The sequence below is a fragment of the Lachnoanaerobaculum sp. genome, assembly GCF_057250505.1.
In genome coordinates this window covers 1-57,671 of sequence record NZ_DBHIEQ010000006.1, presented here as the reverse complement: position 1 = coordinate 57,671, position 57,671 = coordinate 1, and the positions used below count along the sequence as shown (strand labels likewise).

The window sequence follows — 57,671 nt, the reverse complement described above, 5'->3', positions numbered from 1 at the left end:
GGATATATGAGGTATCGGTAGGTATATTTGAGACTCACGTAGGCTATGTAAACAGAGGATTTTTGTTCGGACCGTATCTGCCGATATACGGCTTTGGAGGGCTGATACTTATCATACTTCTTAAAAGAGTGAGAGATAAAGGTATATATATAGGCGGGGTCAATGTTTCATTTATCTTGGTCTTTTTGATTACAATGTTTATCACTACAGTACTTGAACTTTTGGGAAGTTATTTTATGGAATTTTTAATGGGCGATTGGCTTTGGGACTACAGCAATTATTTTTGTAATTTTGAAGGAAGGATTGCACTTTGGAGCAGTGTTAAGTTCGGTATAGGAGGTTTGATAATAATATATTTTATTGAACCTCTGATAAATATTTGTATCAAAAAGGCGAATAAAAGAGCGATAAATGTATTTTCTTTAATACTTGCCCTGATTTTTTTGATAGATTTAAGTTTTAGACCATTTTTAGGAAGCAATTTTCTCGGAAAGTGATATAATATAAAATCGGGTTGAGTATATTTCGATTCAAAACTAATTTTATTTTAAGTAAAGGAGTAAGTATGTCTAAAGGTATCGGATTTATTGGTGGCGGAAATATGGCCGCAGGAATAATTGGGGGACTTATAAAGAGAAGAGTTTTCTTGCCGGAAAATATATATGTAAAAGAGGCTGTAACAAAGAGAGAGTATGAGCTTAAAAGAGAATTTGGAATCTCTATAGTTGAGAGTGCGGAGGACTTGGCTTCAAGGGCAAACCTGATTGTATTTGCGGTAAGGCCTCAAGACGGTGAATCTGCTGCAAAGGAGATTTTGCCATACCTTGACGAGAAGAAGATTATAGTATCTTTGCTCGCAGGAATATCAATAGACAAATTACATAAATGGTTCGGAGAAAAGACGCATATTGCCAGAGTGATGCCGAATACAATGATAGAGTCTCAAAGAGGATACAGTGCTCTTGTATTTGACAAAGAATTTCCGAATGAGAAAAAAGAGAAGGTGACAGCTATTGTAGATGCTATAGGAAAGACTATGGAAATGCAGGAAAATCAGCTTGATGCTTTCACCGCTATAGGCTGTGCAGGTCCTGAGTGGCTGACACTTATTACCGCTTCTTTGGTAGATGCAGGTGTAAAGATCGGGCTTTCAAGAAGCGATTCAAAGCAGATTGTAATAGAGAATTTGATAGCTACAGGAATGGTTTTGGAGAAAACAAACAAGCATTTCTATCAGATTATTGACGAGATAAATGCACCGGGCGGAATAAGTATAGAGGGCTTGCATGTACTTGAAAAAGCCGGAGTACAGGGCAGCATAATGGAAGCTGTAGAGGCTGCATACAAGAAGACAACGGAAATCGGAAAGTAATATGAGTAAAGTACCTTCCTTAAGTATATTTTTTATGGGAGCGGCCGCTTTTGCAGGATTTTTGATACCGATTGTTCTGTTCATTTATTTCAGGAAGAATAAAAAGACTGATATATCACCTTTTTTTGTAGGATGCTTTGTATTTATATTCTTTTCCATGATACTTGAGACATCGGTTCACAAAGTAGTGCTAGGCTCATCTATAGGTGCAAATATTAAAAATAATATTGTACTGTATGCAATATATGGCGGAGCGATGGCGGCAGTCTTTGAAGAGTGCGGCAGATTGTTTGCATTTAATGTAATGTTAAAGAAGCGCAGAGATAAAGATATAAATGCGCTGATGTACGGTGCAGGACATGGAGGATTTGAAGCGGCGGCTATTTTGGGATTTACAATGATAAGTAATCTGACATTGGCTGCTATGGTAAATAACGGAAGGATTGAGTCGGTTTCAGGCAGTTTGTCCGAGGCTGCGCTTTCACAGCTTCAGACAAGTATCACCACATTGGCTACAACACCTTCTTATATATTTTTACTCGGTATAGTGGAGAGAATATCTACTGTAATCATACAAATATCACTTTCAGTTTTGGTTTGGTTTTCTGTAAAGGATAAAAAATCTTTGTTTTTTGTAGCGCTGCTTATACACTTTGTGGTAGATGCAATAACTGTAATTATGACTGGTACACATATACCTGTAGTCATAGTGGAGTCGGTTTTGGCAGCGATAGCGGTAGTAGCGGCACTGTTTGCAAGGAATATATATAGGAAAGAAGAAAATTAGGGTTTCATGTCAAGTGTTAAAGTGGGTTGATTTTTCAGCCCACTTTTATATTGGAGTTAATCATAGCATAAAGTTAAGATGTATTTTTATATGGTACGTGTTATAATTTTGGTAGAAAAAATGATATAAAAAGGAGCGGTTATGAAGAGGTTTTCATGGGTATTATCTATATTGTATCTTATTTTTTTATATGGGTGGATAGGGTTTGATATCTTTGTATTCAGTCAAATGGGGACGGAGTCAGGGGTTCATATTCCTGTTTTAATTATTGTAATTATAAATATGCTGTTTTTTACGGCACTTATGATAGCGGTGATAACGCAGAGTATAAGAAGCATATCTGCCATAAGGAATAAAAATATAAATTACTGTATAAACAGTTACCTTTTTTATAAGTATGCAGCGATTCCTGTTATATTGACCGCTATATTTATATCTCTATATATTATGCTTGGAGTAATCGTAATCACTCCGATGTCGTTTGTGATGCCTCAACTGTTGGTTATATTGCCTTTTTTATTGGCTTTTGCATTTATAATGTTACCTATAGTATGGACATTTGCGATTATAGCGGATATACCAAGCTTTATAGCGGCTGTTTGTATATTGGCATTTACTAAGAGTGAAAATAAAATAAGTTTAGGGAAATGTATCTTGCATTTTATTTTACAAATAATTCCGATAGTAGATCTTATAGATGGTTTGTATATAAGTATAAAATATTGGAAGAGAGGTAAGGTCGCAGCTGTTATAACTGCTTTTTGTGTTATTGTCGGTATGGCTGCATATTTTATTGTACCGGCATTGTAGGGCAGTAGCGTTTTTGAAACTGATAAAAATTGGAACCAGGTATGAGTGAAGATATGGATTTTGAGCAAAAAGATGATGTTGATACAAAAGAGATTTCAGATGATATGAACAGCAATGTTCAAGTGAAGAACAGCAAACTACCGATTATATTGTTGGCGCTGCTATACGGAACGGCATTGTATGGTTTTATATTTTCGTTTATAGCAAACATTATATTGTTAGGTTTGGCAATGGCCTTTGCAGTTACTTTATTTATAACGTTTTTTGTTGTTATGGTATTACAGGTGCGAAGTATTGAATCTGCTAAAAAGATAGAAGATATAGATTATTGCCTGAATACATACTTTCTATATAAGTATATAACGGCTCCCTTTATATGGAGTTGTGGAAGAATAGTGGCATCTATGGTTTTAATAACCGTTAAGTCGTCAGATGAGCCTATAGGTATTGCTGCAGCTTTTGGTTTATTACTTGTACCTTATATATTTATAGTATCTGTCTTAATAGGTTTGCCATGTATTATAGCCATAGATTTCATCTTGGATATTGCAAGAAAAAAATTCGGAATGAGTTCTTTTAAAAAGATGATACATTTTTTCTTGCAACTGATACCGATATTGGATCTTATAGACGGGTTTTATATAAGTATAAAATATTGGAAGAAAGGTAAGGTAGCTGCTGTTATAACTGCTTTTTGTCTAATTGTCGGTATGGCCGCATATTTTATTGTACCTGCACTGTAGGGCAGTAGTATTTTAAACAGAATATGAGTGAAGATATGGATTTTGAGAAAAAAGATGATGTTGATACAAAAGAGATTTTGGATGATAAGAACAGTGATGTTCAAGTGAAGAAAAGCAAACTGCCGATTATATTGTTGGCGCTGCTATACGGAACGGCATTATATGGTTTTGTATTTTCGATTATAGAAAATAATAGGTTGGGCGGATCGGCGACAGTTGTTGCATTTGCTTTATTTATAATGATTTTTGTTGCTATGATATTACAAATTCGAGGTGTTTTATCTGCTACAAAGATAGAAGATGTAGATTATTGCCTGAATACATACTTTCTATATAAGTATATAACGGCACCTTTTATATGTGGATGTGTAGGAATACTGTCCTATATTATTTTTGAGTGGATTTCAATGACGATTAAATCTGACCATCAATTGGTTACGTCTATTTTGATATTTTTATTTATTGCTTTTATTGTAGTAGTAGTACCATATATATTGGCATCATATGTTTTTATAGGATTGCCATGTACTGTAGCGGTGAATTGTATGCTGGATATTACAAGAAAAAAATATGGAATGAGTTTCGCGATGAGGACGATACATTTTTTCCTGCAAATGATACCGATAGTAAATATTATAGACGTTTTGTATATAAGTATAAAATATTGGAAAAAAGGTATGGGGTTGGCTATTTTGACAGTTTTATACAGCTATATTACAATGGCCGTATTAGCGCTTACATATTGGGTAATAAAGTCTTTAGGGTGATAATATTATGAAATTGATTGAACTGATAAGAAAAGATGATGATTTGAATACATTACTGATGAGAGAGTGTGATATATGCTTTTATAAGCAAAATCAGGATATTGTAATGTCCGAAAACGGTGAAATATATTCAATGTCTGCAAAAGCGTTTGCAGTTGACGGAAGCGGAGGAGAGTTTGTTATTTTGGAGGACGGCAGTATTGGGCTTATAAGCAGTGAGGGCAGTGTCGGAAGAGTGGCGGACAGCATAAAAGAACTTATAGTATTTTTGCTTCATGCCGGAAATGTTTTTGACTTTACCTGTAAGTATATATATAAGAATGAGAGTATATTAAAAAGATTTTGTGACGGATATTTATCATATATAAGAGAAGACTATAAGAAAAAAGGTGCGGACTTTGACAGTATAAGAAAAGGTATTGCAGACAGACTTGATATTACATTTAATCCTGAAAATCTGTATGAGTATGCAATGAAGTTTTATAAAGCTGCCAAAAGAAAGCCTTTATTTACATGTAAATTAGATGAGTATACCTGTGACGGCATACTTTGTGATATAGTAGGGGATTGGGAGCGCAAGCTTATGGGTATAAGAGATGAAGAAATAATATAAAGGAAAGATTTATGGATAGTATGGATGAGAATAACCCCGTATTGGTGGGACTCAGTGAAGCTGAAGTAGCGACAAGGGTTGAAAGAGGTGAGGTAAATAAGGCCGATATCAAGACTGATAAGACCAGAAGAGAAATTGTGTTATCAAATGTATGCACATACTTCAACCTCATATTTTTGATTATTTCAATATTTCTGATAGTGGTAGGATCTTTTAGAAATCTTACATTTCTTCCGATAATTATAGGAAACACTGTAATAGGAATAGTACAGGAGCTGCGTGCAAAGAAGACACTTGAGAAGATGAATCTTCTTAATGCACCGCATGCGGATGCATTAAGAGACGGTAAACTGCAAAATATTTTGTCACAAGAGCTTGTAAAGGATGATATAGTTTTATTGTCGGCAGGAAAACAAATCTGCGCGGATGCTACAGTTATAAGCGGATGCATCCACGTGAATGAGTCATTACTCACAGGTGAGGTGGATGAGATAGAAAAGACTCAAGGCAGTACATTGATGTCCGGAAGTTTTGTAGTATCCGGAGAGTGCTATGCAAAGCTTGAGAGGGTAGGAGCGGACTCATATATCTCAAGGCTCAGTATAGAAGCTAAGTCTATGAGCGGTAAAGAACAGTCGCAGATGATACGTCAGATAAATCTTATTGTAAAGGCTGTAGGTATTATCATAATACCTATTGCAATTATTTTGTTTTGGCAGAGCTTCTATGTAAATCATGATACCTTCAGTAAGAGTGTGACGTCTACAGTGGCGGCGATTATAGGCATGATTCCTGAAGGACTGTATCTTCTGACTACGGTTGCGCTTGCAATAAGTACAATGAAGCTTGCAGGTAAGAAGGTGCTTTTACATGATATGAAGAGTATTGAGACTTTGGCAAGGGTTGATGTACTTTGTGTAGACAAGACGGGAACCGTTACAGAACCCGATATGAAGGTGGAAGATGTTTTTCTTTGTAAATCAGGCAAACATGATACATTGCATGAGGAAGATTTAAAGAGACTCTTGGCGGATTATGCATTTGCATCCAAGGATAATAATGCGACTATGAAGGCGTTAAAGTTATATGCAAGCAGTATAAAGATATACGGCAGGAAAGTGCCTCTTAAGATATCGGCTTTTTCGTCCACACTTAAATACGGAAGTATCACCTTTGATGACGGCTGCTATGTACTTGGAGCTCCTGAGTTTATTCTTAAAAGTAATATAACAAAGTATGAAAACGATATTTTGCCTTATACAGAGAGGGGCAGCAGAGTACTGCTTTTTGCAAAGTATGAAGGTGACGATATTGAAAACGGGATTGAGAAAGATGTACTTCCTCTCGGATTTATATCTTTTGCCAATCCGATAAGAGCGAATGCTGTAGAGACATTTAATTACTTTAAGAGTCAGGATGTGGCTATAAAGGTAATTTCAGGAGACAATCCGCAGACCGTCTCACAGATTGCAGTTCAGGCGGGTATAGAAAATGCACAGCATTATATTGATGCATCTTTACTTGACAGTGATAAGAAAATAGCGGAGGCTGCAAATAATTATACAGTTTTCGGGCGTGTGACTCCAAAACAAAAACAGTTGCTTGTAAAGGCGTTACAAAATAGCGGACATACCGTGGCTATGACAGGTGACGGTGTCAATGATATACTGGCTATGAAGGATGCAGATTGCAGTGTAGCAATGGCATCGGGAAGTGAGGCAACAGCACAGGCGGCACAGGTTGTACTTTTGGATTCGGACTTTGCACATATGCCGGATCTGGTATATGAGGGCAGAAGAGTGGTCAATAATATTGAACGTTCTGCAAGTCTGTTTCTTGTAAAGAATATATTCTCACTGCTTTTATCCGTGCTTTCGGCGGTATTTATGTTCACATATCCGCTTGAGCCTGCACAGATTTCATTTGTAAGTATGTTTACTATAGGTATTCCGGGATTTTTATTGGCACTTGAACCTAACAAGCACAGGATTAAAGGAGATTTTCTTAAGAATGTACTTATAAAGGCATTGCCGGGTGGATTGACTGATGTTATCGCGGTATTTGCGATAGTAATGTGCGGAAGTGTATTTGAGATATCTGATGACAGTATCGGAACCATAGCCACTATGATAATGTCGGTTGTAGGTTTTATGATTTTATGTAAGATAAGTGAGCCTTTCAACACAAGAAAGTATATGATTATAGCAGGCAATATTTTCGGTTTTATATTTGCAGGGCTGTTCTTCGGCAAGCTGTTTGCACTTACAGATTTGTCCGGAGTAAGTATTTTGTTGATGGTTATATTCGGATTCGGAGCCGAGTCGGTATTTAGAAATCTTACCATACTGGTGGAAAATATACAGATATTGTATGTAAAAAATAAGGAAAGAAAAAATAAAACGGAGTAAATGTATGAGAAGCTGTCATATTATATCGACAGCTTCTTATTTTTACTGTAATATTCATTATAGTAATTGATGTTGAGCTGGAAGAGAGGAGGATACCTTGAGAGAATACAGTCCGATTTTTAAATTGAGCGATAAAATGATAAATTCGCTTACACAGATAAGTGAGGAAGTAGGCAGAGTAAGTGTGCTTTTTGAGGGTAAGATAAGCGTAAATGCAAAGAGCTTCATAATAAATAAAGTACATACTTTACTGTTGCTTGAGGAGTACAGTCTTTCACCGGAGTATATAGAGGATATTATAAGAGGAGAGAAGATTGCTAAAGATTATAAGGAAAGTACACTTGCGAAAAATCTTTTTGAAGTATATGAAATGTCAGCAAAAATAAATCCCTGTTCCGTAAACGATATGCTCTTTGCGTATAAAATGCTTTTAGGTTCTATAGATACGCTCTCATATGAGTTTAGGGAAGACGGTAAGAATGATGGTGCTATGTTTGAAACGGATTTGATACCGTCAAGATTCGTGCCGGGGGCTATAAGGGATGTGTTGGAGTGGTATAAAAGAAGTGAGCTTCACCCTCTTATAAAGAGTGCCGTATTGTATTTTGAACTTGAGTTTTTGAAGCCGTTTAAAGAATATAACGGAATCATGTCAAGGCTGTGGTTTGATATGCTGCTTTGCAGGTGGAAGGATATCTTTTTACTTATATGTGTTCATGATAATCTTATAAAGAGAAGGGATGAATACAAAGAGGTATTGTATGATGCCTACAAGACAGGAGAGTTCAACAGGTTTGTAGAGCTGATGCTTGAGACGGTGTATGAAGCATTAAAAAATGCGGATATACCTAAGGCAGGCGGTAAAGTTGCTGAACCTGAAAATATAAATAAGAGTTATAAAAATGAGGCTATGGATGAGAGCGTTGCAGTAAAGCCTACATCTTCGTTTACAAATAAGCTTTTGGAGGTTATGGGTGACGAGGTACTTTCTACAAATGAAATAATGCTCAGACTCGGTATGACTCATAAGCCTACATTCAGGAAGAACTACCTTAATCCGGCTATAGAACTCGGTCTTGTAGAGATGACATTGCCCGGTAAGCCAAGAAGCAGACATCAAAGGTATAAGAAAATATCATAATCGCATATTGCAATATCATATACGCTAAACATATTCGGAAAAATGACTGTGGTGAATCGACTATTATAGAGTAAAACACTGTACAATGCAGCGATTAAGTTGCAAGAAAAAACATGCGATACAACGATTAAGATAGCGACTAAGATTATAAATAAGCTAACGAATAAGAAATAAGACGAAACGACCAAGGTTAAAACAGGCAATATAGATAGGTCTTTGTAAATAATATCAGAAATATGTATATTTTCATTCCATTTCTGTAGCTGTTGTGATATTATATAAAAAGTATTTTTTAGTGAAAATTTTGTAATAAAGACAGGAGATTATACAGATGCAGGGCTTAAGAAGCAATGAAGGAGAAGATTTTGAAAAGTTTCTTGGTATTGTAGAAGAAGAGGCCAAAAAACTCGGAGGTGTATTTTTTTGCGATACCTTTGAAGGAAGAGATATTTCATTGAATGATATGAAGGTTTGCGATCTTGGAGGATGGTTGGTGCCTGAGAGTGAGGTCGAAAGCTTTGAGTCTATTTATGAAAAGGGTGAGGATGAGAAGCTTTGGGAGGATGACAAATGGTATAATATGTACATCTTTGTAAACTACTCTCTTGATGCCGACAATAATTTGGCTCTCAATTTTGATAAGAAATAAAATAAACATATTGACGAATCTGTACTTTGTGGTATAATGATATAGATTTTGAATTTCACAACCGGAGGGAGGTTAGATCTTAGATGTCAAACGTGATTGTGAAAGAAAACGAGAGTCTTGACAGTGCACTTAGAAGATTTAAAAGAAATTGTGCTAAGGCAGGCATTCAACAAGAAATTCGTAAGAGAGAGCATTACGAGAAGCCAAGCGTAAGACGTAAGAAAAAGTCTGAAGCAGCTAGAAAGCGTAAGTTTAATTAATTGCGTGTTTTCACAACCTCGGTCATTTGACCGGGGTTTTCTTTTTAAACAGATAATTTTAAGGAGAAAATATTGAGCATTATTGAAAATATTATAGATATACCTATGGAGCATGAAAGGAATGTCTGCGGAGAGTTTGACGTATATTTAAAGAAGATTGAGAGAACTCTTAAAGTCAGTATGATTGCCAGAGACGGAAGCATAAAGATAATAGGACCTAAAGCCTATGTGGACAAGGCAAAGTCGGTCTTTAACAATCTTATCGAACTTTCAAAAAGGGGCAATCAGATTGCAGAGCAGAACGTGGATTATGCACTTTCATTATCATTTACATTGGAAGACGACAAGATACTTGAGATAGATCAGGATGTGATAGCCAGAACTATTTTGGGCAAGCCTATAAAGCCTAAGACTTTGGGTCAGAAGCAGTATGTGGATCTTATAAGGAACAAGATGATAGTCTTCGGTGTAGGACCTGCCGGTACGGGTAAGACATATTTGGCTATGGCTATGGCGATACAGGCTTTTAAAGACGGTGCCGTAAACAGGATTATTCTTACAAGACCTGCTATTGAGGCCGGAGAGAAGCTCGGATTTTTGCCGGGAGATCTGCAAAGTAAGATAGATCCTTATCTGAGGCCGCTTTATGACGCGCTTTATCAGATAATGGGTGCGGACAGCTTTTTGCACAATCAGGAAAAAGGTCTTATAGAGGTGGCGCCTCTTGCATATATGAGAGGTAGAACCCTTGATAATGCTTTTATAATACTTGATGAGGCACAAAATACCACTCCGGCACAGATGAAGATGTTCCTTACAAGAATAGGTTTCGGCTCAAAGGTGATAGTGACAGGAGATCAGAGCCAGAAGGATTTGCCACAGGGACAGACATCGGGACTTGATATTGCGCTGAAAATACTTAAGAATATTGATGATATAGGTGTTTGTATGCTTACCAATAAGGATGTTGTTCGTCATCCTTTGGTACAAAAGATTGTAGAAGCCTATGATATATACGAAAAGAAAAATATGTCAAAGGATAAGGAAGATAAAAAAAGATTTAGAAGATAAGCCTTTAGGCTTTGGCGAGGGAGTATGACTATAGAGATAAGCTATGAGTCTGAAAAGAAACTTGATATACCGTATGAAGAGATAGTAAACAAGATGGTGGTATCTGCACTTGACTTTGAAAATTGTCCTTATGAAGCCGAAGTTTCGGTGACCTTTGTGGACGATGAAGAGATAAGGAAGATAAACAGTGAATACAGGGGAATTGATAAGTCTACAGATGTTTTATCATTTCCTTTTAACGAGTTTGAAATCCCCGGAAACTTTGATAATATTGAAGAGAGTGTGGATGCATTTAATCCTGAGACCGGTGAGCTGTTGCTTGGTGATATTATACTTTCCACAGATCATATAAAAGAGCAGGCTATAGAATACGGTCACAGTGAGACCAGAGAACTTGCGTTTTTGGTGGTACACTCCATGCTTCATCTGATGGGGTATGATCATATGGTGGATGAAGACAGAGTAGTTATGGAAGACAGACAAAGAGAAATTTTGGAGCTTGAAGGGATTAGCAGATAATGCCGGTTAAAAAGACAAAGAGTAGATCTAATAATTTTTTGGTTCAGGGAGCCATATTGGCTGTAGCAGGAATACTTGTAAGACTGATAGGACTTGCGTATAGGGTTCCGCTTCTTAGAATTATAGGAAGTGAAGGTATGGGATACTATTCCACAGCATACAATCTATATGCAATAATTCTTTTGTTGTCCTCATATTCATTGCCGCTTGCGGTAAGCAAGATGGTTTCGGCAAGGATTGCAAAAAATGAGTACAGGAATGCGGGAAAGATACTTAGAGCGGCTTTAATCTATGCAACTATAGTAGGCGGAATAGGATTCGGTATTGTGTTTTTCGGCGCGGATTATTTTGCAAGCAGTCTGTATCAGATGCCTTTGGCAAAGTATGCGCTAAAAAGCCTTGCCCCTACCATATGGATAATGGCTTACCTTGGAGTGTTTCGCGGATATTTCCAAGGACATTCCACAATGGTGCCTACAGCCGTTTCACAGATTTTTGAACAGGTGGTAAATGCGGCGGTATCTGTAGGAGCGGCATACTATTTGTGTGAGATGGCGATAAAGGGTGCAAAGGGAAATGATGTAAAGGCGGCTTACGGTGCGGCGGGAGGCACTATCGGTACAGGTGCCGGTACCGTAACGGCTCTTTTAATAATATTTGTATTCTTATTTTTGACCGCAGATAAAAGGCGTAAGAGTCTTAGAGAGGACAATACTTCAAAGAAAGAGAGTTTTTCGCATATCACAAAGGTGCTTGTGCTTACTGTTATACCTGTTATAGCTTCCACAGCAATTTACAATATAAACTCGGTACTTGACGGTATGGTTTTCGGACAGAGCATGAAGGCGCTGGGGCTTGAGTATGAGACTTCAAGGCTTTACGGCATATATACCGGAGGGTATCTGGTGCTTGTAAATGTACCTGTGGCGATAGCGAATGCAATGTCGTCTTCTTTGATTCCTACCGTTTCAAGGAGCTTTTCAAGGGGCGATAAGGGAGATGTGAACTCAAAGATTTCTATGGTAATCAGATTTGCAACTATGGTAAGTTTCCCTTGTGCAATAGGTCTGGCGGTGGTTTCGGTACCTGTTATGGGGATACTGTTCAATTCTGCAGATGATGCAATATTGGCTTCATATCTTATGATTATAGGTTCGGCTGTAGTTGTGCTTTATTCCATATCCACAGTTACAAATGCTATATTACAGGGTACCAATCTTATCAACAGACCTGTAAAGAATGCGGCCATATCACTTGTTATCCATTTTATTGTTTTGTATATATTATTGTTTGCGTTTAAGTCAAATGTAATAGGGTTGGTGTTCGGAAATATGGTATTTGCACTGTCTATGTGTATATTGAATGCAAGAAGTATAAAGAAGAATTTATACTACAGGCAGGAAGTGATAAAGACATTTTTAATGCCTTTTATCTGTGCAGGTATTATGGGAATAGCTGTGTATATGGCATATGCAGGACTTAGAATGTTTACACAGAGTAGAGCTTTTCTTACAATGATACCTGTAGCGGTAGGTGTTCCGGTATATGCGATACTTTTGATAGGTACAAGGACAATCTCAAAGAATGAGATATTGCAGATACCTAAGGGCAAAAGGTTGGTAAGTATTTTACAGAAAGTCAGGCTTTTGAAATGAAAGTTGGAATTATTGGCGGTGGAGCAGCAGGTATAATGTCTGCTCTATTTGCGTGTAAGGGAAAGAATGAAGTTACGGTCATAGAGCACAATGACAAACTTCTAAAGAAGATACTGTCAACCGGAAACGGCAAATGTAATTTTACCAATACCAGAATGGAAGTTGCAAATTTTCACAACAATTATAAAGTGATTGAATTTACAGACAGATTCGGCCATTTTGATACGATAAAGTTTTTTAACAGTATCGGAGTGGTGGAGTATATCAGAGACGGATATGTTTATCCGGCTTCGGAGCAGGCCGCTTCCATAAGAAATGCACTTTTGATGGAACTTAACAGATATGACGCGGATGTACTTTTAAATACATATGTAAAGGATATAAAGTTCTCTGAGAAAGGATTTTTTGTAGATGTCTGTGATACACAAAAAAAGATAAGTAAATTATACTTTGATAAGCTTATAGTGGCTACAGGGCTTAAGGCCGCTCCTAAGCTTGGAAGTGACGGATCTTTTTTACCTGTACTTGATAAGCTGAATATAAAGTATAAACCTCCTTTGCCGGCACTATGCGGTATTAAGCTTGATGATAAGCTCTTTTTTAAGATGACATCAGGTGTCAGGGCAAAGGGTGAAATATCTGTATATTGTGATAATAAAAAGATTGCAGGTGACTTCGGAGAGCTGCAGTTTGCAGACAGCGGTATTTCGGGTATCCCCACATTTCAGGTGAGCAGATATGTAAGTAAAATGCTTTATGAAAGAAAAAATGTAATTGTAAGGCTTGATATGTTCTCACATATCGGTGATATAGAAAAGATACTTAACAGCAGAAAAAATATACCTTCATTTATTACAATGGAGGACCTTGGCAACGGGCTTATAAACAGTAAGCTTTGGCTTGGAATACTTGAAGCCGCCAAAATCTCTCATGATATGAAAATAAAAAAGATTGATAAAAAAAGCTTTGACGGACTTGTTTCACTTTGTAAGAAGCTTGATTTTAAAGTAAAGGCAAGCGGTGATTTTGACAAGGCACAGGTATGCACAGGAGGAATTCCGCTAAAAGATGTGGACGAAAATCTGATGTATAAGTCTATAAAAAATCTGTACTTTGCAGGTGAAATACTTGATGTGGACGGAATATGCGGAGGCTATAATCTGCAGTGGGCATGGACATCGGGATATATAGCAGGAAACGGATTATAAAGGTGAGAATATGTTACATATAAATTCTTTGCAACTGGGTGTACATCATGATGAAAATGATTTAAGAAAAAAGATAGCGAAGACTGTCGGTTGCAATATAGATGAGATAAAGAGTATAGAGATAAAAAAGAGATCTGTAGATGCCAGAAAAAAGCCTGAAATTTTTTATTCTTATTCTATAGATGTAAGTGTGAGTAATGAAGAAAAGTATTTAAAAAGAAATAAAAGTTTAAGTCTTGCAAAGCCTGTAATATATGCCTATAAGGATGCAAAAGTGCTGAAAGCGGCTGATATTAAAAGACCTGTAGTGGTGGGCTTCGGTCCGGCAGGTATATTTGCGGCGCTATTACTGGCTAAAAACGGGTTAAAACCTATAGTAATAGAGCGCGGTGAATGTGTGGAGGAAAGAAAAGAAAGTGTAGACAGGTTCTGGAATGAGGGCAAGTTGAATCCGGAATCCAATGTTTCATTCGGTGAAGGCGGCGCAGGTACATTCTCAGACGGCAAGTTAAACACCTTGGTAAAGGATACTTTCGGAAGAAATAAGTTTGTACTTGAAACCTTGGTGGAATACGGAGCTCCTAAGGAGATACTTTATGACAACAAGCCTCATATAGGAACCGATCTTTTGACGGGTATAGTCAAGTCAATCAGAGAAGAGATAATAAGACTTGGAGGAGAAGTAAGATTTGATACCAAGCTTATAGATATAGAGGATATAAACAAAAAAAGTAAGTATATAAAGGTATTAAATACAAAGACAAATCAGACGGAATATATACCTTGTGAGGATATAATTTTGGCGCTCGGACACAGTGCAAGAGATACTTTTAAGTTGTTAAAAGACCTTAATATTTATATGGAACCTAAGGCTTTTGCACTGGGAATAAGAGTATCACATTCACAATATCTTATAGATGTATCACAGTACGGGAAAAAGGAAGCGACATTTTTATCGCCGGCACCGTATAAGCTTACATTCAGATCAAGCTTTGACAGAGGTGTGTACTCATTTTGTATGTGCCCCGGAGGATTCATAGTGAATGCTTCCACAGAAGGTGAAAGAATTGCCGTAAACGGCATGAGCTACCATAAAAGAGACTCAGGTGAAGCCAATTCGGCCATAATTGTAAGTGTATCTGAAGAAGACTTTGATAAATTTGGCGACAAGGACGACCCTCTAAAGGGAATAGAGTTTCAAAGGCGACTTGAGGAAAATGCGTATAAGATGGGAGAAGGCAAAGTACCGGTGCAAAGACTGGCAGATTTCTTAGACGGTGTGGAAAGTAAGGACTTTGAAACTGCAGACCTTAAGATAAAAGGTGCTACAAAGATATCAAGAGTTGACAAGCTTTTCCCTACGGAAATCTATGAGAGTATGAAAGAGGCTTTTAAAGATTTTGACAGGAAGATAAAAGGCTTTATAAATGAGGACGCCTATGTGGCGGCTATAGAGTCAAGGACTTCATCTCCGGTAAGAATAAGCAGAAATGAGGTGCTTGAGTCAAATATTGCAGGCATATACCCTTGCGGTGAGGGCGCAGGATATGCAGGCGGCATAATGAGTGCGGCTATGGACGGGCTTAAGGTAGCAGAAAGAATTATTGAGAGTTACAAGGAGAGGTAATGGAAATAAGAAAAAAGGTAAGAGATGCCAAAAGGATTGTTATAAAGATAGGCTCTTCAAGTATCACACACAGTGAGACGGGTGAGCTCAATCTTTCAAAGATAGAAAAACTTATAAGGCGGATAGCCGATTTGAAGGGAGCGGGTAAGGAGGTAATACTTGTTTCATCAGGTGCTATTGCAACAGGCAGACATTCACTCGGAATAAATGAAAAGCCGTCAACTCTATGTGAAAAGCAGGCACTTGCCGCAATCGGTCAGGCCAGACTTATAATGGAATACAGAAAGCTTTTTTCAGAGTACAGTATCAGAATAGCACAGATTTTAATGACAAAGACCACTATCACGGATGATACCTACCGTGACAATGCAAAGGCTACATTTACACAGCTTTTGACATACGGTGCGGTGCCTATAGTCAATGAAAATGATACTATTTCAACATATGAGATACAGTTCGGAGACAATGACAGACTTTCCGCTTTGGTGAGTGCATTGACTGAAGCCGACCTTCTTATACTTTTGTCGGATATTGACGGGCTGTATACAGATGACCCGAATACAAATAAGGATGCGAAGTTTATCGACTATGTGGACGACGTTGACAAATATATGAGTATGGGAAAGTCCACTTCAAAGTCAAATCTTGGAACAGGCGGAATGTATACAAAGCTTTTGGCGGCGCAGATAGCCACCAATTCAGGATGTGATATGGTAATTGCAAGTGCAAGCGATATGAGTATAATAGAAAATATTGCAAGGGGTGAAAAGATAGGCACATATTTTCCGGCTAAACAAAATAAGGATTTTGATTGGCTGAATTGTTTGGAATAAGAGGTGAAAGATGGATAATATAAAGATTGACAGAATAAATACATTGGCACATAAGCAAAAGAGTGTAGGTCTGACCGAGGAAGAAAAGAAGGAACAGGCAGAGCTTAGAAAAGAATATTTGGAGGCTGTGAAAGAAAACTTAAGAGCGAGCCTTAATAATGTGTCAATAAAGGAAGCTGACGGCAGCATTACAGACCTCGGCAAAAAGTTCGGAAATAAAAATGACTGAGAAAATAACTAAGAAGGAAGCCAGAGAACTTTTACTTAAAAAAAGGAATTCACTTACAAAAGAGGAAGTGCAATCTGCAAGTGAAAGCATAATAAAAGATATTGACGCTATATTAAAAGAGTCAAAAAACGCAGTGGTGCTCGGATTTATGCCGCTTGGAAATGAGATAGATTTAAGACCGCTGTTTGAAAAGATTCTAAGCGGATATTATAAGGAAAATTACAATATAGATATAGCTTTGGGGCTTCCAAGAGTCTGCGGAAAGGATATGAAGTTTTTCAGAGTATACTCACTTGACAATCTTGAAAAATCAAAGTTCGGAATACTTGAGCCAAGCCTTTCATGTGAAGAGATTATTCCAAAAGGCGCAAAGGTATTGGTACCGCTTATCGGCTTAAACAAGCGAGGTCACAGGCTTGGCTTCGGTGCCGGATACTATGACAGGTACTTTTGTCTACACAGTGAGAATACTCTTATAGGACCGGTATATGATTTTCAGACCGATATAGACTTTGAAGCAAATGAGTATGATATTGTGATGGACCATATTTTAAAAGCAAGATAGAAAGAGGATTATGGAGAATTTAATACCTACAGAGGAACCTTTAAGACAGGAATATTTTATGTCTGAGGTCAATGATATAATACACGCAGGGGCGATAGACAAGGGGAGATACCCTACATATAAGGTGGTCACTTTCGGATGTCAGATGAATGCAAGAGATTCCGAAAAGCTCTCGGGAATACTTAGCGGAATAGGCTATATAGAAGCTGAGAATGAAGAGGATGCCGACCTTGTACTGTTTAATACCTGTACGGTAAGGGAAAATGCAAATGACAGACTTTACGGCAGAGTGGGACAGTTAAAAAAGAGCAAGGAAAAAAATCCGGATATGATTATAGGTATCTGCGGTTGCATGATGCAGGAAGCCGAAGAGGTGGAGAAAATCAAAAAATCCTACCGACATGTGGACCTTGTATTCGGAACCCACAATATTTATAAGCTTGCGGAGATACTTTTCGATCATCTTAAGACCAAGAAACAGGTTGTGGATGTAATGGAAAGTGCAGATATGATTGTGGAAAAGCTTCCTAATAAGAGGCAGTTTTCTTTCAAATCAGGTGTAAACATTACATTCGGATGCAATAACTTTTGCAGCTACTGTATAGTGCCTTATGTAAGAGGCAGGGAGAGATCAAGAAAGCCTGAGGAAATAATAGATGAGATAAAGAGTTTGGTGGCTGACGGAGTAAAGGAAGTTATGCTTCTCGGACAGAATGTGAACTCATACGGTAGGGGACTTGATGAAAAGACAAACTTTGCAATGCTTTTGGATGAAGTTTCAAAGATAGAGGGTCTTGAGAGATTAAGATTTATGACTCCTCACCCTAAGGACCTTTCAGATGAGGTCATAGAGGTGATGAAGAAAAATAAAAAGATATGTAAGCATCTTCATTTGCCGTTGCAATCCGGAAGTTCTTCAATTCTGAAAAAGATGAACAGAGTTTATACCAAAGAAGGGTATCTTGATTTGGTAAGGAGAATAAAGGCGGCTATTCCCGATATCTCTCTTACAACCGATGTTATTGTAGGATTCCCGGGAGAAACCGAAGAAGATTTTTCAGACACTTTGGATGTGGTAAAGGAGGTCAGATATGACTCGGCATTCACATTCATATATTCAAAGCGTTCGGGAACACCTGCCGCAAAGATGGAAGATCAGATAGATCCTGATATAATCAAGGACAGATTTGACAGACTGTTAAAGACCGTTCAGGATATAGCGGCAGAGAATACAAAGAAAAATGAAGGAAAATGTATGCCTGTTTTGGTAGAGGGCGAGGATGAGCATCTTGAAGGATATCTTACCGGAAAGCTGGAAAACAACCTTACAGTACACTTTAAGGGCGGAAAAAGAATGATAGGCGAAATAGTTGATGTTTTCCTTGATGAGGCAAAAGGCTTTTACTATATGGGGCATATACAGACAAGTGAGGAATAAATGGCACTATCTCCAATGATGTCAAAGTATCTGGAGACTAAGGACGAGTATCCGGATTGTATACTTTTTTATCGCCTCGGCGATTTTTATGAAATGTTTTTTGATGATGCGACTATGGTGGCAAAGGAGCTTGAACTGACTCTGACAGGCAAGGACTGCGGACTTGAAGAGAGAGCTCCTATGTGCGGTGTGCCTTATCATGCGGCGGAAACTTATATAAACAGACTTGTGCAAAACGGACATAAGGTGGCTATAGCGGAGCAGATGGAAGACCCTAAGCTTGCAAAGGGCCTTGTAAAAAGAGAAGTTGTAAGAATTGTGACTCCGGGCACAATAACAAGCAGCGGAGTACTTGCAGATGATAAGAATAATTATATCATTTCAATATTTTATATTGATGAGAGATTCGGGCTTAGCATATGTGATATATCCACAGGTGATTTCTTTGTTACGGAACTTGTTACAAGCAGAGAACTCTTTGATGAGATACAAAAATATCAGCCTACCGAGATTATATGTAATCACGCCTTTGAAATCAGCGGTATTTCACTTGATGAGTTGAAGAAAAAATATAATATAACAATAACTCCGCTTGACAATTCATATTTCAGCGAAAAAAGTGGTATTGATATATTAAAAAAGCATTTCAAAGTATCAAGTGTTGAAGCGCTTGGACTTTCGGAGTTTTTAGATGCAACCATTGCTTCAGGTGCCATGCTTAAGTATCTTTATGATATGCAAAAAAGTTCATGTGCACAGATAGTGAGTATATCCGCCTATAAAAACGGTGATTATATGATTGTGGATACAAGCTCAAGGAGAAATCTTGAACTTGTAGAGACTATGAGAGAAAAAAAGAAAAGCGGCTCCTTGCTCGGTGTACTTGATAAGACAAGTACGGCAATGGGTGCAAGAATGCTCAGAAGCTTTTTGGAGCAGCCGCTTATAAACAGAGAGAGAATACTTAACAGGCAGGAAGCCGTAGCAGAGCTTTTTGAAAGATATATAGACAGAGAGGAGTTAAGGGAGTATTTAAACCCTGTCTATGACCTTGAAAGACTTATGGCAAGGGTTGTGACAAAGAGTGCAAATACAAGAGACCTCTTGGCGCTGTCATCTTCCATGAAGATGATCGCTCCGATAAAGGAAGTTTTAAATACCTGTACATCGAGTGAGATAGTAAAGATAAATGAAGGACTTGATAAACTTGAGGATATTACAGATATTATAGACAGGTCGATAAATGAGGACAGTCCGCTTTCACTGAAAGAAGGAAATATAATAAATACAGGTTATAATGCCGAGATAGATAAGCTCAGGCAGGCAAAGACGGAAGGCAAGAACTGGCTGGCTTCTCTTGAGGCGGATGAAAAGGAAAAGACAGGTATTAAAAACCTCAAGATAAAGTACAATAAAGTCTTCGGATATTATTTTGAGGTAACCAATTCGTTTAAAGATATGGTGCCTGACTACTTTGTGAGAAAGCAGACACTTACAAATGCGGAAAGATATACTACAGACAAGTTAAAGGAACTTGAAAATATAATTCTCGGTGCCGAGGACAAGTTAAACAATTTGGAGTATGAGGTATTTGTAGAGGTAAGAGATATTGTTGCAGACAATGTAAACAGAATACAGTCAAGTGCCAAGTCGCTTGCGTATATTGACGCCATATGTTCACTTGCGACAGTTGCATACAATAATAATTATATAAGACCTCAAATAAACACAAACGGAGTTATAGATATAAAAGATGGCAGGCATCCTGTGGTTGAAAGTATGTTAAGTGATGATTCATTTATTGCAAATGATACATATCTTGATCAGAATAAGAAGAGAATGTCTATAATTACAGGACCGAATATGGCAGGTAAGTCAACTTATATGAGGCAGACGGCTCTTATATGTATGATGGCTCAGATAGGAAGCTTTGTACCTGCAAGTCAGGCAAGTCTATGTGTATGTGACAGGATATTTACAAGAGTGGGGGCTTCAGACGACCTTGCAAGCGGTCAGTCAACTTTTATGGTGGAGATGACGGAGGTTGCAAATATTCTAAGAAACGCCACAAGAAATTCTTTGGTTATTTTGGATGAGATAGGAAGAGGTACATCGACCTTTGACGGACTTGCTATCGCATGGGCGGTGGTTGAGCATATTTCAAATACAAAGCTGATAGGCGCAAAGACTCTTTTTGCAACACATTACCATGAACTGTCGGAGCTTGAGGGCACAATGCCGGGAGTAAACAACTACTGTATCTTGGTCAAGGAAAGAGGAGACGATATAGTATTCCTAAGAAAGATAGCGGCAGGAGGTGCGGATAAGAGCTACGGTATACAAGTTGCCAAGCTTGCAGGTGTACCCGACAGTGTGACTGAAAGGGCGAAGGAGCTTATAGAGGAGCTTTCAAGTGCGGATATCGCCACAAGGGCAAGAGAAATAGCCGAGGCGACTCCAGCCGCCTCAAAGAGAAAGCCTGTGAAAAGGACCGATGAGGTTGAGGCGGGACAGCTCTCTTTGTTTGATGCGATGAACAATGATACAATTATAGATGAAATATCACAAATGGACATTACTTCTATGACTCCTATGGATGCGCTAAATACATTGTATAACCTGCAAAATAAGATAAAAAACAGGATATAATTTTTAAAATCAGGTTTTTTAAAAGGAGACTTATGATAAATATACTGGATAAGGACACTATTGATAAGATTGCGGCCGGTGAGGTGGTGGAAAGACCTGCTTCAATAGTTAAGGAGCTTTTGGAAAATTCAATAGATGCCGGAAGTTCTTTGGTTACGGTTGAGATAAAAAACGGCGGAATAGATCTTATAAGAATTACGGATAACGGATGCGGAATAGCTTCAAATGAAGTAAAGAAAGCATTTTTAAGGCACGCCACCTCAAAGATAGTCAGTGATAAGGACCTTATTTCAATAAAAAGTCTCGGATTCAGAGGCGAGGCGCTCTCAAGTATTGCGGCTGTTTCAAGATGTGAGATGATTACAAAGACAAGGGATGAACTTACAGGAGTTCGCTACTATATAGAAGGCGGCACCGAGGTGGAATTTGAGGAAATCGGAGCGCCGGACGGTACAAGTATAATAATCAGAGATATTTTTTATAATACTCCTGCAAGAAGAAAGTTTTTAAAGACCGCTTCCACAGAGGGAGCACATATCAGTGAACTTGTGGAAAAACTTGCTATGGCAAATACAGAGATTGCTTTTAAGTTTATCTCAAACGGTCAGATCAAATTGCAGACAAACGGAAGCGGCAATCTGAAAGATATAGTCTATCAGCTCTACGGCAAGGAAATATCAAAGGCACTTTGTAATGTTGACTATGAGAAAAACGGTATAAAGATAAGAGGTGTGGTTGCAAGACCTGAGGTTACAAGAAGTTCAAGAAATCTTGAGAATATTTTTGTAAACGGAAGGTATATAAAGGACAATATCATATCAAAGGCTGTTGAAGACGGCTTCGGAGACAGGCTTATGCAGCATCAGTATCCGTTTTGTGCACTGAACTTTGATTTGAACGGGGTGGATGTAAATGTCCATCCGAGGAAGATGGAAGTAAGATTTTCAGACAGAAATTTTGTATACGACAATACAAAAGAGGCTGTAGAAGAAATATTTATAACACAGAGTGCGGTAAGAGAAGTACCTGTAGGTAAGGCTTCCAATGAAAAAAAAGTATTTGTAAACACTCCGGAGCCTTTTGAAAATAAGAGAAGGGATATGTCTGAAATACCGGAAAAAGTCTTACAGAATAATTATGAGGATGTTACCAAAGATACGCTTCATAGCACCGCTTCGGATGATGAGATAAAATGGAGAGTACCGAAAGAAAATATGTACAATCCTAAGGATGATATGTCTTTTATAAAGGATGAAAATACAAAAAGATTGTACTCCGATATAAATGATTTATCGAATAAAAGTATCAAAGAGGTCAACGTAGGAAATATTGATGATGTGGATCAAAACGGCATAAAGCCTTCACAACTTTCATTTTTTGAAAGTGAGTCAAAAAAATATATGAAGGTCATCGGTCAGGTCTTTGATACATATTGGATTGTACAGCTTGAAAACGAAATGTATATTATAGACCAGCACGCCGCACATGAAAAGGTGATGTATGAGAGACTTTTAAAGGAAAGTAAAGCAAATAGGCTTTCATCCCAGATGATAAATCCTCCTATAATAGTGACATTGACAGATGTGGAACAAAATGTTTTAAATGAACATATGGAGGAGTTTAGAAAAATCGGTTTTGATATAGAGGAGTTTGGAGGTAAGGAATACAAAATAAATGCAATTCCGAATATTTTCCCTTCAATACCTAAGGCGGAGCTTTTTAATGAGATGCTCTCCGACAGTACAAACTACGATGTAATATCACCTTCGGAGCTGATACTTGCAAAGGTGGCATCTATGTCTTGTAAGGCGGCTATAAAGGGAAATATGAGGATTTCTTTACTTGAGGCAAATGAGCTTTTTGATGAGCTTTTGTCACTTGACAATCCTTATAATTGTCCGCACGGAAGACCTACAGTAATAAAAATGACTAAGCAGGAAATTGAAAAGAAGTTCAAAAGGATAGTATGACAAAGGATAAATTGATAATCTTGGCAGGACCTACAGCATCCGGAAAGACTTCCGTATCCATAGATTTGGCAAAAAGAATCGGCGGAGAGATAATAAGCGCCGACTCGATGCAGGTATATAGAGGTATGGATGTGGGTACTGCAAAGATAAAAGCTGATGAAATGCAGGGCGTTAAGCATTATTTAATAAATGTTTTGGATCCGATAGAAGATTTTAATATCGTAAAGTTCCAAGATATGGTAAAATACTCTATAGGGGAAATAAAGCGAAACGGACATATACCTATACTTGTAGGAGGAACCGGATTCTATATACAATCTGTTATTTACGATATAGACTTTGATACACAAGATGACAATGGAGATATCAGAAAAGCACTTGAAGAAGAATATGACAAAATGGGTGCTGATTTCATGTATGAAAAACTAAAAAAGATTGACAGTGTTTCGGCAGAAAATATCCACAAAAACAATAAAAAAAGAATAATAAGAGCAATAGAGTATTTTTTGATAAATAGTGCGCCTATATCTGCACATAACGAGTATCAAAGAAAAAAGAACTCACCTTATGACTTCAGATTCTTTGTGTTAAATCCCCCAAGAGATATACTCTATGAAAGGATAAATCAAAGAGTTGATAAAATGGTGGAAGAAGGGCTTGTGAGAGAGGTTAAGGGCTTGAAAGATGCCGGACTTTCAATAGAAAATATCTCTATGCAGGGTATAGGATATAAGGAGATTCTTGATTATCTTGAAGGAGCCGTTACTTTAGATGAAGCCGTAGATAATATAAAGAAAAATACAAGGCATATGGCAAAGAGGCAGGTGACCTGGTTTAAGAGGGAGAAGGATGTGATCTATATCAATCCTTTTGAGTTTGAAAACAATGAAAAGATAGTCGACTATATGGTTGAAAAAATTGATATGGAAAGAAAAGACAATGAGCAGTTTGAATGATATATATGAGAGTTTCGGGGTTTCAAAAAAAGTTATTGAACTTTCAGATAAAGTTTTGAAATCTTTGGAAGAGAGATTTTTGGAGATTGATAAGAATGCCGAGTACAACCAGATGAAGGTGTTGTCCGCTATGCAAAATCATAAAGTAAGCGATATACATTTTGCGGCCACCACAGGATACGGCTATAACGACTTGGGAAGAGATGTGCTTGAGGATGTATACGCCACAACATTTAAAGGTGAGTCGGCTTTGGTCAGGCCGCAGTTGGTCAGCGGTACACATGCACTTCATATAGCGCTCTCAGGGAATTTACGACCGGGAGATGAGCTTTTATCTCCTGTGGGCAAGCCTTATGATACTTTGGAAGAGGTTATCGGTATAAGAGAGTCAAGAGGCTCGCTTAAGGAGTACGGAGTAAGCTATGCACAGGTTGACTTACTTTCTGACGGCTCTTTTGACTACGAGGGTATAAAAAATGCTATAAATGAGAGGACAAGGCTTGTAACAATACAAAGGTCAAAGGGCTATGCTACAAGAAAGACATTATCCGTAGAACAAATAGGTGAGTTGATAAGTTTTGTAAAATCAATAAATCCTAATATTATATGTATGGTGGACAACTGCTACGGTGAGTTTGTGCAAAGGATAGAGCCGCTTGAGGTTGGAGCCGATATGATTGTCGGATCGCTTATAAAAAATGCCGGAGGCGGTCTGGCTCCTATAGGAGGATATATTGTAGGTACCAAAGAATGTGTGGACAATGCTTCATTCAGACTTTCGGCTCCGGGACTCGGCAAAGAGATAGGAGCAAGCCTCGGAATCAATCAGAGCCTTTTCCAAGGATTTTTCCTATCGCCTACAGTGGTTGCAGGAGCACTTAAAGGTGCAATATTTGCGGCAAATCTGTATGAGAGCCTCGGATTTGACTGTCACCCGAATGCAACGGAACCGAGATTTGATATTATTCAGGAGATTACGCTAAAAGCTCCTAAGGCATTATGTGCATTTTGTGAGGGAATACAGGCTGCGGCACCTGTGGATTCCTTTGTAAAGCCCGAGCCTTGGGCGATGCCGGGATATGACAGTGATGTAATTATGGCGGCAGGAGCTTTTGTAGGCGGTTCTTCTATCGAACTCAGTGCGGACGGGCCTATGAAGGAACCTTATTCGGTATTTTTCCAGGGCGGACTTACATGGTATCATGCAAAACTTGGAATAATGTTGTCATTACAAAAGATATATGATGCAGGATTGATACAATAATTCATGTTTTAATTTTACAATCATATATTTTGTGATAAAATATGAATGCCTTTCATGCTTGGAGAGTGGAAAGGGATTTATGGGAAAAATAAAAGAATTGCCACTTGAACAAAGACCGTATGACAGAGCGGTTGAATATGGAGTTGAGTCACTTACAGATGTTGAGCTTTTGGCGGTTTTACTTAGAAGCGGCACAAAAGATGTCAATGTTATAAATCTTGCTTACAAGATACTTGAGGGTAACGGTGAAGGTTTCGGTATAAACATTATATTTCACCACAATATGGAAAAGTTGCTTTCCATAAAAGGTGTAGGCAAGGTAAAGGCGGTGCAGATACTTGCACTTGGAGAGTTTTGCAAAAGAGCCTGGGAGAGAAAGAATATAAAGAAAAGTATTTCTTTTTCTTCTCCGGAGTTGGTTGCCAACTACTACAAGGAAAGTATTAGACATCTTGAGGTGGAGGAACTTAGGATAGTATTTTTGGATACAAGGCAAAGACCTATCTCCGATATGGTAATTTCTGTGGGAACCGTGAACTCGTCTTTAGTTTCTGTTAGAGAAATTTTAATAGAGAGTTTAAAACATTTGGCTGTAAATGTGATATTATTACATAATCATCCAAGTGGTGACCCGTCACCAAGCAAGGCGGATATTGATATAACAAAGGATATAAATAAAGCACTTGATAGCATAGGTATAGAACTTATAGACCATATAGTCATAGGTGACAACTGCTATTACAGCTTTAAAGAACAGGGGATTATTTGATGGAATCTAGGAACAAATTTGTACTGATAGTTTTGAGTATAATCAGCATTATTCTTATTGGAATAACTTCATTCAACGATTCTATTATTTCGCCTTTGAGACAGGCAGTAGGCATTGTATTGCTGCCTGTACAGTCAGGTGTGAATACAGCCGGAAGAGCGGTATATGATAATATAGAAGAACAAAGAAAGATACATAGTGCGATTACCGAAAATATTGAGCTTAATAAAAAAATTTATGAACTTACACAGGAAAATACTAAGCTTATGGAAGATAACGGAGAACTTGCCAGACTTAGAGAATTATATAAGCTTGATGAAAGTTATTCAGACTACCCTAAGGTAGGCGCCAGAGTTGTAGCAAAGGACAGTACAAAGTGGTTCTCAACATTTACTATAGATAAAGGTAGTGACGACGGAATTGCGGTAGATATGAATGTCATAGGTTACGGCGGACTGATAGGTATAGTAACAGATGTAGGTAAAAACTACGCTACAGTCAGATCAGTAATAGATGATATTTCAAGAGTGAGTGCGATGTCTCTAAGAACAGGTGCACTTTGCAGAGTGGACGGTAATCTTGAGCAGTATAGTGAGGGCAGACTTATTTTAAGAGATGTGAAGTCCGATGCGGATGTCAATGAAGGTGATATGATAGTTACATCCAATGTGTCCACAAAGTATTTACCTAATATACTTATAGGATATGCAAGAGATCTTAAGGATGACTCTTCAAGACTTACAAAGAGCGGATATATAATACCGGTAGTCAACTTCGACACTATATCGGAGGTGCTGGTTATAACCAAGTTGAAGGAAGTGAGTGACCAATGAGAAGAATAATAGTAAATATAGCTTTTATTATATTTGCATTTGCACTTCAAATATGTATTTTCCCGTTTATTCCTTTTTTATATGCGTCACCGAATCTGCTTATAATACTTACCTTTACATACGGATTCAGTCTGGGTGTGGAAGAGGGGATGTTATACGGCTTGATATGCGGAATCCTAATGGATTTATATGTTGCCGGTCCTTTCGGTTTCTTTACCTTTTTGTTTTTATGGATCGGATTTATCAACGGCAAGCTTTCTACATACTTTTATGAAGAATATATAGTGTTACCTGTAGCGATGTGTGCGGCAAGTGAGGTTATGTACAATGTATTTATATATATTTTTAAGTTCTTAATCAGAGAAAAATTCAATGTTGTATTTTATCTGAAAAATATTATAATACCTGAAGTAGTAATAACGCTGGTATTTACCTTGATATTATACAGATTTTTACTTTGGTACAACAAAAAACTTAGAGTATTGGACAGTAGAGGGATAAACCGGTGATAAGGGATTTTAAAGATTTTTTAGGAGAGTTTTTTGAAAAGATAAAATCCTCCAGACTATTTATACTTAGTGTAATATACGCGTTTATGATATTTATCCTGGGCTCAAAACTTTTTACAATGCAAATGGTAAACGGTAAAGAGGCACAGGAGGAATACGTACAAAAGATAAAAAAGACGGTGACCACCACAGGTGCCAGAGGCAATATATATGACAGAAACGGCAATCTTTTAGCTTATAATAAGCTGTCATATACAGTGACCATAACAGACGGCGGTTACTATAAAAAACCTAATGATAAAAACAATATGTACTATCGTCTGATACAGATTTTAAGAAAACATGATCAGAAGATAGACGGAGACTTTTTGGTGGCGGTAAATGAAAACGGAGAGGCTTACTACACTACAAAGTCGGATTCGGCAAGGCTTAGGTTCATTGCGGATATGTACGGACTTAAGTCAACCGATGAGCTGGATGATAAGGCGGGAAAATATCCGTCAAATATCACGGCACAGGAAATGATTGATAAAAAAGCAAAGACTTACGGTCTTGATAAGATGAAGGACGCATCGGGAAATCCGATAGAGCTTACAAATCAGGATAAAATAGACCTTATAAATGTCAGATATGAGATGGGAAAGAAACTTTACAGAAGATTTGAGCCGACTGTAATAGCCACCAATGTTTCGGAAGAGACAAAAATAGATATTATGGAGAATGCGGCTTCTTTGATAGGTGTCGATGTGGAAAACGATACCTACAGAGTTTACAATGATGCGGTGTATTTTTCGGATATTATCGGATATACGGGTAAGATGCCTGATGACAAGCTGGATGAACTTTTAAAAGAAAGACCTGATTATACTCTCAATGATATAGTAGGTCGAACCGGTATAGAAGAGAGTATGGAGAGTACCTTACAGGGGTCAAAGGGCTCCAAGACTATGATAGTCGACAATGTAGGCCGTATAATGCAGACAATAAGTGAAGTTGAATCTTCGGCAGGTAATGATGTATATCTGACTATTGATAAGAATTTGCAGATAGCCACATATAGACTTGTGGAGCAGCAGCTTGCAGGAATACTTGCAAGTAAGATTGTAAATGCCGACAACCCGAACAGTGAAGGAACAGACTCCACACAAAGACTTATACCCGTAAAGGATGCTTATTATCAGCTTATAGGAAATAATGTACTTGATATAACAAAATTTTCAAAAGAGGGTGCTTCAGCTACGGAGCAGGGGCTTAATGCAAAGCTTAATGCCCAAAAAGACAGTATTTTGGTGGCGATAAACAATGAGCTGACATCAGGTGCGCCTACCGTGATGAATGCTCTGCCTGAAGATACAAAGGCGTATATGGATTATATTCATACGGCACTTTCCAAGAAAAATATTATAAAAAATGACAGTATAGATACCAAGTCTGAGGTTTATCAGGCTTGGAAAAATGAGACAACCACTCTCAGAGATTACCTGTTTATAGGAATATCAAGCGGATATATAGATACGACCATATTCTCAGGTGATACCAATTACTCAAGTGCTGAAGATATATATACAAATCTTGTTGAGTATATAGGAAATATGTTAAGGGAAGACCCTGATTTTGACAAACTGCTCTATAAATATCTGATAAAGAACAATGTGGTAACAGGCAGAGAACTTTGCCTTGCGCTTTTTGATCAGGGCATTTTAAATATGGATGATAATGCATATGCACAGTTGATGTCAGGAAATGAGGGTTTTGCATTTAATTTCTTCATTGATAAGGTATCAAGAATAGAGATAACACCTGCACAGCTTGCGCTTGACCCTTGTTCTGCCGGAGCGGTAGTAACGGATGTGAATACGGGTGAGGTAAGGGCGCTTGTTTCTTATCCGGGATATGACAACAACAGACTTGCCAATTCGATGGATGTGGCATACTTTAACAAGCTGCTTGAAGATGAGAGTTTGCCGCTTTATAACAATGCAACTCAGACCAAGAAGGCTCCTGGTTCCACATTTAAGCCTATTACCGCAATAGCCGGACTTGAAGAGCATGTTATAAATCCGAATGACATAATAGTATGTAACGGTATATATGATACAATAAACCCTGCAATAAAGTGTTGGATTTATCCGGGAAGTCATGGAAGTGAAAATGTGGTTAAAGCCATACAGGATTCATGTAACGTATACTTTGCAGAGACAGGACACAGGCTTTCTACAGATGCAAGCGGAGAGTATTCGGCGGAGCTTGGTATAGAGAGACTTAGAAAATATGCTTCAATGTTCGGACTCGATCATAAATCAGGTGTGGAAATTGTGGAAAATGACCCTCAGATTTCAGATATCAACCCTGAACAGTCATCACTGGGACAGGGTAATCACTCATTTGCCAATATACAGCTTGCAAGATATGTTTCAACTATTGCAAATCAGGGTACCGTATTTGAGCTTAGCCTTTTGGATAAGGTTTGTGACCGCTACGGCAATTTGGTAAAGGATTATACTCCTGAGGCAAAGAATCATGTGGATATAAGTCCTGAAACCTGGGCAAATGTAAAGGAAGGTATGAACAGAGTTATAAAAGAAGGATCCGCCAGAAGAGTATTTACAGATTTGAATGTAAATATTGCAGGAAAGACAGGTACGGCACAGGAGTCAAAGACAAGAGCCAACCATGCATTCTTTATTTCGTTTGCTCCTTTTGAAAGCCCTGAGATAGCTGTCACCGTAAACATACCTTACGGATATTCATCAACAAATGCGGCAGTTATCGCAAAGAATATTTACAAGTACTACTATAATCAAATTAGTCTGGATTATATTTTGAATAATAGTGCACTTGATGTAAGTGATGTTAGAATTGGTGACTGATTTTTACGGAAAAAAGGTTAATTTTCAAAAAACACTGGATTTTTTTACTAAATTCGTGTAGAATTTGGAGAGTAGAGAATGTTAGACGGTTATAAACTTAGATATTATCCATTTAGACTATTGTTTTATATTTTAGTTCTGAATGTTATAGGCGTATTGGCTATTTATAGTGCTACAGACGGAGACAAAAGTATGGTTGCTAAACAAATTTTCGGCATCGTCTTAGGGCTTGTGGTGGTAGTTTTTTTATCCCTGATACATTACAGAAAAATAATGGATTTAATGTGGATCATATACGGAATATGTATTATCTTATTACTTGCAGTTTTACTCTTCGGTTATTCTCCTGAGGGTGCCGGAGCGGTAAGATGGATTAAAGTACCGGTTATTGGGCAGTCGCAACCTTCTGAGATTGTAAAAATTGGCATGATAATATTTATCGCAGCTTTTTTGGGCAAGCATCAGGAGGAGGTTGACAGATTTTCGTTCTTACTGGCATTTGCCGTAGTTGCTGCCATACCATGTATTTTAATACTGAAGGAGCCTGATTTATCTACAACCATTGTAGTGTTTATTATGATACTCAGTATGTTGTTTGTATCAGGTATCAGTTACAAGTGGGTACTCGGCAGTTTGGCATTTGTAATACCATCAGCAGTGATATTCATACTATTATTGCGCAGTAACTTTGTTCCCTTTCTTAGGGGATATCAAGCAAATAGAATACTTGGATGGATATATCCTGACAAGTATGCAGACATAAATGTACAGCAGGATAACTCGATTATGGCTATTTCATCGGGGCAGTTGATGGGCAAAGGACTTAATAACAATACTTTCGCCTCGGTGAAAAACGGCAACTTTGTGTCGCAGGATCAGACAGATTTTATATTTGCAATTATCGGAGAGGAACTTGGTTTTATAGGCAGTTTAGTTGTAATAATGCTTTTTGCACTTATAGTTATTGAATGTTTTCGCCTTGCCTCTAAGGCTAAAGATTTAGAGGGAAAATTGGTTTGTGTTGGTTTTGCGGCTTTAGTAGGTTTCCAAAGCTTCACAAATATATCGGTTGCAACAGGACTATTTCCCAACACGGGATTGCCACTTCCTTTCATCAGTTATGGAGTGAGCTCGCTTTTAAGCTTATATCTGGGTGTAGGTCTGGTCGCAAGTGTGGCTGTAAGACAGGGTAAGAACTAGAATTTTGGAGGTAATGATGAATATAGGGTTGATCGCACATGATGCTAAGAAAAAGCTCATGCAGAATTTTTGTATTGCATATAAGGGAATTTTATCAAAACATAATTTATCGGCAACGGGGACAACAGGAAGATTGGTAGAAGAGGTTACCAACTTAAATATACATAGATTTTTGGCAGGACATTTGGGCGGTGAGCAGCAGCTCGGTGCTCAGATAGAGAACAATGAGATAGACTTGGTTATTTTCTTAAGAGATCCGCTTACAAGAAAGAACCATGAGCCGGATGCGGATAAGGTTATGAGGCTTTGTGATATGCACAATATACCGCTTGCAACCAATCTTGCAACTGCCGAACTTCTTATAATGGCACTTGACAGAGGTGACTTTGAGTTTAGAGAGGCTTACAGATAGTCTCATGTCAGATTATATAAAAAGAGGTAAAAAACCAAGCAATAAATTATATCTGTTAATTCCGATTGCTATAGTAATTGCCTTGATTTTGGGCGGCACATACTACTACAGGTTTATGATAACCGAGTACGACTTTGCTCAAAGATTGTCAAGTCTTGATATAGATACGCAGATAGTGCCGCTTGCAAAAAATTTGGCGCTGCCGAGTGACGATGAGGTCAATGCCGGTGATATATCCGCACAGGCGGCAATTATAGCAAAAGATGACGGAAGTCTTTTGGCTTCAAAGGCGGCTACAACCAAGATGTATCCGGCCAGTACGACAAAGGTTATGACTGCACTGCTTGCATTAAAGTACGGCAATCTTTCAGACGAGGTGACGGTGCCGGAGGACAGTGTGATAGATGAAGCCGGTGCCAGTCTTGCAGGGATACATCCCGGTGATAAGCTCACACTTGATGAACTTTTGTACGGGCTTATGTTGCCTTCGGGAAATGATGCTGCAAATGCAATCGCCGTACATGTGGGCGGGAGTGTAGATAACTTTGTAAAGATGATGAATGATGAAGCCAAAAGAATAGGTGCGGTAGATACAAATTTTGTAAATGCCAACGGTCTTTCAAATGACAAACATTATACAACGGCATATGATTTGTATTTGATTTTGAATGAGGCCATGAAAGACTCCAGATTTGTAAATTATGCGGGAGCCGCTTCATACAATGTAACATATACTGCGGCGGACGGAAGTCAGGTTACAAAGAATTGGAGAAACGGAAACAGATATTTAACAGGTCAACAAGTGCCTCCAAGCGGCGTAAAAGTAGACGCGGGTAAGACCGGAACTACATTTGCGGCAGGAAGTTGTCTTGTACTTGCGAGTGAAGATGCTGACGGAAAGAGATATATTTCAGTAGTGTTAAAGGCACAGAATAAGGCCGGTCTCTATGACAATATGTCTAAACTTCTTTTGAAAATCGATAAATAGCATTGCACTATTCATACTAATATTTTATAATACCATTATAATAATTTATACTTGATAACATTAATTTTTAAGGAGGGCGTTACCATGGTTTCTATTATTGCAGGAGAAAAGGGTAAGGGAAAAACAAAAATTTTACTTGAGAAGGCCAATGAGGCTGTTTCAAAGGCAAACGGTTCGGTTATTTATCTTGACAAGAGTTCAAAGCATATGTACGAACTTAATAACAAGATAAGGCTTATAAATGTCAGTGAATTTCCTATAATGTCGGCAGACGGATTTATAGGATTCATATCCGGTCTCATTTCATCAGACCATGATATTGAGGCTATATTCTTAGACAGCTTTTTGAAGCTTGCCGTTCTTGAGGGAGCGGATATCACTTCAGCGATTGACCGTATAGAAACATTGGGCGAGAAGTACGGTATCACATTTGTTATCAGTGTTTCAGCTGATGCATCCAATCTGCCTGAAAATGCAAAAAAGAATGTTACTGTAGCATTATAAAGATGAAAATACCATATGATTTCAGACTTAGGATATACAGAGATTATTTGATTTAAATATATGATGGCAGGTTTCATATTGAGCCTGCCATTTTAAAATCATTTGAAAAATTCATCTTTGTGAAGTATAATGTGTTAGCTTGTGTTTGTGCAGGCAAGTGTCTATTTGCATTTTAAGGAGAATAAAATTGGCTAAATCAAAAAAGATTATTCCCTATAAAAAGAGAAGAAATTTGAATATGGGTATAGTCATCTTCTTGATTATATTATTGTATATATTTGTCAATGTTATAAGGGGTTATACAAAGAGGCAGATAAGATACTATGAGGTTGTAGAAGGAAGTATGTCACAAGACAAGACCCATACAGGACTTATACTTAGAGATGAAAGCGTTCAAACGGCACCTTCTACAGGCTATATCAATACCTATATGAGAGACGGTAAGAGAGCCAGCGTAGGAGGTAGGGTATATTCACTGGATGCAACAGGAGATTTAAAAAAGTTGATTGAGGCGTCTGCAGGTAAAGATGACAGTATATCTGATGCAAATATCGGTGAGTTGAAGAAAAAGCTGTCAAACTTCACATCAAACTATTCGGATTCGAATTTTGAATATGTATACAGTACAAAGTATTTACTGGATAATGCTGCAAGTGACTATTCAAATGTTGTAAATGTGGAAAACATTGATAATATCTCAAATGAGAACGGTTTGAACTTGAATGTGGTAACTTCACCTGCTTCAGGAGAGATATCATATTCTATAGATGATATTGCGGATAAAAAAGAAGGGGATTTGACCAAGGCTGATTTTGATGCGGGTAAGCATCCTATAAGCTATATAAAAAATGAACAACTGGTAGAGACCGGTGCAAAGATTTACAGAGTGGTTAACAGTGAGACTTGGAGCATATATTTTGAGTTTGATAAAGGAGAAGAAGAATTATATGCCGAAAAGAAAACGTTGACTGTAAAATTTAAATCAAACGGCTTGGAAATTACAGGAGATTATTCGGTTATGGATACAAAAGACGGCTATCGTCTCGGTAAGTTGACATTTGATAAGTATATGATTCAGTTTATTGCAAGCAGATATGCGGACTTTGATATTGAGTCATCTTCTGTGAGCGGTCTGAAGATACCTGCAAAGTCTGTTCTTGAAAAAGACTTCTTTACCATACCGGTTGAGTTTATATCAAAAGGTGGTGACGGAGTCGGTGACGGATTTTATAAATCTGTAGAGAAGGACGGTGCCACTTCCAATGTATTTGTACCTGCCAATATAATAAAGGTAACAGATACCAACTGTTATATCGGCACGGAAAATACAGACATAGCAGCAGGTGACAAGTTGATAAAACCCGATTCGAATGAAACCTATGAGATTTCAAACAAGGAAAAATTGTTGGGTGTATATAATATAAACAAAGGCTATACCGTATTTAAAACTGTTGATATATTGGGCTCGAATAAAGAGTTCTATATAATAGATAAGGGAACAAAATATGGATTGAAAGTATATGACCATATTTTACTTGACCCTGAAGGCTTTAAAGAGGGAGATTTTATTTATCAATAGGAGAAAAAATGGTTAAAGAAAACTTAGAAAATGTTGAAAAGAACATAAAGCTTGCCTGTGAGAAAAGCGGCAGAGATATAAAGGATGTCACACTTATTGCAGTGAGCAAGACAAAACCGAATGAGCTTATCATGGAAGCTTATGAAACCGGAATGAGAGATTTCGGCGAGAACAAGGTACAGGAGCTTGTGAGAAAGTATGAGGAATTGCCGAAGGATATCAGATGGCATATGATCGGTCATTTGCAGACCAATAAAGTAAAGCAACTTCTTGGGAATACCGTCTTGATACATTCGATTGACAGTATAAGATTGGCAGATACGATAGATACCGAAGCTAAAAAAAAGAATATACATGTAGACGGTTTGCTTGAAATCAATGTTGCAAAAGAGGCTTCAAAGTACGGCTTTGTAGAAGAAGAATTGGAAGAAGTTTTACCGCTTTTTAGCAGATATAAAAATCTACATATCAAGGGTCTTATGACAATTGCACCTAATGTGGATGATGCCGAGGATAACAGAAAGATTTTTAAGAAATTAAAAAAATTATCAGTTGACATAAGTGAGAAAAACTACGATAATATAGAGGTAAATTTTTTATCAATGGGAATGACCGGCGATTATACGGTAGCACTTGAAGAGGGTGCAAATTTTGTAAGAGTTGGTACAGGAATTTTTGGAAAAAGGTAAGATTGGAGAACGTGTTATGATGGATTTCATTGAGAAAATCAAGGGTTATTTACGTGTTGACGGAAACGATGATGAGTCGGATTACGATGATGTAAATGATACTGAAGATTATTATGATGATGACGACACAGAAATTAAAAACACAAGTAAGGTAGTCGAAGAAGATGATGATGAGGAGCCTGCAAGACCTAAAGTTGCTACAAGAAACACAAAGGTAGGCAAGGTTATACCTATAAGAAAAGAACTTGAGGTTACTATGATAAGACCCGCTTCTGTTGAAGAGTCAAGAATTGTTGTTGATAATCTTAAGGGAGGCAGAGCGGTTGTGCTTAATCTTGAGGATGTAAGAACAAATATCGCACAGAGAATAGTCGATTTCATTTGCGGTGCCGCTTATGATATGGAAGGAAATCTTCAGAGTATATCAGACAGCATATTTATAGTTACACCTCCGAATATCGGTTTAACAGGTGAGTTTACAGATCTTTTAGGCAGCTCAGGGCTTTCACAGGACAGTGCAGATGCTTCAGGATTCGGTTCGAGGTTGTAATTTTGGAAAAAGAAGAGCTGATTCTAAGGAATAAGTTTTTAGATTTAGCAAGAAATGCATATTTTAAGAACATTGTGACACATTCCACATTCTTAAATTTATACGAGCAGACAATATTCGAGATGATTCAAAATGAATTGCCAAATGTAAAAAGTATTATGTTTGGGGGTTATTCTGAAGCAGAAAGGAAGGTTGTCTGCTTTTATTGTGATGAAAAGCCTGAATTTGATATGCTTGAGTATATAAGAGTTGCACCGGCTAACAAAAAGTTTGCAGATGAACTTAAGCACAGAGATTTTTTGGGTGCACTTATGAATCTCGGGATAGAAAGACATATGATAGGTGATATATGTATTGTCGATAATGTTGCGCATATCATTACATTTAAGAGTATGGCTGATACAATAATAAATGAGCTCGGTACGGTGAAACATACCAAGGTGATTCTTAATAAAGAAAGCATAGACGATCTGAAGACGGTAAATCGAGTAGAGTATAAGAAGATAAACATTCCGTCAGAGAGACTGGATTCTATTATCGGGTCAATCTACAATATATCAAGAAGTAAGGTAAACATGTATATTGATGCAGGCAGAGTATTTATCAATTCAAGACAATGTCTTTCACATTCGATGAAAGTAAAAGACGGAGATATTATAACGGTGAGGGGACTTGGAAGAGCCGGGTTTCTCGGTATAAGCTCAACATCAAGAAAGGGCAGATTGTTTGCCGAAACAGAGGTTTTTAGATAAGGGTATATAAATGTATATAGATAGATTGAAAGTAAATTTTGAAAACAAACCTTGCTATGACATTGTTATTTCAGATGATTTTAGCAATTTGAGAGACGAACTTGTTAAACTTGATATAGAAAAGAAAAAGATTTGTATTGTAAGTGATACCAATGTGGCTCCTTTGTATTTGGAAGCTGTAAAAAAAGAACTGGAAGGCTTAAATATCTTTGTACATATCTTTGATGCAGGTGAAAGAAACAAGCATCTCGGAACGGTTTCCGAGATATATGACACTCTTATTTACAATAAGTTTGACAGAAAGGATATATTGTTGGCACTTGGCGGAGGTGTTGTAGGAGATATATGCGGTTTTGCGGCCGCAACATACCTTAGAGGCATAGACTTTGTACAGATTCCTACCACATTGCTCTCACAGGTGGATTCAAGTATAGGCGGAAAGACAGGTGTAGATTTCAAACATTACAAAAATATGGTGGGCGCATTCTATATGCCGAGGCTTGTATATGTAAATATAAATACATTGAATACACTGCCTAAGATTGAGTTTACTTCAGGAATGGGTGAAGTTATAAAGCACGGTTTGATATTTGATAAGGATTACTATAGTTGGCTTTTTGACAACAGTGAAAAGATACTTGAAGGAGATTCCAGGGCATTGGCACATATGGTACTTGTCAGTCAGAAAATTAAAAAGCAGGTAGTTGAAAACGATCCGTATGAAAAGGGACAAAGAGCGATATTAAACTTCGGACATACACTGGGTCATGCCATTGAAAGAGAGAAAGAATTTGTATTATCACACGGACAGTGTGTAGGTCTTGGTATGCTTGCTGCATTTGATATATGTATAAAGAAAAATAAGCTTACGGAAGGCGACAGGGATTTTTTAAAACAGCTTATGGAGGTTTATTCATTTGATACAGATACAAATATGGATGTGGAAAAAGTGTTTGAAGCAACATTTAATGACAAGAAGATGGAAGCCGGAAAGATAAAGTTTATTCTTTTGGACGGTATCGGAAAGGCTTTTATTGACAGAGAGGTGTCAAAAATTGATATGTTGGAGGCGTTAAATAGCATATGCAAAAGAGTATAAATAAGTTTATTTTATTTTTGGTAACGGTGGCGGTATTGGTAGGAGTAGACCAGTGGAGCAAATATGAAGCAATGACCAAACTTGGAAGAAGTGATGCATATCCTCTTATAAAGAATGTACTTTATTTTTGGTATTCGGAGAATGCAGGAGCGGCTTTCGGAATATTGCAGGGTAAGCATATTTTCTTCTTTATAATCACTGTGGTCGTTTTGATAGGAATACTTTATCTGCTCTTTAAATTGCCGAATGACAGACATTTTCTGCCTTTGCTTTTTTGCGGAAGTTTGATTTTTGCAGGCGCGCTTGGAAATTTTATAGACAGAATTGCAAGAAATTATGTAGTGGACTTTATATACTTTAAGCCGATAAATTTTCCTATATTCAATTTTGCGGATATCTGTGTCACTGTAGGAACATTTTTGCTGTTTTTATGTCTGATATTTGTATACAAAGAAAATGAATTGGAATTTTATAAGAAATAGTTTGGAGATAAATGGATACCTTTGAAATAACGGTGGAAGAATCTGATATTGATAAAAGAATAGATTTATTTTTGGCTGGCAATTTGGAGAGCTTTTCAAGGTCGTATATTCAGGATTTGATAAAAAATGGTAAAGCCACGATATCCGGTAAGACTGTGAAGGCAAATTACAGGCTTAGAGAAGGTGACAGAGTGGTATTGAGTATACCAAGACCAAAGCCTCTTGAGATTTTGCCGGAGAATATTCCTCTTGATATACTTTATGAAGATGACGATGTTATACTGGTGAACAAACCTAAAGGTATGGTTGTGCATCCGGCTGCAGGTCACTACGGCGATACTTTGGTGAATGCGCTTCTTTATCACTGTAAGGACAATCTCTCAGGTATCAACGGAGTGTTAAGACCGGGGATTGTACACAGGATTGATATGGATACTACGGGAGTTATTATTGTATGTAAGAATGATATGGCACATCAGCATATTGCAGAGCAGTTGGCAAAGCACAGCATCACAAGAAAGTATGTTGCTATTGTAACAGGCAATATAAAGGAGGATGAAGGTGTGATAGATGCCGCTATTGCAAGGTCAAAAAGTGACAGAAAGAAAATGGCGGTGGATGAAAACGGTAAGAGAGCGGTGACACATTATAAGGTACTTGAGAGATTAAACGGCTATACCTATATTGAATGTGTGCTTGAGACAGGAAGAACTCATCAAATCAGAGTACATATGTCATATATACATCATCCTCTGCTTGGCGATGAGGTATACGGCGGTAAAAGCAGTATGAAATTGCAGGGACAGTGTCTGCACGCTATTGTACTTGGATTCATTCATCCGAGAACAAATGAGTATATGGAGTTTAGTGCACCGATACCTGAGTACTTTAACAAAATCTTAAATAAGTTTAGAAAAAATTAAATGAATATTCAGATATGTTAGCATAAACACAGGTCAAAAAGGCTGTATTTAATGACAAATATATACATTGTGCTTTTTTTGTTATATAATAATTTTATAGATTATCTGTAGTTTTGTTTTACTACAGTACTAGAATGTATACATTGATTGTTTAGGAGGTTGCTATGGACAAAAGATTGGTTATTACTATCGGTAGACAGTGCGGAAGCGGTGGAAGAAGGATAGGACAGATGCTGGCGGAACAGCTTGGTATCAAGTGTTTTGATAAGGAGATCCTTAACAGAGCTGCAAAAGAGAGCGGGCTTGCCGCCGAGCTGTTTGAGACTCATGATGAGAAGCCTACCAGTTCATTTTTGTACTCACTTGTAATGGATACCTATTCTTTGGGATACACATCATCATCATATATGGATATGCCTATAAACCATAAGATTTTTTTGGCACAGTTTGACACCATAAAAAAACTGGCTTCAGAGGAGTCATGTATTATCGTAGGTAGATGTGCGGACTATGCTTTGGCAGACGATCCTAATGCTTTTTCAGTATTCATTACCGGAGACGATGAGGATAAGATCAAGAGAATTATGGAAACAAATAATATCGATGCCAACAAAGCGAAGGATATTATGATAAAGACGGATAAGAAAAGATCAAGTTACTACAACTACTATTCAAGTAAGAGATGGGCTGATTCAAGAAGCTATGATATGTGTGTAAACAGCACAAAGCTTGGACTTGAGGGAAGTGTGGAACTTATAAAAACATATGCAAAGATAAAAGGTTTACTATGAGAAAAAAATTGATTTGTCAGGCAATTATCCTGGCCGGAATATTGGCTGCATGCGGTACAAATAATAAAAGCGCTAAAGTTGACGAGAGCAATATCAGTGTGGAAAGCAGTGTTGCAAGTAATGACGGTAGAGAAGCTACAGATATGAAGGTGGTTAAAAAGAATGTAACCGCATCAAAGGAAGAGACGAGTACACAGGAAAGTACTACAGAGGCTACTACAGCACCGGTGACCACTGTGGCGGAAACTGCTACAGAGGCAAAAAAAGAAAGTGAAAAACAGGAAGTTTCACAGTCTGCCGAAGAAACATCAAAAAAGAGTGAAGAGGCAACAAAGGCTAAGGAAGCCGGTGAAATAGGGCTTGACCCGAATTGGGAGTACGCTTCATTTTCAAAGATACATTCGGGAAGCGCCGTATTATATAAGCCGGGTGAGAAGGGCAACGGAATTACTATAGCGGTAAATGCAGGACACGGTACCAAGGGAGGTTCATCACAGAAGACACTTTGTCATCCTGACGGAAGTGCAAAAGTGACAAGCGGTACCACAAAGGCCGGAGCCACTACAGCTGTTGCCGTGTCTGAGGGTATGACATTTGAAGACGGCACAACTGAGAGTACTGTCACCTACGAGATGGCAAAAGTTTTGAAGGCCGAGTTACTCTCAAGAGGATACAATGTACTTATGATTCGTGACGGAAGTGATGTTCAGCTTGACAATATTGCAAGAACGGTTATTGCCAACAATAATGCGGCTGCACATATTGCACTTCACTGGGATTCCACCACATCAAACAAGGGCGCATTTTATATGGGAGTGCCTGAGGTGGATTCATACAGGAGCATGGAACCTGTGGCTTCAAACTGGAAAAAACATGAGGCGCTTGGCAAATCATTGATAAACGGACTTTCAGCAAACGGTACCAAGATATTCAGCAAAGGCAGAATGGAGATGGATCTTACACAGACATCTTATTCAACCATTCCGTCTATAGATATCGAGCTTGGTGATAAGAAATCGGATCACGGTAAAGACACACTTAAGAATCTTTCAAAAGGAATAGCGGACGGAATAGACAGCTACTTTGGAAGATAATTAAACACGGGAGTATTATGAAAAATAAACTGAAATATTTAATATGTCTGCTTGCTCTTATATTACTTAGTGCATGTGGAGGAGTTGTAAAAACAGATATGAGTTTTGACGACTCTTTTTCAGGAAGCAGAGTGATGACATATACAATCTCAAATGCAGATTATACATCATATGTTCAAAAAGATTTGGCGACTGTAGAGTCTACACTTAAAGGACTTTGTCCTCCTGATATAGAAATCACTTCCCTAAATCAGGATGAAAACAATATAGTGGCTACATTTACTGTGAACTTCACATCAAAGGATGAGTACGAAGAAAAAATCGGCAATATACTTAAGGCTGTAGGCAGTGATATCATACCTAAGGTGACGTTCCTAAGATCAAATACAGCCTTTGCAAAGGGAGTTGCATACCAGGAAAACTTCGGAAGTGACGATTTGTTGAAGTGGATGAGTGACGGAATTATACAAAATAATTACATTACATCATCTTATGAGACATATATTTTCTCATCCGACTATATAAGCCTTCATATAAACGGAGATGAGTATGCCAAAGACAGCACAATGAGTATCATTGATGTGAACTCGGCTAAGTATCTTCCGCTAAACAGTGTTGACTTCAACACGGTTATCAACAAAGACAGTACTGTTGACAGAACCATTGAAGTGAATATTCCGGATTCTACATACAAAGAGGCAAAGGACGATATAGATCAGTTTATGTCCAAAAGAGTCGGAAATATCGGAAGCGGTAAATGGGTTGAAAAGGACGGTTCACATATATTTACAATAGAGGGTAAGGCACTTAGTCTTGACGATTGTAAGCAGATGACGGAAACCTTTACAGGTAAGAAGGAAGACACCGTATTTCCGGTAGAGGATGAGAGCGGTACTACAGAGTCGTCTAAAAGTAACGAATTTAAAGAGTCATCCGACAGCAGTGCACAGGATGAGTCAACGTCTGAAACGGAGTCAAAAAAATCCGACTCTAAAAAAGATAAGTCAAAAAAATCCGATGAAAGTACGGATACAACTGAGAGCGGTTCACAAGATGATGAAGCAAAAGATGATACAGACGATACTCTTGACAGAAAGCATCTGTTTTCAAAGAATATATTTATAGACGAGAACATCAACCTTGAGGATTATATCAGTAACAGTGACAATACGGTCAGATTCAACTACTATGTCAATCCGCAAAACAACTACGGCGGAGATGTAATTGACGCCGAAGGTACAGAGCAAAATCTGTCAATGGCTTCATTTGACAGTGATAAAAATGAGCTTTTATTTAGCGGTAACAGTTCGGCATTTGATATCAGTATGGATGTGAATATTGTTCCTACAGTGAGTAAGTATAAGCATATTGTGACTATAAGTCCGACAGGTAAGATAAAAAGAAATATTACAGTTGTATTTAAAGATTCATTTACAGATGAGGACACAAAGACACTTGAAGACAACTTAAAAAAGGCATTTGCAGATACCAAGATCAAAGTAGGCAAGCTGGCGCCAAAGGGTAAAGACCTTGAAGTAAAGATAACTTCTGTAGGTACTCTTGATGAAGATGTTAAGATGTGGGAAAAAGCCACGGATTATGACAGAAACAGTGCAGATTTGGATATTGATAAGAAGGGATATCTTGCAGATAAGCAAAAAATAAGCTTTACAGATGATTTTACACCTGAGATATTCACACTCGGAACTATAGGCTCATATGAGTACAGGGTAAAAGGTATAGGTAAACCTTTAGCAAGAGGTGATTACTTCGGAGGAGGTTTTGACGATGTAACGGCAAAGTTTAATGGAAATGACTTTGTGGTAAAGGGAGATAATGTGGCTGCTACACATATAAGTTTCCCTGAGTTTACAAGTGTTCGTACAAATTACTTCAGATATCTTATTTTTGCCGCCGCCGCACTTATCGTAATCTTTATCTTAGTGATTGTGGTTATAATTTCTATAAAGAAGTCAAAGAAAAAGAAAGCACAGGCAGGTGGAAGCGCTAATGTTGACACAGGCAATAAGACAGTATTTTGTCCGCACTGCGGAGCAAAGAACAATCAGGGCGATAAGTTCTGTTCAAGTTGCGGCAAAGAAATTACATAAAGATAAGGAGAGAGTTATATGTTAAAGGGCATAAAAAGGACAAAAAACAACGATTTGGTTATTAACAGTAAAGGACTAAGTGTATTAAATATTTTATGTATTCTTTCGGCACTGTTTGTTATATTTTTCTTTATACCTATAATCAAGGTGGATTTTAGCGCCGGCTTTTTGGGAGATGATTTCAAAAAGAGTTTTTCAATGTTCAGCGCATTATTGATAGATCCGAGTGACAGTGTTGTAGGACAGCTTGCCGCAATTAAGGGGCCTATACTTTTATTTTTATTTTATCCTATTGCAAATATAGTGTTGTGGGCACTTAACAAAAAGGCTACAGGCAACAGAAGTTATATATTTGTACATATAATTTATATTTTGAATGTGTCTTTAGGATTTGTAGAGTTTACTTCAACAAACGGCGTATCAGGCATGCATGCTTCATTTTTAAGCGCTACATTCTTTGCTTGGATATTGGTGATTTTGTTGTTTATAAACCTTATACTTTCAATATACGGTATTTTAAAAACAGGTAGAACGGAGATAGATGAAAATGCCGTAGCACTTGATTTGAATGTTAACTATGCAAAGGAAATGTTAAATAAAGCCGGAAGTATGGCAAACAGTGTAGCAAGCAATGTATCTGCTGCCGCAAGTAAGGCAGGTGCAAAAACTGTAGTATGTGATAAATGCGGTGCAACTTGCCCGGAGTCGTCGACATTTTGTAATCACTGCGGAAATAATCTTGAAAATGCCAAGAAAATGCAGGCACAGAGCAAGGCAACAAATGAGACTGCAAAAAATACTGTAGTATGTGACAACTGTGGCGCCGTATGTGCAGAGGGTACAAGCTTTTGTACAAAATGCGGCAATAAGCTTGACGGCGCAAAAAATACAAGTGATATTGTAGACGAGACTGCAAAGCTTGCAAGAGAGTTGGCAGCCGATGATACTGCAGTAAGCAAAGAAGAGTCTGATAAAATTGATTTGACTAAGGATGATACAAATTCAAATGGGGTATCACTTTCTAAATAAAATATTAAGAAATCGACTTAATGTTTATAGGCCGGGCTTTGCCCGCCTTTTTTTATGGAAATATACTTTTTTATTCTGTTTTTCTTAGTGTATATTATTTTTATCTATGATAGAATATAGAAGAATACTTCTTGAAAGGAGCATTACTCCAGATGAGAGATGATGATTTGTATAAAGAGCTTAGTGAAGCGGACAGTGAGGATCTTGAAAAGTATTTGAGAGATCTGGCTAAGCTCAAAAAAATAAGAGAAGAAGAGAAACTAAAAGAAGAAAACGAAAAACTTCAGAAGACCATAAGCGAAAATAATAAAAGGCTTGAAGAGATTGGAAAGAACATAAGAAAAGTAGAAAAAAAGGCTGATAAGATAAATATTATCGGGAACAGGTCTTCAAAACCCAAAAACGGTAGAAACATAAAGAGCAATCTAAGCGAAGATGCGGAGTCTGACGGTATAAAGATACCTTTGCCCAAGAGTAATCAAAAATCGGTAGTACGAAAAAGTGATAACTTAAGGTTTAGCGAGCCTCAAGAAGAAGCCCCTAAAAGGATTGTTAAAAAGAAGGTACAAAAACCGGTTACAAAAAAGATTGTAAAGACACAAAAGGTTACCAAGAAGGTGAACGTAGGACCAAGTTCCAAGCAACTTAAGAAAGCGCAAAAGCAGGTAAAGGCAAATGAAGTAAAGCAAAAGAAGCTTAAAAAGAAGCGAGGGTTTCTTAGCAGGCTGGTTTTACTTATACTTTTGTTTACTATAGTCGGCGGCGGTACGTATTTTGCATTTCACTATGTCAAAGACCAAAAAGGTTACTATACGGTAGCCGTATTCGGAGTGGACTCAAGAGACGGAAATGTAGGAAAAGGCGCTTTAAGTGATGTAAATATGATAGTCAATGTAAACAGAGAGACAGGAGATATACAGCTTGTATCTATTTACAGAGATATGTATTCGATGATTGACAGTGACGGCAAGTTCCATAAGTTTAATCAGGCATATGTTGAAGGCGGACCGGAACAGGCCATACAGACATTGAATCGAAACCTTGATATGGACTTAAAGGAATATATTACGGTAAACTGGAAGGCGGTTATTGACGCCATCAATATTTTAGGCGGTGTCGACCTTGAAGTGACGGATGCGGAGTTCAAATATCTGAATTCATTTATTGCAAAGACTGTAGAGGCGACAGGTGTAGGTTCACATGAGCTTGAACATGCCGGAATGAATCACCTTGACGGCGTACAGGCTGTAGCATATGCAAGATTAAGACTTATGGATACAGACTTTAACAGAACTGAAAGACAAAGAAAGGTAGTGAGTTTGGCATTTGATAAGGCCAAGAGTGCCAATTTCTCAACATTGTACAGTATTTTGGTAGCGGTATTGCCGCAGACTTCCACAAATGTAGGTATAAATGACCTTATACCTTTTGCAAAGGATATATCAAAATATCATTTAAGCGAGACTGCAGGTTTTCCTTTTGATAAGGATACCAAAAAGATGCACAGAAGAGATTATGTTGTACCTGTTACACTGAAGTCAAATGTAATTGCACTTCATCAGATGCTTTTCGGAAAAATTCCGGGATATACGTATACACCAAGTGAAGAACTGATAAAGATAAGCAATAAGATAATCAAGGACTCAGGGCTTGGTGCCGACAAAGAGGATACCGATGTCAGTGTAGATACCGATTTGGAAGGTGCTATCGGAATATCTCCACATAAAGATGACGGCGAAACCAAAGAAGGTGAAGGCGAACATATAGAAGACGAGAGTAAGGAAGACGGACCGGTTGATGAAACGAGGAAAGATGAGAGCCAAGATGAAACCGGTGCTGAAAATCAGAGTGAAACAGGTAGTGAATAAAGGAGAGATAAGAGTGGATATAAATATTTTAGTAGTAGACGATGAAAAAGAAATAGCTGATTTGGTGGAGATATATCTGGTAAGTGACGGTTATACCGTTTTTAAGGCAAATAATGCGGAAGACGGACTTGCTATAATAGAAAAAGAAGATATTCATCTTGCAATACTTGATATAATGATGCCGGGTATGGACGGACTTGAGATGTGCAAAAAAATAAGAGAAAAGCACAATTTCCCTATCATCCTTCTCAGTGCAAAGAGTGCCGACCTTGACAAGATACTTGGGCTTGGAACAGGGGCGGACGACTATGTGACAAAGCCTTTTAATACTTTGGAACTTACAGCCAGAGTAAAATCACAGCTTCGCAGATACACTCAGCTAAATCCTAACAGTACTGTGGCTGAAAAAGAGGATCCTAATGAGATAAGGCTTAAGGGAATGATTATCAACAAGGAAAATCACAAGGTCATAATAGACGGCAATGAAGTAAAACTTACACCTATTGAGTTTGATATTCTGTATTTGCTTGCCAGCAATGCCGGAAGAGTATTCTCTACAGACGATATATTTGAAAGAGTGTGGAATGAGAAGGTATATGAAGCCAACAATACCGTAATGGTACATATCAGAAGGCTTCGCGGAAAGATGAATGAAGATTCAAGAGAAAATAAGATTATAACTACTGTTTGGGGTGTTGGATATAAAATTGAGAGATGATTTAGAAAAGAAATTTCAGACTAAAGTCATATTAAATATCCTCTTCAGTCTGGTGGTTTCTATTTTGGTAGAGACCTTGGTGGTAAGCAATATTTCGGTTTTTTCGAGATTGCATATTATAAATCATGAAAACGATACTCTCTTGGTAAGAGGGAGCGGAAGTGATTTGGTAGTCATACTTGTTTTGGTGGTTTTCGGTATAGGTGTATTTACCGCAATATTTTGGGGATTGCAAAGAAAATCATTTATATATATAGATGATATACTCCATGCCATAAAAAAGATGTCGGCAGGAGACTTAAATACCAATGTTGCGGTAAAGGGCGACAATGAGTTTTCTGAGATAGCTGCAAGTATCAATAAGATGGCCAAAGAATTAAGGTCTCTTATGGACAGTGAGCGAAAGAATGAAAAGTCCAAAAACGAGATGATTACAAATATTGCACATGATTTGAGAACTCCGCTGACATCAATACTCGGGTATCTGGATTTGATAAATAAGCGCGATTTGCCTGAGGATACAAAGAAGGAGTATTTAAATATAGTATATGAGAAGGCGAAAAAACTGCAGGATTTGATAGAAAGTCTGTTCAGCTTTACAAAGACAAATTCTTCAAAGCTGGTGCTTAAAGTGGATAAGATAGATATTATAAAGTTGTTATGTCAGCTTATGGAAGAGTTTTATCCGAACTTTGAAAAAAACGGTATCACTTGCAGTGTAAATACAAATATTGACTCATATATAATAGACGGAGACGGTACTTTGCTTGCAAGGCTGTTTGATAATCTGATAAACAATGCCATAAAATACGGTGCAGACGGAAAAAGGATTGATATCAAGATTACCGCAGAGAAGAAGATAGTAAAGGTTGCGGTGATAAACTACGGAAAGGTAATTCCGCAAAATGAATTACCGCTGATATTTGATAAGTTTTACAGGGTGGATCAGGCCAGAAACTCAAATACAGGAGGAACAGGTCTCGGACTTGCGATAGCAAAGAATATTACGGAATTACATCACGGCGTTATTGAAGTTACAAGTGATCTTGGCGGAACCGTATTCAGTGTGACATTGCCGAAGGAGTTAGATGTTGAAAGAGAAAATTTTAAAGGATTTGAATAGGGTATTTGTATTCTTATTATTGTTCTTTTGTTTTATTGCAGGTGTCCATATCAATTCTTTTGCTACAGATAAAGAGAATAATAAGGTAACTATGGATATAAGCTATGGTTACGGAAATATTGCAAAGGGAGGGAGATACCTCCCTATTCATGTATTTTACAGTAATTTCTCCGAACAAAAATTTGACGGGAAGATATCGGTTGAATTTACGGAAGAAGACAACAGAAAGTATGCGTATGAGTACAAAGTAAGTTTGGATGCAAAGAAGAGCCTGCTGTCAGATTATTGTATCAGGATAAGTAATGATGTAAATACAATAGAAGTGTCGCTAAAAGATACTGATAAAAAGACAGTTGAAAAAAAGGTGCTGTCTTTGAATATGGAAGCAAACAGGTCCAATTTATTGGTAGGGCTTTTAAGTGACAGCCAAAACCAAATAAACTATTTTGATGATGTTGCGATAAATTTCGGACTTATGAATTTGAAGACTGTCAATCTGGCGGCAGGTTCTTTCCCTAAATCGTATTCAGGGCTTGAACAGTTGGATATGATAATTATCAGCAATTTCAGAATAAGAGATTTGTCAAATGAGCAGTCACGAGCACTGATGGATTGGATAAAACAGGGAGGGGTATTGATTATCGGCACAGGCAAGAGAGCTGATGATACCATAGGAAGATATGCACCTGAGCTTTTGGAGGATATGTATGAAGCACCAAGAATGAGGACAGTCAATTTCAGCTTTAACAATGAAGACAAACAGATAGACTTGGATACTGTAAGTATAAATTTACATGGCGGCAATGTTATAATGTCTGACGGTGATTTTCCGCTTATAACCTCTGTAAACAAGCAAAGAGGTTTGATAGCGGTTGCAGGATTTGATTTTTGCGATCTGTCACAGTTTGCCAAGGATAATACACAGTTTGCCAGATATATAGTTTCAAGTGTGCTTGGAGATGAGAGAATTGACAAACTTGCAAAACAGTATGAAGTATCCGACAACACATTTCAAAATGTAGAGCCTATACTGAATTCCTCAGAAACAAAAAAGCTTCCGGCCATGCCGGTGTATACCCTTATAATAATAGCATATATATTGATAATCGGACCTGTTTTATTTATTTATCTGAGAGATTACGGTCTGGCAATTTACTACAGAAAAGCCGTAGTACTTATATCTTTTTTGTTTCTTGCTGTAGTAATTATATACAACGGCAGAACAAGGTTTACCACAACATTTTATAATTATGTGACGGTATATGAGGCCGGAGACTTGGACGTTTCGGAGTCTACATATGTGAACCTCAGAAATCCGTATAACAAGCCTTATGATGTGGTGGTTGATTCAAATTATTCTATAGTTCCGATAATAAGAGATATAAAAGGCAGCAACAGTAATAGGGAGCTGAAAAGAAATACATCAATAACTATTGATAATACGGAATTTACAAAGAATGTACATATAAACCATATAGGTGCGTTTTCATCAAATATATGGAAACTGGATAAAACAATTGAAAATCTCAATAATGAAGGTTTTACCGGAGAAATAAATTCTTTTGACGGAAACATTAATGTGGAGATTACAAATAATTACGACTATAAGGTAAAGAACGCCACATTGATTTTATATGGTAAGATTGCCATACTTGGAGATTTTGAGGCGGGAGAGACAAGACAGATAGACAACTGCGAGCTTATAAATATACCTTTGACAAATTTTGATATAACCGCAAGGCTTATTACAGGTATGGAAAAGTATAACACAATAAATAAAAACGGCGGTGTAAAAGGAATTGATATTGAAAAGTATATGCAGCTTATGAATGTGTCAAACTTTATCTCGTTTTACTTGAAGGAAAATTCAAACGGTTATACGGCGGATGCAAGAATAATCGCATTTTCTGAAGTGCCTTTGTCAAACCCTATATTCTTTGGCAATACTATGGAAGGGAGCGGATTGACACTTTTGACATCAGTTATACCTGTAAATTCTATTGAAGACGGCAAGGTATACAGACAGGCGCTTCTTAAGATGCCTCTAATATTAAGCGGAGATTATTCATATATAGATAATGCGCTAAGAAGCAGTGATGCTACGGTTTTGGAGTATTTTCTCGGAGATAATATAAATATTGAGGAGGTAAAGTTTGAACAGATATCGGATGTTTTCTCAAATCAAAGGTATAGTGATAAAATAAAACTGTTCAAGGGAAATATTGCTCTTTATAATTTTAAAACCGGAAACTTTGATTTTATTTCAAAGAACGATTTTTCTATAATTGATTTACTTACATATCTTTCAGATACAAACACTATAAGGGTCAGGTATTCAAATATAGAAAACAGCGACTTGGAGACGGCACTGCCGATGATAACTGTATTGGGTGTGGAAAAATAAATGTTGGAATTAAAAAATTTATGTAAATCATATGGAAGACATATTGCATTGTCAAATCTCAGTTTAACGATACCTGACGGTGCGCTATACGGTCTTGTGGGACCTAACGGAGCAGGCAAGACAACGGCAATAAAGATGATTTCAGGAATCATGTTGCCTGACAGAGGTGAGATACTCTTTGACAATGTAAATTTGGTTAAAGAAGAGAGAATCGCTAAGGAAACGGTAGGATATGTTCCGGATGTTTTGGGAATATATGATGATATGACAGTATTTGAATATATGGTGTTTTTTGCCTCTACATATGGTCTTACGGGCTATATAGCCAGAAAAAAGATCGAGATACTTTTAGAGCAGGTGGGAATGACGGATAAAAAAGATTTCTATCTTAATGAATTGTCAAGAGGAATGCAACAAAAACTCTGTGTTGCCAGAGCGCTTATTCATGATCCGGCACTTATTATCATGGATGAGCCTGCAAGCGGACTTGACCCCAGAGCCAGATATGAGTTGAAGGAACTTTTACAGGAGCTTAACGGAGGAGGTAAGACGGTACTTTTAAGTTCGCATATTTTATCCGAAGTTTCCGAAATCTGTACCGACATCGGAATTATTGAAGGCGGTAAGATAATAATATCGGGAGGTGTGGAAGAAATACTTGATAAGGTGGAGGGTGCCAATCCGATAAAGATTAAGGTACTCAACAATGAAAATTCAGCACTTGAGATATTAAAAAATAATAAAAAAGTTAGAATTTTATCTGTAGATAATGGCTATTTTATGGTATACTTTGATGGTAGGAAGTTGGATGAAGCTAAACTGCTTGAAGACCTTGTAAGAAATAATGTTTTGGTTAGTGAATTTATAAGAGAGCCGGGCAGTTTGGAGTCATTCTTCATTAAAGTTACCAATCATTCCAATGAAAGTGTGATTTTTAGCAATGAATATTAATCCTATTTACGAAAGGGAGCATAGAGTAAGTACAAGAAGCTTGAGGCTTTCAACAGCTATTTTGGTTTTCAACTTTATTGCGGCGGGGTTTACCTTGATAGAGATGAACGGAGTGGTGGACTATGCCAGAAAGACGTCAAGTATCGACTACACATCCTTTTTGCAAATCTTTAAGATAGTGGTATTTGTGCCGGTTGTGCTGCTTATATTTGTAGGTCCGAGTTTTATATCCGGTGCTATAAGTGATGAAAGGCATAGAGGCACACTTGAGATACTTCTAACCACCAAAATGACTGCAAAGAGTATTGTAACCGGGAAGTTTTTAAGCTTGCTTGCTTCGATAACGATCATTTTGGTATCGCAATTACCTATTACCGCAATGCTTTTTTTATACGGCGGTATAACTGTAGGGGATATTGTAAAGCTTACTCTAAACTTTTTTGTGTTTGTAGTACTTTTGATTTCGATGGGTATTTTTTGCTCAAGCATTTCAAGGAAGACAAGTATAGCTACAGCTTTGCTTTATTTGGCAGTCCTTCTACTTTTTTTAGGAACTTTTGTTCTTTACTTTTTAGCCGCAAATTCATTCAATATGAATGATAAGAATTTTTTTAGTGTAATTTTTATAAAAGTCAGTAAGTTTATTTTGTTATTTAATCCTTTAGTTAGTATGGATTTCTTATTGTCAAAGATTATGGGTGAAGACAGCTCAGATGTGTTGGTAAGCCTCTTTTGGTACAATAACTGGTTTTACATAAATATGTTTTTGGACTTATCCTTATCTGTTATCTTTTTGGCATTATCTGTAGTAAAAATAAAACCACATAGTAAGACTTGGAGGAAGTATGGCAACAGTAATTTATAAATGTAAAAATTGTGGTGGTCCTGTAAAATATTCGGCAACACTTGGAAAGTTCAATTGCGAATATTGTAATACGGTTTATACAGAGGATGAGGTAAAGGCGCTTGATCTCTTGTCGGAAAGAGATGAAGTGGTGGTGAGCGGCAACGGTAACTATGTGGAATACCACTGTCCAAGCTGCGGAGCAAATATAGTTACAGATGAGACAACTGTAGCTACTACCTGCTACTACTGTAACAACCCTATAGTTTTGACGGGCAAACTTGAAAGCTCGCAGATGCCTACAAAGGTCATACCTTTTAAGGTAGACAAAAAGAAAGCACTTGAGTCTTTTGATGCCTGGATGAAGAAAAAGAAATTTGTACCGAAGAGCTTTTACAATGATAAAAAAGAGATAGGAGAGATAAACGGAGTATATTTCCCTTATTGGCTTTACAACACAAAAGTATTTGTGGATTTGGACAGAGAAGGCAGCAGAACCTTTACAAGAAGTGAAGGGGATTATAGGGTAACTTACAGGAAGGACTTCAGAATTATAAGAAAGGGAGATGTGGTCGTAAAGAATCTCCCGAAGCTTGCACTTGCAAAGTCGAACAAAGTTTTGGTAGAGTCTGTTTATCCTTTTGACTTTAATACGGCTGTAAAATTTGATGCATCATATCTTAGCGGATTTGTAGCTGAAAAAAAGGATATTGAAAAAGAAGCGCTTATGTCGTCTATAGAAGATGATGTATACAAATACTCTACAAGAGTTGTGGATAAGTCTATGACCGGTGAGAAGGTAAGGATAGTAAATAATGACTTCAGAGTACAAAGAGGCAGGTTTGAGTATGCAATGTTGCCGGTTTGGGCTATATCTTATAATGATAAGGACAGTGATAAGCAGTACTTTTTCAGTGTAAACGGACAGACAGGTAAGGTGGTAGGTAAGTTGCCGCTTGATATGGCCAAGTTATGTCTTACCGCACTTTTTACAATATTGCCGATATTTGCAATAATTACGGCACTGCTTTATTTTACCGACAATATTAAGTCAAATCTGTTTATATACACTTTGATAGGATGTATAGCGGCATATGTTATATATATATTTAAGGTGACATCAGACTACAATATGACATCATCCGCAGTAATAAACAGGGGTGTAAACCAGATTGACTTTAACAATAACTATGCTGAAAAGATAGAGTACTGTAAGGATATAGATCTGGGTACAAGAGTAATTGGAAGAGAGAGAATACGAAGCAATAAATAATGATATTAAAATATAAACTTTATTATTTTTGATATATGTGTTATAGTTTAAACGATCAAAAAACAGGAGTTTACTATGGAAGTCATAAAATATAGAAGTACAAGGGGTGGACAAGAGGTTGTTGATGCATCATATGCGATTTTGAAAGGGCTTGCAGATGACGGCGGACTCTATATGCCTGAGAAGTTTCCAAAGTTTGATTTCAAATTTAAGGAGCTTATGTATAAGGGATATAAAGAGACAGCCTATGAGGTAATGAAGCTTCTTTTGAGTGATTATACAAAAGAAGAACTTATGAATTGTATAGAAAAGGCATACGACGATAAGTTTGATACAAAGGAGATTGCACCGCTTGTAAAGGCTGACGGAGCATATTTTCTTGAGCTTTTCCACGGTGATACCATAGCGTTTAAGGATATGGCACTTTCCATATTGCCGCATTTGCTTACTACAGCGGCAAAGAAAAACGGTATTAAAAATAAGATTGTCATTCTTACAGCCACAAGCGGAGATACGGGTAAGGCTGCAATGTCAGGTTTTTGCGATGTTGAGGGTACAGGTATAATAGTCTTTTATCCTAAGGACGGTGTCAGCAATGTGCAAAGACTTCAGATGGTTACGCAAAAGGGTGACAACACCGATGTGGTAGCTATCCACGGCAACTTTGACGATGCTCAAAGCGGTGTAAAGAAGATATTTGCAGATAAAGAGTTTGCCAAGAAGCTGGAAGAAAGTGGTATTCAGCTCTCAAGTGCAAATTCTATAAACATAGGTCGATTGGTACCACAGATAGCATATTACGTATATGCATACTTAAAGCTTCTTGAAAACGGAGATATAGATGATAATGAGAAGATAAATGTATGTGTTCCTACAGGAAATTTCGGGAATATTTTGGCGGCATATATAGCAAAGCAGATGGGATTACCTGTCAATAAGCTTATATGTGCTTCAAATGAAAATAAAGTTTTATTTGATTTCTTTGAGAATGGGGTATATGATAGGAACAGGAAGTTTATACTAACTTCTTCACCGTCTATGGACATACTTATTTCAAGTAATCTTGAGAGACTTATTTATTTAAGTTGCGGCTGTGACGGTGAGTATGTGAAGAAGCTTATGGAAGAGTTGGCAAACGGCGGTAAGTATACCGTCACACCTGCTATGAAGGACTTTATGAAGGACTTTGTAGGCGGTTATGCCGATGAAAAGAAGAATTTTGCAGGCATAAAATCTCTGTATGACAGTACAGGTTATATAATTGATACACATACAGGTGTGGCATACTCTGTGTATCAGGATTATAAAAATGCTACAAAGGATATGACCGCTACAGTCATAGCATCTACAGCAAGTCCGTATAAGTTTGCAGACAGCGTGCTTGAAGCAATCTTGGGCGAGAAGCAAAAGATGGGAGATTTTGAAGTCATTGACAAATTGCATGAGATGGGAGCACCTGATATTCCGAGAGCAATCTTGGAGATAAAGGATGCACCTGTCAGACATACAAGAGAATGTGACAGTGCAGATATGCAAAAAGAAGTAGAGGATATTCTATTTAATAACAGGAGGTAGTTATGTTAGTAACAGCTAAGGAAATGCTTGACAAGGCAAAAGCAGGTCATTATGCAGTAGGTCATTTCAATATCAACAACCTTGAGTGGACAAAGTCCATTTTGGCGGTAGCACAGGAGCTTAACTCTCCGGTAATCTTAGGAGTTTCAGAGGGTGCCGGAAAATATATGACAGGTTATAAGACGGTAGCCGCTATGGTAAAGGCTATGATAGAGGAGATGGGAATTACAGTTCCTGTAGCACTTCACCTTGACCACGGTTCATATGAGGGATGCAAAAAGTGTATCGAAGCAGGTTTTTCTTCAATTATGTTTGACGGTTCACACCTTCCTATAGAAGAGAATATTGAAAAGACCAAGGAGCTTGTAAAGCTTGCACATGAGAACGGAATGTCTATTGAGGCTGAAGTAGGTTCAATCGGCGGTGAAGAGGACGGTGTTATCGGTGCCGGAGAGTTTGCAGATCCTGAGGAGTGCAAAAAGATTGCAGATCTTGGAGTAGATTTCCTTGCAGCAGGTATCGGAAATATTCACGGTAAGTATCCTGCAAACTGGCCGGGACTTAACTTTGATGTACTTGCTAAGGTACAGGAGAAGACAGGTACACTTCCGCTTGTTCTTCACGGCGGTACAGGTATCCCGGCAGATATGATAAAGAAGGCTATTACTTTAGGTGTTTCAAAGATTAATGTAAATACAGAGTGTCAGCTTGCATTTGCAGATGCTACAAGAAAGTACATTGAAGCAGGTAAGGACCTTGAGGGTAAGGGATTTGATCCTAGAAAGCTTTTGGCACCGGGTGCAGAGGCTATCAAGAATACGGTAAGAGAAAAGATTGAACTTTTCGGTTCAGCAAATAAAGCTTGAGATAATTAAGGGGCAGCCGCTAAAACGGCTGCCCTGTTTTAATATGATTTTTTATAACTCAAAAAAGAAAGTATAAAGATAAGTACCGCATTGAATATAAGTGTAAATATTGCGGTATTTATACTGAAGTTGTTTGATATCACTCCTATAACATATGGTGTGAGTATACCTCCCATAGATGTAAGTGCCGTAAATACAGTCATAGCAAAAGCTGAGCCTTGCAATGAGTTTTTGGAGACGGCATATACAAGAGGAAACACAGGCGCCATAAAGAGGCCGAGCAAAAACAGTGATATAACTATAACAAATATGTTTTTTGTGGCAATAAGCAGGCAAAAGCATACAACCAAACCGAATGAGTCAAAAGCCGTTATCTTTTTTGATGAGACTTTTTGACTTAGTTTCGCTACAAAAAGTCTTGATATCAATATGGCAATCCAAGTGACGGAAACCATTGTAGTGGCCAGTGAAATGCTCATAATTCCGGTATCCTTCAGATATGTGATAAACCATCCGTTGATACTGTATTCAAACCCGAGGTAGAAAAACAACAATAATACGTTGATATAAAAATCCTTATTATACAAAAAAGATATCTGAGATTTTGATGCCGTGTTTGTGGTATTTTTTGCATGCATCTTGTAAAACTTCAGAGTATCTTTGTCGGCAGTAAAAAAGTTCGCCGTAACAAAGAACGCAACTATTGCTATAAGTACAAGAATATATTTCCAGTTCAAGTTAAGAAGAAGAATGGATGAAAGCAGGAAAGGCGATATAAAGGCACCTACGGCAAACATCGCATTAAGTACAGAGCTTTTCGGTGCCGGATTTTCATACATATTGTTGACATAGTAATTGTTAAAAAGAGTGATGGACCCCTTTGTAAGCCCCAAAATGAGCACACTTGTATTTATTACAATCAAAGGGGGTGTGGTAATCAAAGCGGCAAAGCATAATACGGAAAGAAAAGTTATAAAGGTTATGGTAGCCTTATCTCCAAATTTTGCAGACAAAGCCGTATATAAAAAGCTGCCGCAAAAATTACCTATATAAAAAAAGGTCAGAATACCGCCTGCACCGATATAATTAAGTCCTATTTCTTTCATAAGGTGAGGAATTACGGCACCTATAATAAGTGTTGCCGTTCCGCTGAAAAAATAACCAATACAACATCTGAAAAAAATCTGTTCTCTTTTATTTTCCATAAATTGACCTCAATAAAAATACTATAATAGTATATTCTAGCATAATATTCTATAGAATGATAAGAATATATTGTCAAGCATAAATGATTATGTCCTAAAATAATTATTTTATAAGCCCCACAAAAG

Annotated in this window: 53 protein-coding genes (1 of these 53 running past the window's edge); 52 read left to right on the top strand and 1 reads right to left on the bottom strand. The window is 37.6% G+C overall.

What is annotated here, in order from left to right; all coding sequences use genetic code 11:
- The 52 genes from ACO6FI_RS04145 to fba all read left to right on the top strand — a co-directional run.
- Positions 1-497 carry the 3' portion of a putative ABC transporter permease gene (locus ACO6FI_RS04145; RefSeq protein ID WP_485456235.1) on the top strand. 61 nt of this gene lie to the left of the window's left edge, so the window shows 497 of its 558 coding nt (coding positions 62-558); its start codon lies off the left edge, out of view; it ends in the stop codon at positions 495-497.
- Positions 498-565: 68 nt separating this feature from the next.
- Complete coding sequence (gene proC, locus ACO6FI_RS04140) at positions 566-1,372, top strand: pyrroline-5-carboxylate reductase (RefSeq protein ID WP_485456234.1); 807 nt, start codon at positions 566-568, stop codon at positions 1,370-1,372.
- Position 1,373: 1 nt separating this feature from the next.
- Positions 1,374-2,159, top strand: a complete 786-nt coding sequence (locus ACO6FI_RS04135; RefSeq protein ID WP_485456233.1) for a YhfC family intramembrane metalloprotease — start codon at positions 1,374-1,376, stop codon at positions 2,157-2,159.
- 141 nt (positions 2,160-2,300) lie between these two features.
- Positions 2,301-2,969, top strand: a complete 669-nt coding sequence (locus ACO6FI_RS04130; RefSeq protein ID WP_485456232.1) for a DUF6652 family protein — start codon at positions 2,301-2,303, stop codon at positions 2,967-2,969.
- A gap of 41 nt (positions 2,970-3,010) precedes the next feature.
- A complete protein-coding gene (locus tag ACO6FI_RS04125; protein WP_485456231.1) occupies positions 3,011-3,712 on the top strand; it encodes a hypothetical protein in 702 nt (233 codons plus the stop codon).
- 35 nt (positions 3,713-3,747) lie between these two features.
- Positions 3,748-4,479 (top strand): hypothetical protein, encoded by a 732-nt coding sequence (locus tag ACO6FI_RS04120; protein WP_485456230.1) that lies wholly within the window; start codon positions 3,748-3,750, stop codon positions 4,477-4,479.
- A gap of 7 nt (positions 4,480-4,486) precedes the next feature.
- Positions 4,487-5,092, top strand: a complete 606-nt coding sequence (locus ACO6FI_RS04115; RefSeq protein ID WP_485456229.1) for a hypothetical protein — start codon at positions 4,487-4,489, stop codon at positions 5,090-5,092.
- Between the two features lie 11 nt (positions 5,093-5,103).
- Positions 5,104-7,500 (top strand): HAD-IC family P-type ATPase, encoded by a 2,397-nt coding sequence (locus tag ACO6FI_RS04110; RefSeq protein WP_485456228.1) that lies wholly within the window; start codon positions 5,104-5,106, stop codon positions 7,498-7,500.
- Between the two features lie 97 nt (positions 7,501-7,597).
- Positions 7,598-8,641: a Fic family protein gene (locus ACO6FI_RS04105; RefSeq protein ID WP_485456227.1), complete on the top strand. Its 1,044-nt coding sequence runs from the start codon at positions 7,598-7,600 to the stop codon at positions 8,639-8,641.
- 331 nt (positions 8,642-8,972) lie between these two features.
- Positions 8,973-9,290: a hypothetical protein gene (locus ACO6FI_RS04100; RefSeq protein WP_485456226.1), complete on the top strand. Its 318-nt coding sequence runs from the start codon at positions 8,973-8,975 to the stop codon at positions 9,288-9,290.
- Between the two features lie 83 nt (positions 9,291-9,373).
- Positions 9,374-9,550 (top strand): 30S ribosomal protein S21, encoded by a 177-nt coding sequence (rpsU, locus tag ACO6FI_RS04095; protein ID WP_005539624.1) that lies wholly within the window; start codon positions 9,374-9,376, stop codon positions 9,548-9,550.
- Positions 9,551-9,622: 72 nt separating this feature from the next.
- Positions 9,623-10,621, top strand: a complete 999-nt coding sequence (locus tag ACO6FI_RS04090) for a PhoH family protein (RefSeq protein WP_485456225.1) — start codon at positions 9,623-9,625, stop codon at positions 10,619-10,621.
- 24 nt (positions 10,622-10,645) lie between these two features.
- Positions 10,646-11,140 carry an rRNA maturation RNase YbeY gene (gene ybeY / locus ACO6FI_RS04085; protein WP_485456224.1) on the top strand — a complete coding sequence of 165 codons (495 nt, stop codon included), beginning with the start codon at positions 10,646-10,648 and terminating at the stop codon, positions 11,138-11,140.
- Positions 11,140-12,795 (top strand): putative polysaccharide biosynthesis protein, encoded by a 1,656-nt coding sequence (locus ACO6FI_RS04080; RefSeq protein WP_485456223.1) that lies wholly within the window; start codon positions 11,140-11,142, stop codon positions 12,793-12,795. The genes ybeY and ACO6FI_RS04080 overlap by 1 nt, the downstream gene beginning before the upstream one ends.
- Positions 12,792-14,003, top strand: a complete 1,212-nt coding sequence (locus ACO6FI_RS04075) for an aminoacetone oxidase family FAD-binding enzyme (RefSeq protein WP_485456222.1) — start codon at positions 12,792-12,794, stop codon at positions 14,001-14,003. Before ACO6FI_RS04080 ends, ACO6FI_RS04075 begins: the two co-directional genes overlap by 4 nt.
- 10 nt (positions 14,004-14,013) lie before the next feature.
- A complete protein-coding gene (locus ACO6FI_RS04070) occupies positions 14,014-15,630 on the top strand; it encodes an NAD(P)/FAD-dependent oxidoreductase (protein ID WP_485456221.1) in 1,617 nt (538 codons plus the stop codon).
- A complete protein-coding gene (gene proB, locus ACO6FI_RS04065; RefSeq protein WP_485456220.1) occupies positions 15,630-16,463 on the top strand; it encodes a glutamate 5-kinase in 834 nt (277 codons plus the stop codon). Before ACO6FI_RS04070 ends, proB begins: the two co-directional genes overlap by 1 nt.
- 10 nt (positions 16,464-16,473) lie before the next feature.
- Positions 16,474-16,692 carry a DUF896 domain-containing protein gene (locus ACO6FI_RS04060; RefSeq protein WP_288916878.1) on the top strand — a complete coding sequence of 73 codons (219 nt, stop codon included), beginning with the start codon at positions 16,474-16,476 and terminating at the stop codon, positions 16,690-16,692.
- The gene (locus ACO6FI_RS04055; RefSeq protein WP_485456219.1) at positions 16,685-17,257 is read left to right on the top strand and encodes a 5-formyltetrahydrofolate cyclo-ligase; all 573 of its coding nucleotides are present in this window, start codon (positions 16,685-16,687) and stop codon (positions 17,255-17,257) included. The genes ACO6FI_RS04060 and ACO6FI_RS04055 overlap by 8 nt, the downstream gene beginning before the upstream one ends.
- A gap of 10 nt (positions 17,258-17,267) precedes the next feature.
- On the top strand, positions 17,268-18,695 hold the full coding sequence (miaB, locus tag ACO6FI_RS04050; RefSeq protein WP_485456218.1) for a tRNA (N6-isopentenyl adenosine(37)-C2)-methylthiotransferase MiaB: 1,428 nt from the start codon (positions 17,268-17,270) through the stop codon (positions 18,693-18,695).
- Positions 18,696-21,344: a DNA mismatch repair protein MutS gene (gene mutS, locus ACO6FI_RS04045; protein WP_485456217.1), complete on the top strand. Its 2,649-nt coding sequence runs from the start codon at positions 18,696-18,698 to the stop codon at positions 21,342-21,344. It begins immediately after the preceding gene.
- 32 nt (positions 21,345-21,376) lie between these two features.
- A complete protein-coding gene (gene mutL, locus ACO6FI_RS04040) occupies positions 21,377-23,314 on the top strand; it encodes a DNA mismatch repair endonuclease MutL (RefSeq protein ID WP_485456216.1) in 1,938 nt (645 codons plus the stop codon).
- The gene (gene miaA / locus ACO6FI_RS04035) at positions 23,311-24,270 is read left to right on the top strand and encodes a tRNA (adenosine(37)-N6)-dimethylallyltransferase MiaA (RefSeq protein ID WP_485456215.1); all 960 of its coding nucleotides are present in this window, start codon (positions 23,311-23,313) and stop codon (positions 24,268-24,270) included. The genes mutL and miaA overlap by 4 nt, the downstream gene beginning before the upstream one ends.
- Entirely contained in the window at positions 24,254-25,534 is a 1,281-nt protein-coding gene (locus tag ACO6FI_RS04030) for a methionine gamma-lyase family protein (protein WP_485456214.1), read from the top strand. The genes miaA and ACO6FI_RS04030 overlap by 17 nt, the downstream gene beginning before the upstream one ends.
- Positions 25,535-25,613: 79 nt before the next feature.
- The gene (gene radC, locus ACO6FI_RS04025) at positions 25,614-26,303 is read left to right on the top strand and encodes a RadC family protein (RefSeq protein WP_485456213.1); all 690 of its coding nucleotides are present in this window, start codon (positions 25,614-25,616) and stop codon (positions 26,301-26,303) included.
- The gene (mreC, locus tag ACO6FI_RS04020) at positions 26,303-27,136 is read left to right on the top strand and encodes a rod shape-determining protein MreC (RefSeq protein WP_485456212.1); all 834 of its coding nucleotides are present in this window, start codon (positions 26,303-26,305) and stop codon (positions 27,134-27,136) included. Before radC ends, mreC begins: the two co-directional genes overlap by 1 nt.
- Positions 27,133-27,645 (top strand): rod shape-determining protein MreD, encoded by a 513-nt coding sequence (gene mreD / locus ACO6FI_RS04015; RefSeq protein ID WP_485456211.1) that lies wholly within the window; start codon positions 27,133-27,135, stop codon positions 27,643-27,645. Before mreC ends, mreD begins: the two co-directional genes overlap by 4 nt.
- On the top strand, positions 27,642-30,515 hold the full coding sequence (locus tag ACO6FI_RS04010) for a penicillin-binding transpeptidase domain-containing protein (RefSeq protein ID WP_485456210.1): 2,874 nt from the start codon (positions 27,642-27,644) through the stop codon (positions 30,513-30,515). The genes mreD and ACO6FI_RS04010 overlap by 4 nt, the downstream gene beginning before the upstream one ends.
- Positions 30,516-30,593: 78 nt before the next feature.
- Positions 30,594-31,715: an FtsW/RodA/SpoVE family cell cycle protein gene (locus tag ACO6FI_RS04005; protein WP_485456209.1), complete on the top strand. Its 1,122-nt coding sequence runs from the start codon at positions 30,594-30,596 to the stop codon at positions 31,713-31,715.
- A gap of 16 nt (positions 31,716-31,731) precedes the next feature.
- A complete protein-coding gene (locus ACO6FI_RS04000) occupies positions 31,732-32,127 on the top strand; it encodes a methylglyoxal synthase (RefSeq protein WP_060932124.1) in 396 nt (131 codons plus the stop codon).
- A 4-nt stretch (positions 32,128-32,131) separates the two neighbouring features.
- Positions 32,132-33,115 (top strand): D-alanyl-D-alanine carboxypeptidase family protein, encoded by a 984-nt coding sequence (locus ACO6FI_RS03995; RefSeq protein ID WP_485456277.1) that lies wholly within the window; start codon positions 32,132-32,134, stop codon positions 33,113-33,115.
- A gap of 84 nt (positions 33,116-33,199) precedes the next feature.
- The gene (locus tag ACO6FI_RS03990) at positions 33,200-33,619 is read left to right on the top strand and encodes a twitching motility protein PilT (protein WP_124952137.1); all 420 of its coding nucleotides are present in this window, start codon (positions 33,200-33,202) and stop codon (positions 33,617-33,619) included.
- A gap of 187 nt (positions 33,620-33,806) precedes the next feature.
- On the top strand, positions 33,807-35,198 hold the full coding sequence (locus ACO6FI_RS03985; protein ID WP_485456208.1) for a biotin/lipoyl attachment domain-containing protein: 1,392 nt from the start codon (positions 33,807-33,809) through the stop codon (positions 35,196-35,198).
- An 8-nt stretch (positions 35,199-35,206) separates the two neighbouring features.
- On the top strand, positions 35,207-35,887 hold the full coding sequence (locus ACO6FI_RS03980; RefSeq protein ID WP_485456207.1) for a YggS family pyridoxal phosphate-dependent enzyme: 681 nt from the start codon (positions 35,207-35,209) through the stop codon (positions 35,885-35,887).
- Between the two features lie 16 nt (positions 35,888-35,903).
- Positions 35,904-36,437, top strand: a complete 534-nt coding sequence (locus ACO6FI_RS03975) for a cell division protein SepF (protein ID WP_485456206.1) — start codon at positions 35,904-35,906, stop codon at positions 36,435-36,437.
- Positions 36,438-36,439: 2 nt separating this feature from the next.
- Positions 36,440-37,189: a YlmH/Sll1252 family protein gene (locus ACO6FI_RS03970; RefSeq protein ID WP_485456205.1), complete on the top strand. Its 750-nt coding sequence runs from the start codon at positions 36,440-36,442 to the stop codon at positions 37,187-37,189.
- Between the two features lie 10 nt (positions 37,190-37,199).
- Entirely contained in the window at positions 37,200-38,288 is a 1,089-nt protein-coding gene (gene aroB, locus ACO6FI_RS03965) for a 3-dehydroquinate synthase (protein ID WP_485456204.1), read from the top strand.
- Positions 38,273-38,770 (top strand): signal peptidase II, encoded by a 498-nt coding sequence (lspA, locus tag ACO6FI_RS03960; protein WP_485456203.1) that lies wholly within the window; start codon positions 38,273-38,275, stop codon positions 38,768-38,770. The genes aroB and lspA overlap by 16 nt, the downstream gene beginning before the upstream one ends.
- An 11-nt stretch (positions 38,771-38,781) precedes the next feature.
- Positions 38,782-39,693, top strand: coding sequence for an RluA family pseudouridine synthase (locus tag ACO6FI_RS03955; RefSeq protein ID WP_485456202.1), 912 nt, complete (start codon positions 38,782-38,784; stop codon positions 39,691-39,693).
- Positions 39,694-39,857: 164 nt separating this feature from the next.
- On the top strand, positions 39,858-40,484 hold the full coding sequence (locus tag ACO6FI_RS03950) for a cytidylate kinase-like family protein (protein WP_485456201.1): 627 nt from the start codon (positions 39,858-39,860) through the stop codon (positions 40,482-40,484).
- Positions 40,481-41,578, top strand: coding sequence for an N-acetylmuramoyl-L-alanine amidase family protein (locus ACO6FI_RS03945; RefSeq protein ID WP_485456200.1), 1,098 nt, complete (start codon positions 40,481-40,483; stop codon positions 41,576-41,578). Before ACO6FI_RS03950 ends, ACO6FI_RS03945 begins: the two co-directional genes overlap by 4 nt.
- Positions 41,579-41,595: 17 nt before the next feature.
- A complete protein-coding gene (locus ACO6FI_RS03940; RefSeq protein WP_485456199.1) occupies positions 41,596-43,689 on the top strand; it encodes a zinc ribbon domain-containing protein in 2,094 nt (697 codons plus the stop codon).
- A gap of 18 nt (positions 43,690-43,707) precedes the next feature.
- Positions 43,708-44,718 (top strand): zinc ribbon domain-containing protein, encoded by a 1,011-nt coding sequence (locus ACO6FI_RS03935; RefSeq protein ID WP_485456198.1) that lies wholly within the window; start codon positions 43,708-43,710, stop codon positions 44,716-44,718.
- A 152-nt stretch (positions 44,719-44,870) separates the two neighbouring features.
- Positions 44,871-46,586, top strand: coding sequence for an LCP family protein (locus tag ACO6FI_RS03930; protein ID WP_485456197.1), 1,716 nt, complete (start codon positions 44,871-44,873; stop codon positions 46,584-46,586).
- Between the two features lie 13 nt (positions 46,587-46,599).
- The gene (locus ACO6FI_RS03925) at positions 46,600-47,304 is read left to right on the top strand and encodes a response regulator transcription factor (protein ID WP_485456276.1); all 705 of its coding nucleotides are present in this window, start codon (positions 46,600-46,602) and stop codon (positions 47,302-47,304) included.
- Positions 47,294-48,427 (top strand): sensor histidine kinase, encoded by a 1,134-nt coding sequence (locus tag ACO6FI_RS03920; protein ID WP_485456196.1) that lies wholly within the window; start codon positions 47,294-47,296, stop codon positions 48,425-48,427. The genes ACO6FI_RS03925 and ACO6FI_RS03920 overlap by 11 nt, the downstream gene beginning before the upstream one ends.
- The gene (locus tag ACO6FI_RS03915) at positions 48,393-50,831 is read left to right on the top strand and encodes a hypothetical protein (protein WP_485456195.1); all 2,439 of its coding nucleotides are present in this window, start codon (positions 48,393-48,395) and stop codon (positions 50,829-50,831) included. The genes ACO6FI_RS03920 and ACO6FI_RS03915 overlap by 35 nt, the downstream gene beginning before the upstream one ends.
- Complete coding sequence (locus tag ACO6FI_RS03910) at positions 50,832-51,782, top strand: ABC transporter ATP-binding protein (protein WP_485456194.1); 951 nt, start codon at positions 50,832-50,834, stop codon at positions 51,780-51,782. It abuts the gene before it with no gap.
- Positions 51,772-52,647, top strand: a complete 876-nt coding sequence (locus tag ACO6FI_RS03905) for an ABC transporter permease (protein WP_485456193.1) — start codon at positions 51,772-51,774, stop codon at positions 52,645-52,647. Before ACO6FI_RS03910 ends, ACO6FI_RS03905 begins: the two co-directional genes overlap by 11 nt.
- Positions 52,628-53,899: a TFIIB-type zinc ribbon-containing protein gene (locus ACO6FI_RS03900; protein WP_485456192.1), complete on the top strand. Its 1,272-nt coding sequence runs from the start codon at positions 52,628-52,630 to the stop codon at positions 53,897-53,899. The genes ACO6FI_RS03905 and ACO6FI_RS03900 overlap by 20 nt, the downstream gene beginning before the upstream one ends.
- 75 nt (positions 53,900-53,974) lie before the next feature.
- Positions 53,975-55,474: a threonine synthase gene (gene thrC, locus ACO6FI_RS03895; protein ID WP_485456191.1), complete on the top strand. Its 1,500-nt coding sequence runs from the start codon at positions 53,975-53,977 to the stop codon at positions 55,472-55,474.
- Positions 55,475-55,476: 2 nt separating this feature from the next.
- Positions 55,477-56,340 carry a class II fructose-1,6-bisphosphate aldolase gene (gene fba / locus ACO6FI_RS03890; RefSeq protein ID WP_485456190.1) on the top strand — a complete coding sequence of 288 codons (864 nt, stop codon included), beginning with the start codon at positions 55,477-55,479 and terminating at the stop codon, positions 56,338-56,340.
- Positions 56,341-56,378: 38 nt separating this feature from the next.
- Here the strand turns inward: fba and ACO6FI_RS03885 are convergent, their stop codons facing one another.
- The gene (locus tag ACO6FI_RS03885) at positions 56,379-57,545 is read right to left on the bottom strand and encodes an MFS transporter (RefSeq protein ID WP_485456189.1); all 1,167 of its coding nucleotides are present in this window, start codon (positions 57,543-57,545) and stop codon (positions 56,379-56,381) included.
- Between the last annotated feature and the right edge of the window lie 126 nt (positions 57,546-57,671).

Bases quoted from the DNA above. Each gene is read 5' to 3' on its own strand.
- proC (WP_485456234.1), top strand. From the start codon at position 566: ATGTCTAAAGGTATCGGATTTATTGGTGGCGGAAATATGGCCGCAGGA.
- mutL (WP_485456216.1), top strand. From the start codon at position 21,377: ATGATAAATATACTGGATAAGGACACTATTGATAAGATTGCGGCCGGT.
- ACO6FI_RS03995 (WP_485456277.1), top strand. From the start codon at position 32,132: ATGTCAGATTATATAAAAAGAGGTAAAAAACCAAGCAATAAATTATAT.
- ACO6FI_RS03885 (WP_485456189.1), bottom strand. From the start codon at position 57,545: ATGGAAAATAAAAGAGAACAGATTTTTTTCAGATGTTGTATTGGTTAT.
- ACO6FI_RS04055 (WP_485456219.1), top strand. From the start codon at position 16,685: ATGACTGAGAAAATAACTAAGAAGGAAGCCAGAGAACTTTTACTTAAA.
- ybeY (WP_485456224.1), top strand. From the start codon at position 10,646: ATGACTATAGAGATAAGCTATGAGTCTGAAAAGAAACTTGATATACCG.
- ACO6FI_RS03900 (WP_485456192.1), top strand. From the start codon at position 52,628: ATGGCAACAGTAATTTATAAATGTAAAAATTGTGGTGGTCCTGTAAAA.
- miaA (WP_485456215.1), top strand. From the start codon at position 23,311: ATGACAAAGGATAAATTGATAATCTTGGCAGGACCTACAGCATCCGGA.
- thrC (WP_485456191.1), top strand. From the start codon at position 53,975: ATGGAAGTCATAAAATATAGAAGTACAAGGGGTGGACAAGAGGTTGTT.
- mreD (WP_485456211.1), top strand. From the start codon at position 27,133: ATGAGAAGAATAATAGTAAATATAGCTTTTATTATATTTGCATTTGCA.
- ACO6FI_RS04130 (WP_485456232.1), top strand. From the start codon at position 2,301: ATGAAGAGGTTTTCATGGGTATTATCTATATTGTATCTTATTTTTTTA.
- ACO6FI_RS03945 (WP_485456200.1), top strand. From the start codon at position 40,481: ATGAGAAAAAAATTGATTTGTCAGGCAATTATCCTGGCCGGAATATTG.
- miaB (WP_485456218.1), top strand. From the start codon at position 17,268: ATGGAGAATTTAATACCTACAGAGGAACCTTTAAGACAGGAATATTTT.
- fba (WP_485456190.1), top strand. From the start codon at position 55,477: ATGTTAGTAACAGCTAAGGAAATGCTTGACAAGGCAAAAGCAGGTCAT.
- ACO6FI_RS03915 (WP_485456195.1), top strand. From the start codon at position 48,393: ATGTTGAAAGAGAAAATTTTAAAGGATTTGAATAGGGTATTTGTATTC.
- proB (WP_485456220.1), top strand. From the start codon at position 15,630: ATGGAAATAAGAAAAAAGGTAAGAGATGCCAAAAGGATTGTTATAAAG.
- ACO6FI_RS03950 (WP_485456201.1), top strand. From the start codon at position 39,858: ATGGACAAAAGATTGGTTATTACTATCGGTAGACAGTGCGGAAGCGGT.
- rpsU (WP_005539624.1), top strand. From the start codon at position 9,374: ATGTCAAACGTGATTGTGAAAGAAAACGAGAGTCTTGACAGTGCACTT.
- ACO6FI_RS03935 (WP_485456198.1), top strand. From the start codon at position 43,708: ATGTTAAAGGGCATAAAAAGGACAAAAAACAACGATTTGGTTATTAAC.
- ACO6FI_RS04030 (WP_485456214.1), top strand. From the start codon at position 24,254: ATGAGCAGTTTGAATGATATATATGAGAGTTTCGGGGTTTCAAAAAAA.
- ACO6FI_RS04120 (WP_485456230.1), top strand. From the start codon at position 3,748: ATGGATTTTGAGAAAAAAGATGATGTTGATACAAAAGAGATTTTGGAT.
- ACO6FI_RS04060 (WP_288916878.1), top strand. From the start codon at position 16,474: ATGGATAATATAAAGATTGACAGAATAAATACATTGGCACATAAGCAA.
- ACO6FI_RS04100 (WP_485456226.1), top strand. From the start codon at position 8,973: ATGCAGGGCTTAAGAAGCAATGAAGGAGAAGATTTTGAAAAGTTTCTT.
- ACO6FI_RS04110 (WP_485456228.1), top strand. From the start codon at position 5,104: ATGGATAGTATGGATGAGAATAACCCCGTATTGGTGGGACTCAGTGAA.
- ACO6FI_RS04125 (WP_485456231.1), top strand. From the start codon at position 3,011: ATGAGTGAAGATATGGATTTTGAGCAAAAAGATGATGTTGATACAAAA.
- aroB (WP_485456204.1), top strand. From the start codon at position 37,200: ATGTATATAGATAGATTGAAAGTAAATTTTGAAAACAAACCTTGCTAT.
- ACO6FI_RS04000 (WP_060932124.1), top strand. From the start codon at position 31,732: ATGAATATAGGGTTGATCGCACATGATGCTAAGAAAAAGCTCATGCAG.
- ACO6FI_RS03905 (WP_485456193.1), top strand. From the start codon at position 51,772: ATGAATATTAATCCTATTTACGAAAGGGAGCATAGAGTAAGTACAAGA.
- radC (WP_485456213.1), top strand. From the start codon at position 25,614: ATGGGAAAAATAAAAGAATTGCCACTTGAACAAAGACCGTATGACAGA.
- ACO6FI_RS04075 (WP_485456222.1), top strand. From the start codon at position 12,792: ATGAAAGTTGGAATTATTGGCGGTGGAGCAGCAGGTATAATGTCTGCT.
- ACO6FI_RS03910 (WP_485456194.1), top strand. From the start codon at position 50,832: ATGTTGGAATTAAAAAATTTATGTAAATCATATGGAAGACATATTGCA.
- lspA (WP_485456203.1), top strand. From the start codon at position 38,273: ATGCAAAAGAGTATAAATAAGTTTATTTTATTTTTGGTAACGGTGGCG.
- ACO6FI_RS04115 (WP_485456229.1), top strand. From the start codon at position 4,487: ATGAAATTGATTGAACTGATAAGAAAAGATGATGATTTGAATACATTA.
- ACO6FI_RS03990 (WP_124952137.1), top strand. From the start codon at position 33,200: ATGGTTTCTATTATTGCAGGAGAAAAGGGTAAGGGAAAAACAAAAATT.
- ACO6FI_RS03955 (WP_485456202.1), top strand. From the start codon at position 38,782: ATGGATACCTTTGAAATAACGGTGGAAGAATCTGATATTGATAAAAGA.
- ACO6FI_RS03930 (WP_485456197.1), top strand. From the start codon at position 44,871: ATGAGAGATGATGATTTGTATAAAGAGCTTAGTGAAGCGGACAGTGAG.
- mreC (WP_485456212.1), top strand. From the start codon at position 26,303: ATGGAATCTAGGAACAAATTTGTACTGATAGTTTTGAGTATAATCAGC.
- ACO6FI_RS04080 (WP_485456223.1), top strand. From the start codon at position 11,140: ATGCCGGTTAAAAAGACAAAGAGTAGATCTAATAATTTTTTGGTTCAG.
- ACO6FI_RS04005 (WP_485456209.1), top strand. From the start codon at position 30,594: ATGTTAGACGGTTATAAACTTAGATATTATCCATTTAGACTATTGTTT.
- ACO6FI_RS03940 (WP_485456199.1), top strand. From the start codon at position 41,596: ATGAAAAATAAACTGAAATATTTAATATGTCTGCTTGCTCTTATATTA.
- ACO6FI_RS03975 (WP_485456206.1), top strand. From the start codon at position 35,904: ATGATGGATTTCATTGAGAAAATCAAGGGTTATTTACGTGTTGACGGA.
- ACO6FI_RS04070 (WP_485456221.1), top strand. From the start codon at position 14,014: ATGTTACATATAAATTCTTTGCAACTGGGTGTACATCATGATGAAAAT.
- ACO6FI_RS03980 (WP_485456207.1), top strand. From the start codon at position 35,207: ATGGTTAAAGAAAACTTAGAAAATGTTGAAAAGAACATAAAGCTTGCC.
- ACO6FI_RS04135 (WP_485456233.1), top strand. From the start codon at position 1,374: ATGAGTAAAGTACCTTCCTTAAGTATATTTTTTATGGGAGCGGCCGCT.
- mutS (WP_485456217.1), top strand. From the start codon at position 18,696: ATGGCACTATCTCCAATGATGTCAAAGTATCTGGAGACTAAGGACGAG.